52 protein-coding genes (1 of these 52 only partly in view) are annotated in these 56,790 nt (G+C 71.6%); 25 read left to right on the top strand and 27 right to left on the bottom strand.

Going from position 1 to position 56,790, the window contains the following annotated elements; genetic code table 11:
• Window positions 1-102: 102 nt before the first annotated feature.
• From MYF83_RS07665 to MYF83_RS07650, 4 genes are all read left to right on the top strand, one after another.
• Complete coding sequence (locus tag MYF83_RS07665) at window positions 103-1,128, top strand: sugar ABC transporter substrate-binding protein (protein ID WP_248959486.1); 1,026 nt, start codon at window positions 103-105, stop codon at window positions 1,126-1,128.
• An 83-nt stretch (window positions 1,129-1,211) separates the two neighbouring features.
• Window positions 1,212-2,213 (top strand): ABC transporter permease, encoded by a 1,002-nt coding sequence (locus tag MYF83_RS07660; protein WP_248959485.1) that lies wholly within the window; start codon window positions 1,212-1,214, stop codon window positions 2,211-2,213.
• Window positions 2,210-3,034: an ATP-binding cassette domain-containing protein gene (locus MYF83_RS07655; RefSeq protein WP_248959484.1), complete on the top strand. Its 825-nt coding sequence runs from the start codon at window positions 2,210-2,212 to the stop codon at window positions 3,032-3,034. Before MYF83_RS07660 ends, MYF83_RS07655 begins: the two co-directional genes overlap by 4 nt.
• 106 nt (window positions 3,035-3,140) lie before the next feature.
• Window positions 3,141-4,154: a LacI family DNA-binding transcriptional regulator gene (locus tag MYF83_RS07650; RefSeq protein WP_248959483.1), complete on the top strand. Its 1,014-nt coding sequence runs from the start codon at window positions 3,141-3,143 to the stop codon at window positions 4,152-4,154.
• A gap of 177 nt (window positions 4,155-4,331) precedes the next feature.
• Here MYF83_RS07650 and MYF83_RS07645 read toward each other — a convergent pair whose 3' ends face one another.
• The 3 genes from MYF83_RS07645 to MYF83_RS07635 are packed head-to-tail and all read right to left on the bottom strand — an operon-like array spanning window position 4,332 to window position 12,272.
• Complete coding sequence (locus MYF83_RS07645) at window positions 4,332-9,449, bottom strand: DNA repair ATPase (RefSeq protein ID WP_248959482.1); 5,118 nt, start codon at window positions 9,447-9,449, stop codon at window positions 4,332-4,334.
• An 11-nt stretch (window positions 9,450-9,460) separates the two neighbouring features.
• Window positions 9,461-11,536, bottom strand: coding sequence for an SPFH domain-containing protein (locus MYF83_RS07640; protein ID WP_248959481.1), 2,076 nt, complete (start codon window positions 11,534-11,536; stop codon window positions 9,461-9,463).
• Between the two features lie 10 nt (window positions 11,537-11,546).
• Window positions 11,547-12,272, bottom strand: a complete 726-nt coding sequence (locus MYF83_RS07635) for a hypothetical protein (RefSeq protein ID WP_248959480.1) — start codon at window positions 12,270-12,272, stop codon at window positions 11,547-11,549.
• Between the two features lie 131 nt (window positions 12,273-12,403).
• On the opposite strand from MYF83_RS07635, the gene MYF83_RS42490 reads away from it, so the two are divergent.
• The 5 genes from MYF83_RS42490 to MYF83_RS07605 all read left to right on the top strand — a co-directional run bounded on the left by MYF83_RS42490 (window position 12,404) and on the right by MYF83_RS07605 (window position 19,494).
• Window positions 12,404-13,198, top strand: coding sequence for a type 1 glutamine amidotransferase (locus MYF83_RS42490; RefSeq protein WP_279339249.1), 795 nt, complete (start codon window positions 12,404-12,406; stop codon window positions 13,196-13,198).
• Between the two features lie 136 nt (window positions 13,199-13,334).
• A complete protein-coding gene (locus MYF83_RS07625) occupies window positions 13,335-16,304 on the top strand; it encodes a bifunctional [glutamine synthetase] adenylyltransferase/[glutamine synthetase]-adenylyl-L-tyrosine phosphorylase (RefSeq protein ID WP_248959479.1) in 2,970 nt (989 codons plus the stop codon).
• Window positions 16,305-16,626: 322 nt separating this feature from the next.
• On the top strand, window positions 16,627-17,124 hold the full coding sequence (locus MYF83_RS07620; protein WP_248959478.1) for an NUDIX domain-containing protein: 498 nt from the start codon (window positions 16,627-16,629) through the stop codon (window positions 17,122-17,124).
• 130 nt (window positions 17,125-17,254) lie between these two features.
• Window positions 17,255-18,283 carry a hypothetical protein gene (locus tag MYF83_RS07615; protein WP_248959477.1) on the top strand — a complete coding sequence of 343 codons (1,029 nt, stop codon included), beginning with the start codon at window positions 17,255-17,257 and terminating at the stop codon, window positions 18,281-18,283.
• 158 nt (window positions 18,284-18,441) lie between these two features.
• Window positions 18,442-19,494 (top strand): polysaccharide deacetylase family protein, encoded by a 1,053-nt coding sequence (locus MYF83_RS07605; RefSeq protein ID WP_279339248.1) that lies wholly within the window; start codon window positions 18,442-18,444, stop codon window positions 19,492-19,494.
• A gap of 6 nt (window positions 19,495-19,500) precedes the next feature.
• Here the strand turns inward: MYF83_RS07605 and MYF83_RS07600 are convergent, their stop codons facing one another.
• Window positions 19,501-19,683: a hypothetical protein gene (locus MYF83_RS07600; protein ID WP_248959476.1), complete on the bottom strand. Its 183-nt coding sequence runs from the start codon at window positions 19,681-19,683 to the stop codon at window positions 19,501-19,503.
• Window positions 19,684-19,969: 286 nt separating this feature from the next.
• On the opposite strand from MYF83_RS07600, the gene MYF83_RS07595 reads away from it, so the two are divergent.
• Complete coding sequence (locus MYF83_RS07595) at window positions 19,970-20,140, top strand: hypothetical protein (RefSeq protein ID WP_248959475.1); 171 nt, start codon at window positions 19,970-19,972, stop codon at window positions 20,138-20,140.
• Window positions 20,141-20,310: 170 nt separating this feature from the next.
• Here the strand turns inward: MYF83_RS07595 and MYF83_RS07590 are convergent, their stop codons facing one another.
• On the bottom strand, window positions 20,311-20,742 hold the full coding sequence (locus tag MYF83_RS07590; protein WP_248959474.1) for a nuclear transport factor 2 family protein: 432 nt from the start codon (window positions 20,740-20,742) through the stop codon (window positions 20,311-20,313).
• Window positions 20,743-20,805: 63 nt separating this feature from the next.
• Between MYF83_RS07590 and MYF83_RS07585 the strand changes: the two genes are divergently transcribed.
• On the top strand, window positions 20,806-21,399 hold the full coding sequence (locus tag MYF83_RS07585; RefSeq protein ID WP_248959473.1) for a PadR family transcriptional regulator: 594 nt from the start codon (window positions 20,806-20,808) through the stop codon (window positions 21,397-21,399).
• Complete coding sequence (locus MYF83_RS07580; protein WP_248959472.1) at window positions 21,386-22,189, top strand: SGNH/GDSL hydrolase family protein; 804 nt, start codon at window positions 21,386-21,388, stop codon at window positions 22,187-22,189. Before MYF83_RS07585 ends, MYF83_RS07580 begins: the two co-directional genes overlap by 14 nt.
• 47 nt (window positions 22,190-22,236) lie before the next feature.
• Here MYF83_RS07580 and MYF83_RS07575 read toward each other — a convergent pair whose 3' ends face one another.
• The 7 genes from MYF83_RS07575 to MYF83_RS07545 all read right to left on the bottom strand — a co-directional run bounded on the left by MYF83_RS07575 (window position 22,237) and on the right by MYF83_RS07545 (window position 28,077).
• Complete coding sequence (locus MYF83_RS07575; RefSeq protein ID WP_248959471.1) at window positions 22,237-22,809, bottom strand: GNAT family N-acetyltransferase; 573 nt, start codon at window positions 22,807-22,809, stop codon at window positions 22,237-22,239.
• Window positions 22,810-22,901: 92 nt separating this feature from the next.
• A complete protein-coding gene (locus MYF83_RS07570; RefSeq protein ID WP_372500105.1) occupies window positions 22,902-23,036 on the bottom strand; it encodes a hypothetical protein in 135 nt (44 codons plus the stop codon).
• Window positions 23,037-23,236: 200 nt separating this feature from the next.
• Window positions 23,237-24,367 carry a hypothetical protein gene (locus tag MYF83_RS07565; protein ID WP_248959470.1) on the bottom strand — a complete coding sequence of 377 codons (1,131 nt, stop codon included), beginning with the start codon at window positions 24,365-24,367 and terminating at the stop codon, window positions 23,237-23,239.
• A 159-nt stretch (window positions 24,368-24,526) separates the two neighbouring features.
• Entirely contained in the window at window positions 24,527-26,317 is a 1,791-nt protein-coding gene (locus tag MYF83_RS07560) for an ABC transporter permease (protein WP_248959469.1), read from the bottom strand.
• Window positions 26,318-26,322: 5 nt separating this feature from the next.
• Window positions 26,323-27,063, bottom strand: a complete 741-nt coding sequence (locus tag MYF83_RS07555) for an ABC transporter ATP-binding protein (RefSeq protein ID WP_248959468.1) — start codon at window positions 27,061-27,063, stop codon at window positions 26,323-26,325.
• Window positions 27,060-27,593, bottom strand: a complete 534-nt coding sequence (locus MYF83_RS07550; protein WP_248959467.1) for a PadR family transcriptional regulator — start codon at window positions 27,591-27,593, stop codon at window positions 27,060-27,062. Before MYF83_RS07550 ends, MYF83_RS07555 begins: the two co-directional genes overlap by 4 nt.
• Window positions 27,594-27,903: 310 nt before the next feature.
• Window positions 27,904-28,077, bottom strand: coding sequence for a hypothetical protein (locus MYF83_RS07545; RefSeq protein ID WP_248959466.1), 174 nt, complete (start codon window positions 28,075-28,077; stop codon window positions 27,904-27,906).
• Between the two features lie 69 nt (window positions 28,078-28,146).
• Here MYF83_RS07545 and MYF83_RS07540 point away from each other — a divergent pair, with 69 nt between their 5' ends.
• A complete protein-coding gene (locus MYF83_RS07540; protein WP_248959465.1) occupies window positions 28,147-28,566 on the top strand; it encodes a tyrosine-type recombinase/integrase in 420 nt (139 codons plus the stop codon).
• A gap of 4 nt (window positions 28,567-28,570) precedes the next feature.
• On the opposite strand, the gene glnA is transcribed toward MYF83_RS07540, so the two are convergent.
• Entirely contained in the window at window positions 28,571-29,995 is a 1,425-nt protein-coding gene (gene glnA / locus MYF83_RS07535) for a type I glutamate--ammonia ligase (RefSeq protein ID WP_248959464.1), read from the bottom strand.
• 143 nt (window positions 29,996-30,138) lie between these two features.
• Here glnA and MYF83_RS07530 point away from each other — a divergent pair, with 143 nt between their 5' ends.
• Entirely contained in the window at window positions 30,139-30,597 is a 459-nt protein-coding gene (locus MYF83_RS07530) for an RDD family protein (protein ID WP_248959463.1), read from the top strand.
• Window positions 30,598-30,630: 33 nt separating this feature from the next.
• Here MYF83_RS07530 and MYF83_RS07525 read toward each other — a convergent pair whose 3' ends face one another.
• The 10 genes from MYF83_RS07525 to MYF83_RS07480 all read right to left on the bottom strand — a co-directional run bounded on the left by MYF83_RS07525 (window position 30,631) and on the right by MYF83_RS07480 (window position 43,181).
• Complete coding sequence (locus MYF83_RS07525; protein ID WP_248959462.1) at window positions 30,631-31,434, bottom strand: class I SAM-dependent methyltransferase; 804 nt, start codon at window positions 31,432-31,434, stop codon at window positions 30,631-30,633.
• Window positions 31,434-32,114, bottom strand: coding sequence for a DUF4191 domain-containing protein (locus tag MYF83_RS07520; RefSeq protein WP_279339246.1), 681 nt, complete (start codon window positions 32,112-32,114; stop codon window positions 31,434-31,436). The genes MYF83_RS07525 and MYF83_RS07520 overlap by 1 nt, the downstream gene beginning before the upstream one ends.
• A gap of 55 nt (window positions 32,115-32,169) precedes the next feature.
• On the bottom strand, window positions 32,170-34,698 hold the full coding sequence (locus tag MYF83_RS07515; protein ID WP_248959460.1) for a beta-glucosidase: 2,529 nt from the start codon (window positions 34,696-34,698) through the stop codon (window positions 32,170-32,172).
• A gap of 100 nt (window positions 34,699-34,798) precedes the next feature.
• Window positions 34,799-35,728: a lipoyl synthase gene (gene lipA, locus MYF83_RS07510; RefSeq protein WP_248959459.1), complete on the bottom strand. Its 930-nt coding sequence runs from the start codon at window positions 35,726-35,728 to the stop codon at window positions 34,799-34,801.
• 86 nt (window positions 35,729-35,814) lie between these two features.
• Entirely contained in the window at window positions 35,815-36,483 is a 669-nt protein-coding gene (gene lipB, locus MYF83_RS07505) for a lipoyl(octanoyl) transferase LipB (protein ID WP_248959620.1), read from the bottom strand.
• Between the two features lie 151 nt (window positions 36,484-36,634).
• The gene (locus MYF83_RS07500) at window positions 36,635-37,372 is read right to left on the bottom strand and encodes a Type 1 glutamine amidotransferase-like domain-containing protein (protein ID WP_248959458.1); all 738 of its coding nucleotides are present in this window, start codon (window positions 37,370-37,372) and stop codon (window positions 36,635-36,637) included.
• 102 nt (window positions 37,373-37,474) lie between these two features.
• Window positions 37,475-38,425 (bottom strand): epimerase, encoded by a 951-nt coding sequence (locus MYF83_RS07495; protein WP_248959457.1) that lies wholly within the window; start codon window positions 38,423-38,425, stop codon window positions 37,475-37,477.
• A 173-nt stretch (window positions 38,426-38,598) separates the two neighbouring features.
• Complete coding sequence (sucB, locus tag MYF83_RS07490) at window positions 38,599-40,065, bottom strand: 2-oxoglutarate dehydrogenase, E2 component, dihydrolipoamide succinyltransferase (RefSeq protein ID WP_248959456.1); 1,467 nt, start codon at window positions 40,063-40,065, stop codon at window positions 38,599-38,601.
• A gap of 30 nt (window positions 40,066-40,095) precedes the next feature.
• A complete protein-coding gene (lpdA, locus tag MYF83_RS07485) occupies window positions 40,096-41,475 on the bottom strand; it encodes a dihydrolipoyl dehydrogenase (protein ID WP_248959455.1) in 1,380 nt (459 codons plus the stop codon).
• A 167-nt stretch (window positions 41,476-41,642) separates the two neighbouring features.
• Window positions 41,643-43,181, bottom strand: coding sequence for a leucyl aminopeptidase (locus MYF83_RS07480; RefSeq protein WP_279339245.1), 1,539 nt, complete (start codon window positions 43,179-43,181; stop codon window positions 41,643-41,645).
• A gap of 109 nt (window positions 43,182-43,290) precedes the next feature.
• On the opposite strand from MYF83_RS07480, the gene MYF83_RS07475 reads away from it, so the two are divergent.
• The 3 genes from MYF83_RS07475 (at window position 43,291) to MYF83_RS07465 (ending at window position 45,602) form a co-directional block, all read left to right on the top strand.
• Window positions 43,291-43,644 carry a GntR family transcriptional regulator gene (locus MYF83_RS07475; RefSeq protein WP_248959453.1) on the top strand — a complete coding sequence of 118 codons (354 nt, stop codon included), beginning with the start codon at window positions 43,291-43,293 and terminating at the stop codon, window positions 43,642-43,644.
• Entirely contained in the window at window positions 43,641-44,627 is a 987-nt protein-coding gene (locus MYF83_RS07470; RefSeq protein WP_248959452.1) for an SdpI family protein, read from the top strand. Before MYF83_RS07475 ends, MYF83_RS07470 begins: the two co-directional genes overlap by 4 nt.
• A gap of 69 nt (window positions 44,628-44,696) precedes the next feature.
• Entirely contained in the window at window positions 44,697-45,602 is a 906-nt protein-coding gene (locus tag MYF83_RS07465; RefSeq protein WP_248959451.1) for a CPBP family intramembrane glutamic endopeptidase, read from the top strand.
• A gap of 2 nt (window positions 45,603-45,604) precedes the next feature.
• On the opposite strand, the gene MYF83_RS07460 is transcribed toward MYF83_RS07465, so the two are convergent.
• Window positions 45,605-46,375 (bottom strand): adenosylcobinamide-GDP ribazoletransferase, encoded by a 771-nt coding sequence (locus tag MYF83_RS07460; RefSeq protein ID WP_248959450.1) that lies wholly within the window; start codon window positions 46,373-46,375, stop codon window positions 45,605-45,607.
• Between the two features lies 1 nt (window position 46,376).
• Window positions 46,377-47,480, bottom strand: coding sequence for a bifunctional adenosylcobinamide kinase/adenosylcobinamide-phosphate guanylyltransferase (locus tag MYF83_RS07455; protein WP_248959449.1), 1,104 nt, complete (start codon window positions 47,478-47,480; stop codon window positions 46,377-46,379).
• Window positions 47,481-47,728: 248 nt separating this feature from the next.
• On the opposite strand from MYF83_RS07455, the gene MYF83_RS07450 reads away from it, so the two are divergent.
• Entirely contained in the window at window positions 47,729-47,935 is a 207-nt protein-coding gene (locus tag MYF83_RS07450) for a hypothetical protein (protein WP_248959447.1), read from the top strand.
• Window positions 47,936-48,077: 142 nt separating this feature from the next.
• Here MYF83_RS07450 and MYF83_RS07445 read toward each other — a convergent pair whose 3' ends face one another.
• A complete protein-coding gene (locus tag MYF83_RS07445) occupies window positions 48,078-49,082 on the bottom strand; it encodes an aldo/keto reductase family protein (RefSeq protein WP_248959446.1) in 1,005 nt (334 codons plus the stop codon).
• 41 nt (window positions 49,083-49,123) lie between these two features.
• Between MYF83_RS07445 and MYF83_RS07440 the strand changes: the two genes are divergently transcribed.
• Window positions 49,124-50,230 carry an SMI1/KNR4 family protein gene (locus tag MYF83_RS07440; RefSeq protein ID WP_248959445.1) on the top strand — a complete coding sequence of 369 codons (1,107 nt, stop codon included), beginning with the start codon at window positions 49,124-49,126 and terminating at the stop codon, window positions 50,228-50,230.
• 343 nt (window positions 50,231-50,573) lie between these two features.
• Here the strand turns inward: MYF83_RS07440 and MYF83_RS07435 are convergent, their stop codons facing one another.
• The gene (locus MYF83_RS07435; protein ID WP_248959444.1) at window positions 50,574-51,170 is read right to left on the bottom strand and encodes a DUF3043 domain-containing protein; all 597 of its coding nucleotides are present in this window, start codon (window positions 51,168-51,170) and stop codon (window positions 50,574-50,576) included.
• Between the two features lie 260 nt (window positions 51,171-51,430).
• Between MYF83_RS07435 and MYF83_RS07430 the strand changes: the two genes are divergently transcribed.
• The 6 genes from MYF83_RS07430 to MYF83_RS07405 all read left to right on the top strand — a co-directional run.
• Window positions 51,431-52,243, top strand: coding sequence for a PspA/IM30 family protein (locus MYF83_RS07430; protein WP_279339244.1), 813 nt, complete (start codon window positions 51,431-51,433; stop codon window positions 52,241-52,243).
• Window positions 52,240-52,518 (top strand): PspA-associated protein PspAA, encoded by a 279-nt coding sequence (gene pspAA / locus MYF83_RS07425; RefSeq protein WP_248959442.1) that lies wholly within the window; start codon window positions 52,240-52,242, stop codon window positions 52,516-52,518. The genes MYF83_RS07430 and pspAA overlap by 4 nt, the downstream gene beginning before the upstream one ends.
• Window positions 52,519-52,527: 9 nt before the next feature.
• On the top strand, window positions 52,528-53,433 hold the full coding sequence (htpX, locus tag MYF83_RS07420) for a zinc metalloprotease HtpX (RefSeq protein WP_248959441.1): 906 nt from the start codon (window positions 52,528-52,530) through the stop codon (window positions 53,431-53,433).
• Between the two features lie 4 nt (window positions 53,434-53,437).
• On the top strand, window positions 53,438-53,998 hold the full coding sequence (gene pspAB / locus MYF83_RS07415; protein WP_248959440.1) for a PspA-associated protein PspAB: 561 nt from the start codon (window positions 53,438-53,440) through the stop codon (window positions 53,996-53,998).
• Window positions 53,999-54,217: 219 nt separating this feature from the next.
• Window positions 54,218-55,960, top strand: coding sequence for a phosphatidylglycerol lysyltransferase domain-containing protein (locus tag MYF83_RS43630; protein WP_248959439.1), 1,743 nt, complete (start codon window positions 54,218-54,220; stop codon window positions 55,958-55,960).
• 123 nt (window positions 55,961-56,083) lie between these two features.
• Window positions 56,084-56,790 carry the beginning of a serine/threonine-protein kinase gene (locus MYF83_RS07405; protein ID WP_248959438.1) on the top strand. It continues 1,786 nt past the right edge of the window, so 707 of the gene's 2,493 nt are visible here — the first part of the coding sequence; it begins with the start codon at window positions 56,084-56,086; its stop codon lies beyond the right edge, outside the window.

Raw genomic sequence — 56,790 nt, 5'->3', positions numbered from 1 at the left:
ACGTTTCGTCCTGCGGAGTTCATCATCGCATCCCAGCGGATGTCAACGTTGACATATGTCGACGATGACATCGCCGCCCGCTATGGAACCAGGGAGTCGCTCATGTCTCGTAGCATTCGAACCCTCGGTGCGCTCGCCGCCTGCACCGTCGCCGCCACCATCGGCCTGACCGGATGCGGCGGGGACGACGCCGCCACCACCGGCGGCTCGGCCGCCGCGGGAGGCTCCGCGCCGGTCAAGGTGGGGCTCATCACCAAGACCGAGACCAACCCCTTCTTCGTCAAGATGAAGGAGGGCGCCCAGGCCGCCGCGAAGGCCGAGGGCGCCGAGCTCATGACCGCCGCGGGCAAGTTCGACGGCGACAACGCCGGCCAGATCACCGCGATCGAGAACATGGTCGCCGCCGGTGTGAAGGGCATCCTGATCACGCCGAGCGACTCCAAGGCGATCGTGCCCGCCATCCAGAAGGCCCGGTCGGCCGGCGTCATGGTCATCGCGCTGGACAGCCCGACCGAGCCGCAGGACGCCACCGACGCGCTCTTCGCCACCGACAACCTCAAGGCCGGGCAGCTCATCGGCGAGTACGCCAAGGCCGCGATGGCCGGCAAGCCCGCCAAGATCGCGACGCTGGACCTGGCCCCCGGCGTCGCGGTCGGGCAGCTCCGCCACGACGGCTTCCTCAAGGGCTTCGGCGTGGCCGAGGGCGACCCGTCCGTCGTCTGCTCCCAGGACACCGGCGGCGACCAGGCCAAGGGTCAGACCGCGATGGAGAACTGCCTGCAAAAGGCCCCCGACATCAACCTCGTCTACACCATCAACGAGCCCGCCGCGCTCGGCGCGTACACCGCCCTCAAGGCGAAGGGCCGGGAGAAGGACGTCCTCATCGTCTCGGTGGACGGCGGCTGCACCGGCACCAAGGCGGTCCAGTCCGGTCAGATCGCCGCGACCTCGCAGCAGTACCCGCTGAAGATGGCCGACCAGGGGGTCAAGGCGGTCGTCGCGTTCGGCAAGGGCGGCGCCAAGGCCTCCGGATACACCGACACCGGCGTCACCCTGATCACCGACAAGCCCGCGGCCGGCGTCGACGCCAAGGACACCGCGTTCGGCCTGCAGAACTGCTGGGGCTAGATCGACATGGCCACGACACCGTCACTCCCGATGACGCCGAGGACACCGCGCTCGGCGCGCAGAACCGCTGGGACCAGATCGACATGACCACCACGACGACAGCTCCGGGGCCAGGGGTGGCGGCCGGTCCGTCACGGGTGCGCCGGCTGCTCACCACGCCGTCGGTCGGGCCGCTGGCGGCCCTGCTGCTCGCCTGCGCCTTCTTCTCCCTCAACAGCCAGCAGTTCCTCAGCGGCGGCAACTTCTCACTGATCATCCAGCAGGTGATGGTCGTCGGCACGCTGGCCATCGGGCAGACGCTGATCATCCTCACCGCCGGCATCGACCTGTCCAACGGCGCGATCATGGCGTTCGGCGGCATCGTCATGGCCAAGCTCGCCGTGGACGGGTCCGTGCCGCCGCTGGTCGCGATCGCGGCCGGCCTGCTCGTCTGCGCGGCGTTCGGCGCCGTCAACGGGCTGCTGGTGACCACGATCCCGCTGCCGCCGTTCATCGTCACGCTGGGCATGCTGAACGTGGTCTTCGCGCTGACCCACGTCTACTCGGCCGACCAGACCGTGGTGAACCTGCCCGCGCCGCTCACCGCGCTGGGCGGCACCTTCGCGATCGGCGGCACCATGGTGACGTACGGGTCGCTGCTGACCATCCTGCTGTTCCTGCTCTTCGCGTACCTGCTGAGCCAGACCGCCTGGGGCCGGCACGTCTACGCGCTGGGCAACAGCCCCGAGGTCGCCCGGCTCACCGGCATCCGCACCGGCCGCCTGACCGTCGGCGTCTACACCGTGGCCGGCCTGGTGTACGGCATCGCCGCGCTGCTGCTGGTCTCAAGGACCGGTGTCGGCGACCCGCAGGCCGGGCAGACCGACAACCTGGACAGCATCACCGCCGTGGTGCTCGGCGGCACCAGCCTGTTCGGCGGCCGGGGCCTGGTCATCGGCACCCTGCTCGGCGCGCTGATCGTCGGCGTCTTCCGCAACGGGCTGCAGCTCATGGGCGTTCCCTCGATCTACCAGACCCTGATCACCGGTGTGCTGGTCATCCTGGCGGTCACCGTGGACCAGCTCTCCCGCAGGAGGATGCGATGACCGACGTCCCGGTGCTGCAGGCCCGCGGCCTGGTCAAGCGGTACGGCCATGTGACCGCGCTGGACGGGGCCGACTTCGACCTGATGCCCGGCGAGGTGCTCGCCGTCATCGGCGACAACGGCGCGGGCAAGACGAGCCTGATCAAGGCGCTCACCGGCGCGGTCCAGCCGGACGAGGGCCGGATCCTGCTCGACGGGAGACCGGTGCGGTTCCGGGACCCGCTCGACGCGCGCCGGCACGGCATCGAGACCGTCTACCAGGACCTGGCCGTCGCCGCCTCGCTCGACATCGCCAGCAACATGTTCCTCGGCCGGGAGATCCGCCGCCCCGGCCTGCTGGGCACGGTGTTCCGGATGCTCGACCACAAGCGGATGCGGGAGGAGTCGGCCCGGCACATGGCCGATCTCAAGATCGGCCTGCGCTCGCTGACCCAGCCGGTGGAGTCGCTGTCCGGCGGGCAGCGCCAGGGCGTGGCCGTGGCCAGGGCGGTCGCGTGGGCCCGGCACGTCGTGGTGATGGACGAGCCGACCGCGGCGCTCGGCGTCAAGGAGTCGGGACAGGTCCTCGACATGATCCGCCGGGTCCGCGACCGCGGCCTTCCGGTGATCCTGATCAGCCACAACATGCCGCACGTCTTCGAAATCGCCGACCGCATCCACGTGCAGCGGCTCGGCCGCCGGGTCGCCCAGCTCAAGCCGGGCGACCACGACATGGCCGAAGTCGTCGCCATCATGACGGGCGCCTTGCAGGTGACGCCCGCCGAGGCCGCGGGCGACCCGGACCGCCCTGACGATCACGCGTCCATGTCGGAGGCGCTGTAGGTGCGGCCGCGGCGCCGCGGCCCGCTTCGGGCGATCACCAGCGCCTGGGCGTCTGCGCTCTACCCTGTCCTCGACACGACGATTGCTACGACCAGAGCGGTGATCCATGTCCAAAGCGCGCCGGGCGACCATGAGCGACGTGGCCCGGGAGGTGGGCGTGACGGCCAAGACCGTCTCCCGGGTCGTCAACGGCGAAGGGCCGGTGTCGCGGGAGACCCGCGAGCGCGTCCTCGCGGCCATGAGCCGGCTCGGCTTCCAGCCCAACCTGATGGCCCGGAACATGCGGGTCGGCGCCCGCGACTCCACCATCGGACTGGTCATCCCCGACATGGGCAACCCCTTCTTCGGCACCGTCGCGGGCGGGGTCGAGAGCGTCGTACGGCCCCGTGGCCTCACCCTGATCGTCGGATCGTCCGAGGAGAGCCCCGAGCGGGAGCGTTCGCTCATCTCCACCTTCCTGGCCCGGCGGGTGACCGCGCTGCTGGTGGTCCCCTCGGCCGGCGGCGACCACCGCTCGATGCGCACGGAGCGGTCGGCCGGTCTGCCGCTGGCCTTCCTGGACCGCCCCGCGAACGGGCTCACCGCCGACTCCGTGGTCAGCTCCAACCGCGAGGGCGCGCGCTCCGGGGTCGCGCACCTGATCGCGCACGGGCACCGCCGCATCGCCTTCGTCGGCGACGCGCCCGCCCTCTACACCAGGCGGGAGCGGTTCCAGGGGTACCGCGACGCGCTGGCTGAGGCGGGCATTCCCTACGACCGGTCCCTGGTGGAGACCGGGCACAACCAGGAGGCCGCCGCGGAGGCGGTGGCCCGTGTGCTCCACGGCCGGAACCCGGCCACCGCCGTCTTCGCGGCCAACAACTTCGCGGCGACCGGGGCCGTTCTCGGCCTGGCCCGGATGCGCCGCCGCGACGTGGCCCTGGTCGGCTTCGACGATCTGCCGCTCGCCGAGGTACTGGAACCCGCCCTGACCGTGATCGCTCAGAACCCCGCCGCGATCGGCCAGGCCGCGGGCGAACTGCTGCTGTCCCGTCTGGACGGCGACCGATCCAAGGCCCGGTCCGTCGTCGTCCCCACCCGGCTGATCGTCCGGGGCTCCGGCGAGCTGCCGCCCGGCTGAACGGCCGGAGATCTCCCGCCGCCCGGCTGAACGGCCGGAGATCTCCCGCCGCCCGGCTGAACGGCCGGCGGTCGCCGAGTCGAGGCCGGACCAGGCGATCCCCGCCGCCTTCGGCAGGCGGCGCGTTCGCGGGTCGGCCAGGTCCAGGTCGGCAGGCGACGGCCTCTGCGGGCGGGTTCAGGGGGTGCCGTTGGCGGTGCGGGGTTGTGTGGCGCGGGTGATGGCGGACTCGACGGCGCCCACGCGGTCGGCGAGCAGGCCGACCGCGCCGACGGCCCTGCTCATCGGGTCGTCCGGCGTGCCTCCGAGCGCCCGCTCCCGCAGGTAGCCCGCCTTCACCTCGGCCCACCGCTCCGCCTGCCGGGCGGTCATGGTGCCGCGCAGCTCCGCCAGCTTCAGCAGGTTGGCCTCGGCCCCGCTGGTGAGGGTCTGCGCCTCGCCCAGGTAGTGATCGTCGATCATCGCCTCCAGTTCGGCGTCGTTCATCACCGGGAGGACGCGTTCCGCCAGCTTGTTCATGTTGCGGTAGGAACCCTGGAGCTGGAAGGGCGGCTCGGTCCGCGAGGCGTCCGCCTGGGCCGCCGAGGCGATGTAGGCCTGGTTGACCGCGAGCACGACCCGCTGGACCCGCAGGAGCTTGCGCAGCACGGCCGTGAGCTGGTCGAGTTCCGTCGCCGAGTAGGGGTGGGCGAGCCGGTCGGGCCGCACCGCCTGGTCGCCCTTCGCCAGGCGCACCAGCAGCTCCACGTCGCCGCCGTCCCGGGCCGACAGCGGCGCCAGCACGGGGTTGGAGGTGAGCGCGTTCTCGATGTAGCTGAGCGCGAACAGCTCGTCCTTGCCGGACAGGACCTCGCCGAGGTTCCACACGTCGGCGCGGTTGGCGAGCATGTCGGGCACGCGGAACCGCCGGCCGGACTCGGTGTATGGGTTGCCGGCCATGCACACCGCGAACCGCTTGCCGCGCAGGTCATAGGTGCGGGTGGCGCCGTCCCAGACGCCCTCCATCCGGCGCTGCGCGTCGCACAGGGAGATGAACTTCTGCAGCAGCTCGGGCGAGGTGTGCTGGATGTCGTCCAGGTAGAGCAGCGCGTTGCTGCCCATCTCCAGCGCGAAGGAGATCTTCTCGACCTCCTGCCGGGCGGTCGCGTCCGGCGCCTCGGCCGGGTCCAGCGAGGTGACTCCGCTGCCGAGCGCGGGCCCGTTGACCTTCACGAAGACCAGCCCGAGCCTGCTCGCGACGTACTCCATGAGCGTCGTCTTGCCATACCCCGGCGGCGAGATCAGCAGCAGCAGCCCCATCTGGTCGGTGCGCCGGGCGTCGCCGACGGTGCCGAGCTGCTTGGCCAGGTTCGCCCCGATCAGCGGCAGGTACACCTCGTCCAGCAGCCGGTTGCGGACGAACGCGCTCATCACCTTGGGCTCGTACTCCGAGAGCCGCAGCCGCCGCCGCTCGCCAGACACCAGCTCGTCGCGCCGACGCTGGTAGGCGCGGAACGCCGGCACGCGCTCCTCGCGGAAGCGCCGGGTGCGCGCGAGCAGTTCGTCGGCGCGGAACCGCAGGCGCCGCTCCGCGATGCGCGGATGGGTGCCGAGCAGCCCTTCGACGGTCGCGGTCAGGGTGGCCGAGGAGTCGTGGCGGGGGAGCCCGGCGCCGCAGAGCACGATCGCCACCGCCTCCGGCAGCTCGCCGGTGGCCGCCTCGACGGCGTTCGCCTCGTCGGTTCCCGCCTCACCGGTGGTCGTCGTGTCGGTGGTCGTCGCGGCGAGCATCGAGCCGAGCCACGCCGACACCAGCTGGTGGCGGGCGGCCAGGTCGTCGCCGAGAGCGCGCAGATCGTCCTCGAACCGCTCGTACGACGCCGACCCCGGGCCGCCGAGAGCCAGGTGGAACCTCCTGATCACGTCACGGGCGCCGGCGCTCGTCACGAACCCGGCCGGCGTCCCGGCCAGCTCCTCGAAGAGGTACTCGGCGGCCAGGCCGGCGTCCGCGCCGAAGGCGACCGGCCCCGCGCCGTCGAGGAAGCCGGTCATCGCGGCGGACAGCTCGGCGCACAGCTCCGCGATCGCGCCGGAGCGCCCCGCCCGGCCCTCCGCCCCCGCCGGGGTTCCAGCGCCCGCGTTCGTTGCCGTGCCCGCGTTCGTTCCTGTGCCCGCGTCCAGGCCGGTGACCCGGCCGAAGGCCGCGCGTGCGCGGGCGAGCGAGGAGGCCCGGATCGCCCATTTCGCCCTGGCCTGCTCGTCCGCGCCGAACGTCCAGAACAGCTGGGCCGCCGCCCGCGCGGAAGGCGGGTACCGCAGCAGCCCGCCGCCCGCGTGCACGCGCAGCAGGGCCGCGAGGATCGCGGCGGCGTCGTGGTCGTGGACACCGCGCTCGTACCCCTCCTCGAAGCGCGCCCCGGCGATCCGGCGCACCACGCCGAGCAGCGCGCCGTCGGTGACCGCCGCCGCGTGCAGCGCCTCCGTGGTCAGCCCTTCCCGGCCGTCCTCGGCGGCGGCGAGGATCCACGCGGCGAGGTGCTCGGCCCGGTACACCTCGGGCGACTCCGACACCAGCGACTGGTCCCAGAACGGGCGGGTCGCCGCGAACGCCTCGTCCCGTACGGGGGAGCGGTAGTCGGTGCCGGTGATGGTGAACGCCATCCCGTCGTCGTGCGGGACGAGCGTCAGGTCGAACGGCTGGGTGCTGACGGCGAAGCGGTGGGCGCCGAGCCGGATCGTGTCGCCGCCCTCGCCGTAGAGGTCCAGGCGGTCGCGCAGCGTCCGGCCGGCCTCCTGCCGGGTGGCCTTGATCTGCCCGGCGAGCTCCTCGGCGCGGACCTGGTCGCCGAGCGCGCGCAGCTCCTCGGACACGGCCCGCAGCTTGGCCACCATCGGGTCGGAGGCGAAGTAGGCGTTGACGTCGTCGAGGGACGAAAGTCCGGCGACGCGGCGGCGCACGCCGGACAGGATCCGCTCGGCCGACGCGGCCAGGCGGTCGGCCTTGCGGGTCCGCTCGTCCAGCAGCGCCTGCTTGCGCGAGGAGAACGCCTCGTAGACGTCCTCGCGCTTGGCGGTCAGCCGGGCCAGGAAGTCGTCGAACTCGCCGAAGCGCGACTCCAGCGTCTCCAGCTGGAGCAGCAGCCGTCCGAGCTGCTCGTCGCACCGCTCGGGGGTGTCGGCCATCGTCATGGCGCCGGTGATCGTCTGCCCCAGCAGCGAGAACTCGGCCGCGAACCGGGCCCGGCCCTCGACGGCGAGCAGCTCCGCGCGGCGGGCGCCGAGGATGGCCCGCGCGCGGTTCACCCCGCCCAGCACCTCGCCGGCCCGCTCCAGGATCGCCGTGCGGACCGTGGCGTCCGCGATGTCGAGGCTCCCGACGACCTCGGTGACGATCTCCAGGCCCTCGGCCTGCTCGGTGAGCCGGTCGCCGACCGGCCCGGCGGCGGCGACGGTGTCGACGTCCCTCGCCTCCGTGGCCAGCCGGTCCACCTCGGCGTGGTACCCGGTGAATGCGTCCTCGCCGCGCAGGAACTCGACGGCCTCGCCCGCCGCCCGGTCGAGTTCCGCGGCGAGGCCGGCCGCCAGCTCGTCCACCTTGGCCTGCTCGACGTAGCGCAGCTCCCGCACGGTGACGAGGTGGCCCTGCGCCTTGCGTAGTTCCGCGAGCCGGGCGACCCACTCGCCGGCCGTGGCCGGCGCCTCGCCGCGCAGGCGCCGGACCATGGACGCGATCCGCGTGGCGGCCTCGTCGAGCGTGGCGGCCGCCTGGCCGGTGAGCGACTGGACCTTCTCGAACTCGTCCAGGACCTCCTCGGCCGCCGACCGCACCGCCCCGAGGGGAGCGCCGAGCTCGCCGAGCTCGGCGTCGCCGAGCCAGTGGTAGTGGTCGGACATCCGCTCGCAGGCGGCGATGAGGGCCTCGAACACCGCCGTGGACGGGCCCATCTCGTCGACCATCCGCGTGATCGACAGCGCGTCGGAGATGCCGCGCACGAGGTCGGCGTTGCCCACCCGCGCGAGGGCGCCGGTGCCGGCCGGCTGCGCGGCGGCGTAGGTGTCGGACAGGTACGGCGTCTGCCATACCTGCATCGGATGCACCCGGGTCGGCTCCCTGGACGCCTCCCGGAACACCACCAGCGTGCCGTCCTCGAACAGCGAGTAACCGTGGCAGGTGATCGGGTTGGCCACCTCCTTGCGGATCACGTTGTACGGCAGCAGCAGGGTCCGGCCTTCGGTGCGGGCATGGAAGACGTACAGGACGTCCTCGCCGTTGGTGGAGCGCACCACCCGCTCGTACTCCAGCTCCTCGACGTCGGTGTCGAAGGTCTTGGTCACGCCGGTGGCCAGGTGGTAGCCGCCGGGGAAGATGATCCCCTGGTCCTCGGGCAGGCGGCGGCAGGCCTGGCCGATGCCGTCCAGGCGCACCACGGTCCTGGTCCGGGTGTTGAACACCAGGTGCCGCCAGGCGGTCTCCTTGTACGGCCTGATGCGCAGCAGGATGAGCGGGCCGATCCTGGCGTGGTGGACGTCGGCGTCGGCCAGGCTCTGCAGCGGCTCGTCGACCGGTTCGCGGTAGATGCCCTCGCCGGTCTCGGTGTTGTCCTCGACCTTGATGGTGAGGTCGCCGCCGACCGTCTCGACGAACACCTCGCCGCCGACGGAGATGTGCGGGTGGCGGCCGAGCACGTGGTCGTCACGCGTGGTCTCGGTCCATTCGAAGTCGTGCGACGGCGGGAAGACGTGGTCGCGCTCGCCGCGGTCGTCCACGTACGCGACGGCGCCGTCGGCGCCGACGCTCCAGCGCAGCACGCGCACGTCCTGCGTGCGCGGGCCCGTCTGGAACACCGCGAGCAGCCTGCCGTCGACCTGCCGGAGCTGGAGCAGGCGGGTCTCCCGGTAGTACCGGTAGAGCTCGCCGAAGTCGCGCTGGAACACCGGGTCGCGCAGCAGCCCGGGCAGCCCGCCGCCGCCCACGTCCTCGAAGCGGAACGCCTCTCCCTCCCGGACGAACCGGTGGAGGGAGAAGACGTCGTCGACCGCCGTCTCCGGCTTCAGGCCGATGAAGACGTTGTAGCCGAACAGCATGAGCCCGCCCACCGCCACGATGTCGCGGGGCACGCAGTTGTTCTCCGTACGGATCCGCTCGGTGCCGATGAGGCGCAGATCGGTGCCGCCGAAGACCGCGAGCCGCTCCGCGTTGAGCGCCTCGGCCCGCCGGGCGAGCTCGGCCGCCTGCTCCGCCAGCCGGGCCCGCAGCACGTCGTAGGTGCCCGCGTCGACGGTCGCCGTCTCCGGGGCGGTGAGAACGTCGGTCACCGGGGCCGCCGTCACTGCTCGGCGCTGGTGGCGCCCGTGGCGGCTCCGGCCGCGCCCGCCGGGATGGCGGCGGTTCCGAGCCCGTTGCCCAGGTGCGCCGCGGACAGGGGCGCCTCCGCGACGCCGAGCCGGCGTGCCGTCTCCAGCAGCTTGCTCAGCTGCCCGCTCTCGGGCCCGCCCGCCTGGATGAGCCGTATGAGCAGCGCCGAGATCGTCAGGTTCTTCACGTCGGAGGAGCTCAGCGAGCCGAGCAGCCGCGTGACGTCCTCAGGGAAGCTCGACGACCCGTCCAGCCACGGCCCGGCCAGCTTCTTCGCCACCTCGGAGTGCTCGACGAAGCCGTCCACGCTCTTGCCGAGCGCGATGGAGCCCATGAGCCGGTCGAAGAACATCCCGTCGCCGCCGACGATGTCGATGTCGGCCTTCTCCAGCCCGGCGGCCAGCACGATGGCCTGCGACTCGGCGATGGAGCGCTGCACCTCGAAGCCGGCCAGGCGCAGCTCCTTCTCGGCCTCCAGCCGCAGGCGGTACTCCTCGTGGGCGCGGGTGGCGTCGTCCAGCGCGGCCATCGCCGCCGCCTTCTCCTTCAGGCCCTCGGCCTCGGACTTCAGCCTCTCGCCCACCGCGGTGGCCGCCACCAGGGTCTTCTCCCGCTCCACGGCGGCCTCGGCGCGGCCGACCTTCTCGATGGCGACCGCGTCCCGCTCGCGCACCTGCACCTCGGCGAGGCCGGCCGCGGCCGCCTCGGCCTGGATGCCCTCGGCCAAGCGGATCTTCGCCCGCGCGTCGAACTCGGCGGCCTGCTGGCGTGCCTCGGCCAGCACCAGTTCCTCGCGCGCCTTGTGCTTGGCCGCCGCCTCGGCCGCCTCGGCGGCCTTGATGTCCTTGACCAGCCCCTCCTGCGCCTCGGCCTCGGCCTGGATCACCACGGTCTGACGTATCCGCTCGGCCTCCTCGACGGCGCGCAGGCGCTTGATGATCTCCTCCTGCTCGGCCACGGTCTTCTCCACCGCGATGCGCTCGCGGATGATCTCCGCCATAGTGCGCTTCTCGGTCTCCAGCTCCTTGTCCTTGGAGATCGTGGAGAGCTGCGTCTCGCGCTCGCGGGCGATGACCTCGAGCTGGCGGTCCTTCTCGATCCGCTCGGTCTCGATCGCGATGACCCGTTCCCGGTTCTTCTCGGCGACCGCGACCTCCCTGGCCCTGTTCTCCTGCTGGACGCCGAGCTGCTCGTCGGTGCGGATGTCGGCGGTGCGGGCCTTCAGCCGCTCCTCCGCCTGCACTCGGGCGATCTCGGCCTCCTCGCGGGCCCGCATGGTCTCGACCTCGCGCTTCTGCTTGATCTCCGCGTCGGCCTGCCGCCGCTCAAGCTCCAGGATCGCCTCCCGCGCGTCGACGTTCTGGCGGGTGATCTCCTTCTCCTCGTGGCGCTGGAACTCGTTCGTGCGGACGTGCTCGATCGCGGTCAACTCGGTGATCTTGCGGATGCCCTGGGCGTCGAGGATGTTGGCGGGGTCGAGCTGGGCCATGGGCGTCTGCTCGAGGAAGTCGATCGCGGCGTCCTCGAGGCTGTAGCCGTTCAGGTCGGTGCCGATGACCTGGATGATCTGGTCCCGGAAGTCGTCACGCTTGGTGTAGAGGTCGACGAAGTCGAGCTGCTTGCCGACGGTCTTCAGCGCCTCGGAGAACTTCGCGCTGAACAGCTCCTGCAGGGTCCCCTCGTCGCTGGCCCGCGCGGTGCCGATGGCCTGGGCCACCTTCACCACGTCCTCGGCGGTCTTGTTGACGCGGACGAAGAACGTGATGCGGATGTCGGCACGGATGTTGTCCCGGCAGATCAGGCCTTCCTGGCCGGTGCGCTGGATCTCGATGGTCTTCACCGAGATGTCCATCACCTCGGCCTTGTGCAGGACGGGCAGCACGATGGCTCCGGTGAAGGTGACCTCGACGGCCTTGACCTTCGAGATGATCAGCGCCTTGCCCTGCTCGACCTTGCGGAACAGGCGAGTGATCACGATCAGCATGGTGATCACGATGACGAGGATGACGGCGAGCAGCACGCCGAAGCCGGTGGAGATGACGTCCAATGCAAATCCCTTACCTGGTAGGGGCGTCGGGGTCGAGTTCCGCGTCGTAGGGGGTGACCCAGAAGAACTCGCCGTCCGCGTCGTGGTCGAAGATCAGGGCGGTGTCGCCCGCGCGGAGCGCTCGCTCGTGCCTGCGCTCCTGCTCGTCTCCGGTGGAGGGCTCGGGCCCGGATCCGCCACGGGAGGGGTGCTCGGCGTCGAGCACATCCCGCAGCGCGTGGCTCGGCCACTGCATCTGCCTGACCTGGATGACGGCGGACGAGCCGTCGGACGCCCTGACCTCGGCCTGGCCGAAGTCGGATCCCACGCGGCCCGTGCGGATGACGCACGTCCTGCCCACGAAGTCCTTGCGGGACGGCGCTCGGTGGATGGCGAAGACGCGCCGCAGCGGCAGCACCAGGAGGCGCGTGACGAGCCAGGCGCAGACCGGCGCCGCGACGAGAACGGCGACCCGGGCGAGGGCCGGCGGGTCACCGAGCAGGGCCGTGCCGGAGAGGCTGCCGAACCACGAGAGGGCGATCAGCAGCGAGACCGCCACGGTCGCCGGCACCCCGCCGAGGCCGAGGGCCGAAAGGGCCCCGGCCTCGTGGCCGGCGTCGCTCGCGCCGTCCCCGTCCAGCGCGTCGAGTCCGGCGCCCCCCAGCAGCACCAGGACCCAGTACGCGACGACCACGACCAGCAAGAAACTGAACAGCACGGCGGGAAAACTCAACGCCGTACGGACGAACTCCCCCATCGTCTCGTGCTTTCCCCTAGTTAACGGTTCCCCCGAACCGATAAACGACTGTATAGCGGATAAGTTCCACTTTTTAGTGCCTTCCTGGGACTTTGCGCGGGTCACCGGTTTCGGGCACCCATAATTGACGCATGGGAGATCGGGTTCTGATCGTCGAGCACGAGGCCGAGGCCGGCCTGGGGTTCCTCGCCGGATGGCTGGCCGGTGGGGGAGTGACCTGCGAGGTCGTCCGCCCCTATCTCGGGGAGGAGGTCCCCGTCCTCGATGACGGGCCGCCCGCGAGCGGGTTTCCGGCCGGCCTTATCGTGCTCGGCGGCGCGGCCTCGGCCTGGGACGACGAGGGATACCCGTGGCTGCCCGCCACCCGCGAGCTCATCAGGCGCGCCGTCGACGCCTCGCTGCCCACCCTCGGCATCTGCCTCGGCGCCCAGCTCATGACCCTGGCCTGCGGGGGAGAGGTGAAGCCGGGGACCGCCGGGCTGGAGGTCGGCCTCGGCGCCGTGTCGCTCCTGCCCGCCGCGGCGGACGATCCGCTGTTCGCGCGGCTCCCGCCCGCCGTACGGGCCGTGCAGTACCACCAGGACGCCATGACCGCGCTCCCGCCCGGCGCCGTCCCGCTTGCCACCGCCACCGCCTACCCCGCCCAGGCCTACCGGCTCGGCGGCCGCGCCTGGGCCGTGCAGTTCCACCCGGAGGCCACCCCCGAGATCTTCCGCTCCTGGACCGCCCCCAACGCGGGCGAGCTCGCCGCGGCCGGGTTCGACGTGGAGCGGCTGGACGCCGCGGTGACCGCCGCGGACGACGAGCTCGCCGGAACCTGGCGGCCCTTCGCCGAGGCCTTCGCCGCCGTCGTCACCGGCGGGCCCACCCCGGCCACGGACGACCGGACCCCCGCCGAGGCCGCCTCTCCGGCGACCGGCGCGTGAACCGTCCCAGGCAGGCGCCGAGCCCGGCCCCGGCACCCATGTCCATTCACGGTGACCGGCCGATTACGTTGCGGAACCACTAACGACGGAACCGTGAGGCAGCGGCTACTTTGTGCTTGTGACCGCCGAGTCCCGTATGCAGACGACAGCAGGGCGTCTCGCCCGGCTGGGCTTCGCCGACGGAGCCCAGGCCGAGCGGCTCCTCGACGACCTCGGGCCCGAGGCCGTGGGTGATCTCGACCTGCTCGCGGCCCTGGTCGGCGCGGCCGACCCCGACCTCGCCCTCACCTCGCTCGGCCGTCTCGCCGAGCGTGATCCGAGCGTCCTCGGCGCGATGCGCGCCGACCCCGGCCTCCGATCGCGGCTGCTCGGCGTCTTCGGCCTGTCGGCCGCGCTCGGAGAGCACGTCGTCCGCCACCCCGAGCACTGGCGGCTCCTCGAAGGCGACCGGGCCCTGCAGCGCACGCCCCAGCGCGACATGCGCGCCGAACTGCTGGAGGCCGTCGGCGCCGGCCCCGCCGAGCCCGAGCCGTGCGCCCCGCACGCCGGCACCGACACGATGTCGGCCCTGCGTGTCGCCTACCGCGGCAGGCTGCTGCAGCTCGCCGCGCGCGACATCGCCGGCGCGGGCTCGCTGTCGGAGATCACCTCGGAACTGTCCGACCTCGCGGCCGCCGCCCTGGAGGCTGGGCTCGCCATCGCCAGGGCCGACCACCCCGAGAGCTCCGACGTGCGGCTCGCGGTGATCGGCATGGGCAAGTGCGGCGCCCGCGAGCTCAACTACATCAGCGACGTCGATGTGATCTTCGTGGCGGAGCCCAAGGAGGGCGTCGACGAGACCAAGGCGCTCCAGGCCGCCACCAAGCTGGCGCAGGGCATGATGCGCGCCTGCTCCACCAGCACGCCCGAGGGGGCGCTGTGGGAGGTCGACGCCGCGCTGCGGCCCGAGGGCAAGGCCGGGCCGCTCGTGCGCACCCTCGCCAGCCACCTGACGTACTACCGCCGGTGGGCCAAGACCTGGGAGTTCCAGGCCCTGCTCAAGGCGCGTCCCGTCGCCGGAGACCTGGAGCTCGGCGGGGAGTACGTCGCCGCGACCAACGAGCTGGTCTGGCAGTCCGCCGCCCGCGACAACTTCGTCGAGGACGTCCAGGCCATGCGCCGCAAGGTCGAGGCCAACGTCCGCGCCAGCGAGGCCGACCGGCAGATCAAACTCGGCCCCGGGGGTCTGCGCGACATCGAGTTCGCCGTCCAGCTGCTCCAGCTCGTGCACGGCCGCACCGACGGGCTGCTGCGCCGCCGCGCCACCCTGCCCGCCCTGGCCGCGCTCTCGCGGGGCGGCTACGTCGGCAGGGACGACGCCAAGGCGCTCGCCGAGGCCTACACCTTCCTGCGCCAGATCGAGCACCTGCTGCAACTGCACCGCCTGCGCCGCACGCACGTCGTGCCCGAGAACGTCACCGACCTGCGCCGCATCGGCCGGGGCCTCGGCATGCTCGTCGACCCGGTGGGGGAGTTCACCACCCGATGGAAGCGCCACGCGATGGAGGCCCGCCGGTTGCACGAGAAGCTGTTCTACCGGCCGCTGCTCCAGGCCGTCGCGCGGCTCCCCGGAGACGAGGCCCGCCTGTCCGCCGCCGCGGCCTCCGCGCGCCTGGCCGCCCTCGGCTACGCCGACCCCGACGGGGCGCTCCGGCACATCGCCGCGCTCACCAGCGGCGTCTCGCGGCGGGCCGCGATCCAGCGCACCCTGCTTCCGGTCATGCTCGGCTGGTTCGCCGACGCCCCCGACCCGGACGCCGGGCTGCTCGGGTTCCGCCAGATCAGCGACAAGCTCGGCACCACGCCGTGGTACCTGCGCCTGCTCCGCGACGAGACCGCCGTCGCCGAGCGGCTGGCCCGCCTCCTCGGCACCAGCCGCTACGCCACCGGGCTGCTGCTCCACGCGCCGGACGCCGTCGCCATGCTCGGCTCCGACGGTGAGCTGGCCCCGCGCGCCAAAGAGTCCATCGCCACCGAGGCCGCCGCGTCCGTACGGCGTCACGCCCACGACGCCGAGACCGCCGTCGCCGCGGTCCGCGCGCTCCGCCGCCGCGAGCTGCTGCGCACGGCCGTCGCCGGGCTGGTCGGCCGGGTCGACATCGAAGAGGTCGGCCAGGCGCTCTCGGAGCTCAACGACGTCACCATCCAGGCGGCGCTGGACTCCGCCATCCACAAGATCTCGCTGGAGCGGCGCGGCGAGTTCCCCACCCGCTTCGCGGTCATCGCGATGGGGCGGCTCGGCGGCTACGAGTGCTCCTACGGCAGCGACGCCGACGTGATGTTCGTCCACTCGCCGCATGAGGGAGTGGCGGAGAAGGTCGCGGCCGACGCGGCGCAGGCGGTCGCCAACGAGGTGCGCCGCCTGCTCGCCCGGCCCGCCCCCGACCCGCCCCTGCTGATCGACCCCGACCTGCGCCCGGAGGGCCGCCAGGGCCCCCTGGTGCGCACGCTGGCGTCCTACGCCGCCTACTACCGGCGCTGGTCGTCGCCGTGGGAGTCCCAGGCCCTGCTGCGGGCCCGGTTCTCGGCCGGAGACCCGGGGCTCGGGGCCCAGTTCCTGGAGCTCATCGAGCCGCTTCGCTATCCGGCCGAGGGCATCGGCGACGCGGCCGTGCGGGAGATCCGGCGGCTGAAGGCCCGCATGGAGGCCGAGCGGCTCCCCCGGGGCGCCGACCCGCTGCTGCACACCAAGCTGGGCAGAGGCGGGCTGTCGGACGTCGAGTGGCTGGCACAGCTGATCCAGCTCAGGAACGCCTACGACCTGCCCGAACTGCGGACCACCCGCACGCTGGAGGCCCTGCGCGCCGCCGTCGGGGCCGGGCTGCTGGCCTCCACCGACGAGGAGGTGCTCGCCGAGGCCTGGCGCTTCGCCTCCCAGATCCGCGACGCGATCATGCTGGTCCGCGGCCGGGCGGGTGACAGCATCCCCGGCGACGTGCGCGAGCGCATGCTGATCTCGCGTGCCCTCGGCTACCCGCCGGACGGGTCGGAGGACTTCGTCGAGGACTACCTCAGGACCACCCGCCGGGCCCGGGTGGTGGTCGAGCGGGTCTTCTACGGCGGCTGACCGCCGGCGGCCCACCGGCGGCCCACCGGAACCGGCGGGCGACCGGAACCGGCGGGCGACCGGAACCGGCGGGCGACCGGCCGACCGCCGGGATCGCCGGGACCGCCGGGATGCGACGCCGCCGGGACGCCCCGCTTGCCGCGCCCCGGGCTACCAGGCCAGGCCGGAGACCTCGCGCGTTCCGTGCCGGCGCGCGTTCCGTGCCGGCGCGCGGTCCGGCCGGGGTGCGGTCCGGCCGGGGTGCGGGGACGGCCCCCGTGGCATGCCCTGACTCGGTACCTTTGTTGACGTCAGCTTGGCGGACAGCGGTGGGGGAGTGGTCGTGCCGATATCGGAGTTCCTTGCCGGGGTGCGCAGCCGGATCGGTAACGCGTTGCTCATCCTGCCCTCGGTCACCGCCTTCGTCTTCGACGACCACGGCCGCATGCTGGTGGCCAGGCACAAGGAGCTCGGCGGCCTCTGGTCGCCCCCGGGCGGCATCGTGGAGCCCGACGAGCCGCCGGCCGAGGCCGTCGTCCGCGAGGTGCGCGAGGAGCTCGGCCTCGGCATCCGCATCCGTGGCCTGATCGGCGCCTACGGTGGCCCGCTCTTCCGGTCGACCTATCCCAACGGCGACCAGGTCTGCTTCGTCATGACGGGCTACGGCTGCGACACCGACGGCGGGACGCCGGCCCCCGACGGCGTCGAGATCGACGAGGCCCGGTGGGTCACCGAGGCCGAGACCGCGCAGCTGCGCATGCCGACGTGGGCGCCCGCCGTCCTTCCCGAGAGCTTCGCCTGGTGGCGCGCGTCCCAGCAGACCCGGAGCCCGGCGGCCTGACCCGGCCGCGGCGTGTTCCCATCGGGGCGTACGGCGGGCGGGGCGCGGCGGTGACAACCGATCCTGACCCGGCGACGTCTGATCATTGCGGCCACCGTCGCGCATTGCCTACCGTCGCGGGTGATCTCCTTTGAACTCTGTCTACATCGACCTCGCCATCGGGCTGGTGCTGGCATTCCTGCTGTTCTCGCTGCTGCTCAGCGGGATCAACGAGGGCCTGGTGCGGCTGCTCGGCATCCGCAGCAAGTTCCTGTGGGCCTACCTGAAGGACATGCTGGACGGGCACAACGGCAAGAAGTCGATCCCCAGCACGATCGGCGACGTCTTCGCCCGCCTGCCCTTCCGCAAGGACGTGCGGCCGGCCTTCAGCCCGCTTCCCCCGCCGGTGGACAGCGCCGCCCCCAGCCTGTCCGGCATGCTGTACGAGCGGCTCCGCGAGATCGACCACGGCAAGGACGGCAAGGACGGCAAGACGAACATCGCCTCCATCCCGCCCACGCGGTTCGCCACGGCGATGATGGAGATCGCCACCGGTGAGGGCGGCGTGCCCGCCATGCTGGCGAGGCTCGAGGCGGCCGGCAGCCCTCTGTACCGGCCCCTGAAGAGCGCCTGGGACACCGCGAACGGCGAGCTCGAGGCATTCCGCGCGGCCGTGGAGCAGTGGTTCGACGGCGAGATGCGTCGTCTCACCGTGCTGTACCGCCGTTACGTTCGCTGGGTCATCGCCGTGCTCGGCCTGCTGCTGACGCTGCTGTTCAGCATGGACGCGCTGGAGTACGGCAGGGCGATCCTGACCGACAACGCCATCCGCGCCCAGGTGGCGGCCACGGCCGACGGGGGAGCGCAGTCGCTGGCGGGTCTGCGGGAGAAGTGTCCCGACCATCCCACCGACCCGTACGCCTGCGTCACCGAGGTGCTGTCGGCTCCGGCGTTCGTGCAGATCGTGGGCAATGCCCCGGTGTCGGTGAAGATCCCGGCGAACGGCAGCCCCCAGTGGACCTGGAACGGCGGGGAGTGGCTGCACCGCCTGATGAGCCCGGGCCACTGGCCGGGCTTCCTGATCACCTTCTTCGCCCTGCTGTTCGGCGCCCCGTTCTGGTGGGACATCTTCCGGCGGCTGACCGGGATCCGCGTACGTGCCGGGGAGACCGAGAAGTAGGCCCTGCGCGTCGCACCCGGTGGTGACATACAGCGATACGTCGTCTCTCGCGAGAGAAGAAGTAACGCTGGGCATTCGTTCCGCTCCACTGCGTGTGGGAACCCCAGGTCCGGGGGTAGGAGAGACGTATCTCATTCCTCGGGTCGGTTGGGGGGACCATGGGGCGGTTCCGGGCAGGTCATATCGGGGTGCTGTCACTCGGCGTCATGGCGCTGGCCGCGTGCGGCCAGGGGGAGCCCAAGGTCGTGGCGCAGCAGGCCGCGTCTCACAAGCCGGCCGGGGCCGGCTCCGCGGAGGAGGCGCGCAAGGCCGCGATGGCGAAGGCGGCCAAGGCGAAGGCCAACGAGCTGGGCCAGATACCGGTGATCATGTATCACCGCGTCGTGCTCAAGCCGGCCGGCACCGATGACCGCACTCCGGAGCAGTTCCGCACCGAGCTGGAGCGCCTGGCCAAGGACGGCTACGTGCCGATCACCGCCAAGGAGTACACCACCGGCAAGATCGCCATTCCCGCCGGGACCCACCCGGTCGTGCTCACGTTCGACGACTCCTCGCCCTCGCAGCTCACCCTGGACGGCACCGGCCACCCCAAGCCGGACACCGCCGTCGGCATCCTGCAGGAGGTCTCCCGCAAGCACCCCGGGTTCCGGCCGGTCGCCACCTTCTACGTCATCAAGGACATGTTCGGCACGTTCGGGCCCGAGGCGCAGGCGCAGACGCTCGGCTGGCTGCGGGACAACGGCTTCGACATCGGCAACCACACGCGCGACCATCTCAACCTGCGCGGGAAGTCCAAGGAGCAGGTCACCGACCAGATCGTGGCGGGCCACAAGCTGATCACCTCGCTGATCAAGGACGCGCCGTCCACGCTCGCGCTGCCGTACGGCAACCAGCCGAGCACCAAGGACTGGGCGATCCGCGGCGGCGCCGGAGACGTGAAGTACAACTACACCGGGGTCTTCCTGGCCGGCTATACCCCCGGAGCCTCGCCCTTCAGCAAGGACTTCGACCCGCTCGGCATCCCGCGCATCCGCGCCATGGACAAGGTCGGCGACTGCGCCCGCTTCTGCTCGGCGGCCTGGCTCGACTGGCTCAGCGCCCACCCCGACGACCGCTACACCTCAGACGGCGACATCAAGACCGTCGCCTTCCCCAAATTCAAGGCCCCGTACGTCGCCCAGCGCTTCACCAAGTACACACTCCCGTACTGACGGGACCTAGTGCAGGTCGAGGGCCATGAGGACGACGAGGCCGACCAGGTGGGCCAGGATGACGAAGACGATCAGAAAGATGAAGACGAACTTCGCCGGCCCGTGCTCGAAGTGCTCCCCCTCCTTGAGCGGGGGGAGCTGGGCCCGGCGCTCGGCCAGGCGCTCTTCGATGGGCTTGCGACCAAACACTTGCTCTGCCTTTCGCTCGATCGGGCAGCCGTGCGTTCGTGTGCCCGTTGTCCAGTTCAACGCCAGAACCCGGTCAAGGCTTCCTGCGCACAGGGTTCGCCAGGCAGGACGGGCGCATTAGGAGCGTATAGCCCGCCACCTCCGGTCCCTTGCGGGGGAGCCGGTGCGTCCGCCGCCGGAGCGGGGACTGGAGTGGACGACGCGGTCGGACACGACATATCGTGATATTGACCACATTGCGCGATATGACGCCGACGGATCTTCCGCCGGCAAGGAGGAACCTGCCATGTCGAGCACCCCCAAGGGCGCCGGGTCCCTGTTGCACGAGCTCCTGCGAGCGGTGACCAAGCTGTCCTCGGCCGTCTCCTCCGGCGTCGTCGGCAAGCCCATCAACCCCGGCCCCGTCGTCGACCCCCGCCAGGGCCCCGGCCCCGACCCGCTCCGCCGCCGCCGCTAGCTCGGATGTCCGTCGCCTGCGCCGACCGCGACGGAATCGGAGCGGACGACCCCGGGCCGGGCCGGCGCGCACGGCCGGCCCGGCGATGAGGTCCTACGCGGCGCGCCGGGGGCGGTGGCCTTGGCCGTGATCCGCCGCGTGAGCGGACGGTGCGTGCCAGGCTGCCCTCGTCACCGGTCGGCCGGCGTCGGGACCAGGCCGTCGGCGATCAGCCCGGCGAGGACCGCCTCGCCCAGGGTGTGGACGGCGGATCGCGGGCGGACCATGACCGTGAACTCCTTGATCCGGCCGTCGTCGTCGAAGTGCAGCAGGTCGATGCCGTGGATCTGCTTGCCGTTGACGGTGGCCCGGAAGAGCAGGACCGCCGACGGGGACTCGGTGCCGTCGGCGCTCGTCTGAGACGTGCCGGTGTGGTGGCCGATGTAGTGGAGCTCCTCGAAGGTGCGCAGCAGGACCCCGAAGAGGCCCAGCACCAGTGGCTTGCCCGTGAAGGGCTGGAATTTCACCGGGCTGTAGAAGCGGATGTCCTCGGTGAACAGGTCGTCCAGCGCGGCGAGGTCCCGGTTGCCGACGGCGGCGCGGAAGCGGTCTGCTGCGGTCACGACTCCTCCTCGATACTCATCAATGTGGCTAGTCAGATTCATGACTATCATGGGAGGGTGTTCGTGGACAGGGACGGAGGCGAACCGATGGCGTTGCGGCACGCCGTGCTGGCGGCCCTGCTCGACGAGGAGCTGAGCGGATACCAGCTGGCCAAGGTGTTCGACCTGGGTGTGGCGAACTTCTGGCACGCCCAGCCCCAGCAGCTGTACGCCGAGCTGACCCGGCTGGAGCAGGACGGGCTGGTCACCGGCCGGGAAGTGGTCCAGGACACCCGGCCGAACAAGCGCCTGTTCCGGGTCACCGACGCCGGCCTGGCCGAGCTGGAGCGCTTCACGGCCACTGCGGCCAAGCCCTCCTTCATCCGCGACGACCTGGTCGTCAAGGTCCAGGCCGCAGACCACGTCGACACCGAGACGCTGATCGCGCAGCTGGCCGAGCGCTCCGCCTTCGCGCAGGCCAAGATCGACCTGTTCGGCGGGCTGCTGCACACCATGCGAGGCGACCACACCGAAGAGGAGTTCCTGCGCCACGGCGAGCGCATCGGCCCCTACCTGACATGCCTGCGGGGCCTCGCCTTCGAGCAAGGCAACCGCGACTGGTGCGAACGCACGGCCACCGTCCTGCGGGAGAGGCAAGGCGCCCATGTCCGGCATTGACCCGCGCTACCTGCGCTATGTCGCCCTGGGCGACAGCCAGACCGAGGGCCTCGGTGACGGCGACGACACCGTCGGCCTGCGAGGCTGGGCCGACCGGTTCGCCGAACACCTCGCACGGCACAGCCCTGATCTGCGATACGCCAACCTGGCCGTACGAGGCCGCCTGGCAGCGCAGGTCCACGCCGAGCAGCTCGGCCCCGCCCTCGCCCTGCGCCCCGACCTGGCCACCGTGGTCGCCGGGGTCAACGACCTGCTGCGGCCGCGGTTCGACGCCGACGAGGTCGCCGGCCACCTGGAGGCGATGTTCGCCGCGCTCACCGCCCAGGGCGCCCGCGTCGCCACGCTCACCTTCCCCGACCTGACGCGGATCATCCCCATCGCCCGCCCGCTCGGCTCCCGCATCACCGCCGTCAACGACCGCATCCGCCACGCGGCCCGGCGCCACGGGGTCACCGTCGCCGAGACGAGCCACCATCCGGTGGTCACCGATCCCCGCCTGTGGAGCCCGGACCGGCTCCATGCCAGCCCGCTCGGTCACCAGCGGATCGCCGCCGCGGTCGCCGACGCCCTCGCCCTGCCCGGCAGCGACGACTCCTGGACACACCCCCTGCCTCTGGAAACCTCCTCGCCCGCCGGATGGCACGCCGTCCCCGGTGAGCTGCGCTGGGTCGCCGACTTCATCGGCCCATGGCTGGGCAGACGCCTGCGCGGCCGCTCATCCGGAGACGGCCGCACGGCCAAACGCCCGCGCCTCCTCCCCGTACGGACACCGGCCGACACCGGACAATGAGGATCCGCGCCTAAGAGTTCCTAACACAATGAGGTGGTTCGGAGCTCTTAGCAGGCTGGAATCGGCACGGCCGACGGCGGCCACTCTCGCCTAATCAACCCGAACACCCACGAGTCGGACACCTCGCCGTTTACGATGCAGTCTTCCCGCAACGTCCCTTCACGTATGAATCCGATCTTCTCCAGAACCCGGGCAGATGCCACGTTGCGCGTATCGGTCTCGGCCTGAACACGATTCAGGTCCAGTGTGTCGAATGCCCACCGCAGCAACGCGTGCGCGGCCTCCGTCGCGAAGCCGTGGCCCCACATCGCCTCATCGAGGCAGTAGCCCAGTGACGCGCTGCGGTAGTCCGGGTTCCATCCGGTCAGACTGCACCAGCCGACGAAGGCCCCGTCAAAAACACGGTCGATGGCCACCCGTGCCCCGGTGCCTTCGTCCGCCATCTTCCGGCACATCATGATGAAGCGCTCGGCGCGGGCCCGTTCGGTCCACGGCGGGGAGTCCCAGTAGCGCATCACGTAGGTGCTGCTGTGCAGCGCGAAGAGGGCGCCCGCGTCGGCGTCGGTAAAGGGGCGCAGTCGCAGGCGAGCGGCGTGCAGTATGGGGGTGACCAGAGTCATGCGCCTCATCTTGCGTCCTCAGGGGGCGGGCAGACCACCGAATATCGATCCCGGTCCGGTCCTCACGACTAAGAAGTCCTAAGAGAAAGGGATCAGTGGTTGAGGCGGCGCCAGCAGATGATGGCTGAGGCCAGGGTCATGAAGGCCTCGTGGATGTCGTCGCGGATCTCCCAGCGGATGCGTAATCGGCGGAACCAGTGCAGCAGGGCGATGGTCTGTTCGACCACCCATCGATGTACGCCCAGGCTTCTGGTCTACTTCCGGCGTTTTGTAGCCTCGGACGGAACCAGAACGGAACTGATGAGCTCTACTGTGTGCGGCGCACATGGCCGCGCCCACGACCATGTCGATCACGGTGTCAAGGTCGGCGTCGGCGGCCCGCTGGCCGCCGCGGCGGGCGCGCTCCAGCGCGGCGACAGGACTCGGATCATGCCCGCCCGGCGCCGGGCGCGACCGGCTCGGCAGCGGCTGCGTTGGGCAGGAACAGCGCCCCGAGCGCCAGGCCGATCAGTGCGGCGACGACCGGTGCGCCGGTCCACAGCTCGGGCACTGCGGGCAGGCCGCCGCCGGTGGCCGAGGCGATCCCGATGTACAGCGACCAGGTGACGAAGGCAGACAGCCCGGCGAAGGCCCAGTAGGCGGCGCGCCGCTCACCCGACGGCCGGAGCCGGCGGATCAGCAGGTCGCTCACGACCCCGGCGGCCACGAACGACAGCAGGATCGGCAGGTTGCGGAACGCCGTCTGGGCGCCCGGCATGAGCGCCATGATCGTGTACATGACGGTCACCGAGCCGAACGGCAGCAGCCAGCGGCGCATCAGGAGCAGCACCGGGCTGAGCATGACGACGTTGGTGACGACCATCGCGACGGCCACCCGATCGGCGCCCAGGGCGACAGGTCTGGGGCCGGCGCCCCGTGGCGCGGCGCCCGAGTCCTGCGCCATGGACAACGCCTGGACGATTGCCTGCGGCCGGTACTGCAAGGCGTCGCCGTACGACAGGAACAGCGACACCAGCGTGGTGGCGAACGCGAGCCCGAGCAGCGCGGGCAGCAGGCGGCAGAGCGAGGGCCGGGCGCCGACATCGGGGGAGCTCCAGGCTGAGCGCAGCGGGGTGGTGATGATGAGCATCATCGTCACGACGAGACCGAGGTGTGACGGGCTGAAGAAGATGTCGATGGTCGTCTCGATGCCGAGGACGGTGTGCCACATCATGTCGGCGAGTCCGAAGGCGGCGAACGCGGGAATCGCCACCAGCCCGGCGAGGTAACCGGTGGGGACGGCCGCCGGCCCCTGCCGGCCGGCGCGCACGTTGCGCCACACCTGCCAGATGATCCAGCCGGAGACCACGGCGAACCCGGAGTAGAACACCGCGTGCCACGGGGTGAAGAACGTCTCCAGCTCCGTCAGGTTGCTGTGCGCCCAGGCGTCGATCATCAGTCCGACCCCGAACCAGATTCCGAGCAGCGCCGTCACCAGGTCTGTCCTGGGGGACACCCATCCGCGGGGCTCCCCGGTGTCCGCCATGAAGCGCCGAGTGCTGGCGGCGTCAGATGCCACTTCGTGATTCCTTTCCGTCGATCAAATCGATTCATCTAGACACCGGTGGGCCGGGCGCCCGTCGGCGAACGCTGGTGAGGCGGATGAGGTCTCTGCGGGGTTGTGCGGGCCTCGGTCCGCTGAGCGCCGCTGCTGCCGGCGCCTGCTGAGCGGGGCCGGTCACGCTGTTTCGGCGCTGAGGGTCTGCGCCACGGGCCGGCGGGCCGCCAGGCGTGCGGGCAGGGCGGTGAGTGCCGCCGTCGCCAGGAGAGTCGCGAGTGCGGCGCCGAGCATCCAGGACGAGGGGGGTTCCGTCGCATTCCTGGCGGCGAAGAGCGAGAGCAGGCCGATGCCCAGAGGGACGCCGATGATGGCGCCGGGCAGGCTGGGCAGTAGCTGGGCGGTGGACAGCCCCGCGGCGATCTGTCCGGGGGTGGCGCCGAGCGTACGTGCGATGGCCGTGTTCGCCCGGGCCTCCATGGCAGTGGTCCAGGTGAGCGTGATGGTGTTCACGACGGCGAGTGAGATCAGCAGGATGGTGACGGCGAGCATCAGCCGGCGGTCGTGCTCGCCGCGCAGGTTGGGCAGGGCGGAGGAGCCATCCAGGCCGTAGCCCCTCTCCGGCTGGGCGTAGAGGGTCAGCAGGGCGACGATCGCGATCACCGTGGTGGCGGTGGAGCACGCCTGCAGCACGGCGCGGCCCGGCCGGCGGGCGGTCAGCCGCAGCCCGAGCAGCAGCGGCGTGGGCAGCAGCGCGGACAGCGCGGTGAGCCAGGGTCGGTGACGGGGCTGGTGCGCGGTGGCGGTCAGCGCCGTGACGGTCGCCGTACGCATGGCCCGCAGCGTGGGACGCAGCGTGGACAGCACCGCCACCGCCACGGCGAGGACGGTCGCCGCGGCAACGGTGGCGCCGGTCAGCCCGACCGCGTCGCCGATCCGGCTGGCTGTGGGGCTGGCGATGGCGGGCACGGTCAGGCGGGCGATCACCAGCCCCAGCGCGTCGCCGACCAGCGCCAGCGCCAGGTACTCGGTGAGCAGGACGGTGGCGATCAGACCCGGGGTGGCGCCGACGGCCTTGAGCAGCCCGGCCCGGCGCGTCTGCTCGACGGCGCGTCCCGCGGCCAGCGCCGCCACTCCGGTGATGGCCAGGAAGCTGAGCAGCCAGCTACCGACGACCAGGATCGGCTGGGTGTCCCTGAGGATGACCATGTCCTGCTCGGCCGTGAACTGCCAGGTATGGAAGTTCACCCTGAGGGTGGAGACGCGGTGGGCGTCCAGGAAGGCCTGCGCCGTGGCGGGGTCACGCAGCTTGACGTCCAGGGCCAAGGCCACCGGGAGATCTTGGGACGACGCCAGGGCCCGGGCATCTGATCGGGTCATCCAGGCCAGGCCGCTGTAGTCGCCGGGACCACCGCCCGGCCCGATCTGCGCCGCCCAGGGGTAGATGGAGGTGGCCGCGGTCACGGCGATCCCGACGACGGGGTACGACCGGCCGGCGATGGTGACGCGGTCGCCGACGCCGACGCCCAGCGCTGTGGCGAAGCCGCGTTCGAGGACCGTGCCGCCGGAGCGTACCCACTGGCCCGAGGTCAGCAGCGGCCGGTTGACCGCGCCGGGCGTCTCGCCGAAACCTTGCACCACCACCGGGGACGAGGTGGAATCGCGCGTGGTGAGGTCGGCGTAGACGATGCGATAGGGGCCATGGTGGGCGATGACTTCGGGCTCGTTCGCCAGCGAGGCCAGGGCCGAGGTCACGGCGGGGCCCGTGTCGCCGGACAGTGCCACCACGTCCGGCCCGGCGGTGGCCGCGCGGGTCTGCTCGTACAGCGCGTCGCTCACGCCGCGCAGGGACAGGCCCAGTGCCATCGTGGCGGTGGCCACGGTCACCGCGAGCAGGAGCATCGCGGCCTGAACCTTGTGCCGGCGCACGTCGGCCAGCACCAGGCGCACGACGAGCACGATGGAGCCCATGACGTTCAGCCCTCCAGCCCGATCAGCCCGCCGAGCCCGCGCGTGTGGGAGCCGGCCAGCCGGGTGTCGTCGACGAACATCCCGTCGCGCATCGAGACCAGCCGATCCGCCGTGGCCGCCACCCGCTCGTCATGCGTGACGATCACGAAGGTCTGCCCCGCGGAACGCAGCTCCTCGAAAATCCTCAGCACATCGAAGGTCGCCGCGGTGTCGAGGTTGCCGGTCGGCTCGTCGGCCAGGACGACCAGCGGGTCGTTGACCAGCGCGCGAGCGAGGGCAACCCGCTGACGCTGCCCGCCCGACAGTTGCGACGGCAGATGCCGGGCGCGGTCGGCGAGCCCGACCCGTTCCAGCAGCAGGCTCGCGCGCCGCCTGGCCTCGCGCCGCGAGCGCCCGGCCAGCAGCGCGGGAAGCTCCACGTTCTCGGCCGCCGACAACTCCTCCACCAGATGGAAGGCCTGGAAGATGAACCCCACCGACCGGCGCCGCAGCCGCGCCAGAGCTCGCTCGCTCAGCGTGTCGATGCGCCGCCCGGCCACCCACACCTCCCCACCGGTAGGCCGCTCCAGGCCACCCAGCAGGTGCAGCAGAGTGGATTTCCCGCAGCCGCTGGGCCCCATCACCGCCAGCATCTGTCCCTGAGGCACCTCCAGGTCGACCTCGTCCACCGCGCGGACCCCACTCTGCCCCTGACCATGCGTCTTCACCAGGCCGCAGGCCCGGACCGCGGCACTTGACACGTTCATCCACCCTCAACTTCGTCATCGACCTTGGACCAGGCCCGCTCACAGGCCTCCAGCCAGCGCAGGTCCGCCTGCAACCGCAGTGCGACCCCTTCCAGCAGCAGGCCGGCGCCCGACCCCGCCGGCTCGGCCAGCGCCGCCTGCTGCGCCTCACGCAAGCGGCGCAGCAACTCACGGCGCTGCGCCGCCACCAGCTCCACCGGGTCGGCCAGCCGGGCCGCGGCGGCAGCGGCGAGCTTGAGATAGAACTCCGCCAGGTCCGGTTTCGGCCAGCCCACCTCGGCCAGCCAGGCCGCCACCCGTTCCTGCCCGGCCGGCGTCAGCGCATAGACCTTGCGCTCCGGCCGCTCGGGCAGGCCGTCGGCCCGCTCACAGACGACGAGCCCCGCTCGCTCCAACCGGGCCAGCGTCACATAGATCTGGCCACGGTTCATCGACTCGCCCAGCGGCCCAAGACTGTGCCGCAGCCGAGCGTGCAAGTGGTATCCGTGCGACGGCTCCTTGGCGAGCATCGCCAGCACTGCGTCCTGCATGTCACCCCCTAACGGTTGGCCAATAGATAGCGGTTACCCGTGCGAGGTGTCAAAACGCGACACCTGGCGATCTCCTGGACCGGCCCGCCATCAGCTGAGGGATGGAGGGAAAGGCCGAGGTAATGGGGCGGGCCGGTAACCTGTCCCGGCGAGGACGGTGAACCCGCGTGGAAGGCTCCATGGTTCTCATCAACGGTCCGTTGTCGGAGAAAGATCAATGACGGACGTGCGAGCCGTGAGCGATCTCCGATTGTTCTCTACGGCCTCGGACGTGTCCCCTACGCCCAAGGACTCGGCGTCCAGGTAGCGGTCAGGTCGTGGTGACGCCGCCGGCGGCTCGCGATCCAGTCGCGAAGAGCAGCCAGGGCCCATCCGGCTGATAGACCTTGTACGAGGCGACGGTCATGCAGCCCTTCAGCCCGGTCGGAGGGCACAGCACCCGTTCGGCGTGCACGCTCATGCTGGTCCAGTGGAAGGTGGCCATCGGCTGCTTGCCGACGAGTTGCGGGTCGCCGCAACCGTCCGGCCATGGGGGTCCAGGACCTGGATCGCCATGTCCTTGCCGCCCATCCCGGCGTCACTGGCGCTCGAACTCTCGGCGCACGCTCAGGCCGGCCACAGCGGTGAAACGCTGCTTACGGACGACGATGGTGCCCAGGTCGGTCCCTGGAAACTCGAACGCGCAATACGAAAAGCCCGCGGCAAGGTGCAGGACCTTCCCACGGGCTTCCGATTCCACGACTTGCGGTACTGCCTGGCGTCGCTCTTGATCGCTTCTGGAGCTGACGTCAAGGTCGTCCAGGCCCGCCTACGGCACGCGAGCGCCAAGACGCTCGACACCTATGGCCATTTGTGGCCGGATTTCCGACGAGTCGACACGGGCCGCCGTCGATGCGGTGCTCGCTGCTCGGACGGAACCGAGGCAGAACCAGACTGGCACCGCGCGATGAACATGCAGGTCACCGCGCGGTAGCCGATCACACGTCGTAGTAGAGCTCGAACTCGTGCGGGTGCGGGCGGAGCCGGATCGGGTCGATCTCGTTCTCGCGCTTGTAGGAGATCCAGGTCTCGATGAGGTCGGGCGTGAACACGCCGCCCTCGAGCAGGAACTCGTGGTCGGCCTCCAGCGCGGCGAGGACCTCGGGCAGCGACCCGGGGACCTGCGGGACCTGGCCGGCCTCCTCCGGGGGAAGCTCGTAGAGATCCTTGTCGACCGGCTGCGGCGGCTCGATCTTGTTGCGGATGCCGTCGAGGCCCGCCATGAGCTGCGCGGCGAACGCGAAGTACGGGTTGCAGGACGGGTCCGGCACGCGGAACTCGATGCGCTTGGCCTTCGGGTTCGACCCCGTGATCGGGATGCGGATGCAGGCGGAGCGGTTGCGCTGGGAGTAGACCAGGTTGACCGGGGCCTCGTAGCCGGGCACCAGGCGGTGGTAGGAGTTCACCGTCGGGTTGGTGAAGGCCAGCAGCGCCGGCGCGTGCTTGAGCAGGCCGCCGATGTAGTAGCGCGCGGTGTCGGACAGACCGGCGTAGCCCACCTCGTCGTAGAAGAGCGGCTCGCCGTCCTTCCAGAGCGACTGGTGGCAGTGCATGCCGGAGCCGTTGTCCCCGAAGATCGGCTTGGGCATGAAGGTGACCGTGTGGCCGTACTCCACCGCGGTGCTCTTGATGATGTACTTGTACAGCATCAGGTTGTCGGCGGTCTTGAGCAGCGTGCCGAACCTGAAGTCGATCTCGGCCTGGCCGGCGGTGCCCACCTCGTGGTGCTGCATCTCGGTCTCGATGCCGCAGTCGATCAGGCGGCGGACCATCTCCGAACGCAGGTCGGTGAAGTGGTCCATCGGCGGGACCGGGAAGTAGCCGCCCTTGTAGCGCGGCTTGTACCCGAGGTTGCCGCCCTCCTGGGCCTTGCCGGTGTTCCAGGCGCCCTCGATCGAGTCGATGTGGTAGAAGCTCTCGCTCGCACTGCTCGAGAAGCGCACATCGTCGAAGATGTAGAACTCGGCCTCCGGCCCGAAGTACACGGTGTCGGCGATGCCGGTGCCCTTGAGGTACTCCTCGGCCTTGCGGGCGACGTTGCGCGGGTCGCGGCTGTAGGCCTCGCCCGTCAGCGGGTCGTGCACGAAGAAATTGATGTTGAGGGTCTTGTGCTGGCGGAACGGGTCGACCACGGCCGTCGACGGGTCGGGCAGCAGCAGCATGTCCGACTCGTGAATGGCCTGGAACCCGCGGATCGACGAGCCATCGAACATGAGACCGTCGGTGAAGACGCTGGCACCGAAGTTCTCCACAGGGAAGGTGAAGTGGTGCGTCGTGCCCGGCAGGTCGGTAAACCTGACGTCGACGAACTGCACCCCCTCGTCCCTGATGAACTTCAGGACGTCGTCGGCGGAGCTGAACATCCAACCTCCCAGGGGCACGGGCTTGCAGACTTGAAGGTAGGCCTGTGCCGTTTCCACCCCATGTCTCGTTTGTTTCACGGATGTTAAGTGGAGGGGGGTGTACCGCTTCAAGCACCAGTGCGGCTTGTAGGTATCTTACCTGCATGAGCAAGGAACCACGATGGACCCAGACGTGGATCAGCGGGACCCGCGCCGCCGGCGTCGATCTTGGTTACCCCGGTGAGCGGCTGGGCCTTCCCAAGGAAGGCGGCGGGTCGGTCGCCGGGTTCGGGCGGCGCATCGGCGCGATCACGGTCGACTGGCTCATCTGCACTTGGGCGATCGGCAGGGGCCTGCTGCAGGCCGACCCGCGCAGCGCCGGCTGGGTGGGTCTCGGCGTCTTCGCCCTGGAGTACATCCTGCTCGTCGGCACCCTCGGCATGACCCTCGGCATGCGGCTCTTCGGCATCAGAGTCGCCGCGCTCGACGGCGGCCGCCCCGCGTTCGGTGCGGTCCTGCTGCGGACCCTGCTGCTCTGCCTCGCCGTGCCGGCCCTGATCTGGGACCGCGACCAGCGAGGCCTCCATGACCGCGCCGCCCGCACCGTCGTCGTCCGCGACTGACCCGGCTCATCGGCCCTTCACGCGGGAGAAGGCTCAGCGGCCTCTCACGCAGGAGAAGATGGCCGTGCCCGGGAGCAGGCGGCCGCGCAGCGGGCTCCAGCCGCCCCAGGTGCGGTCGTGCCCGTCGGGCCACTCGGGTTCGATCAGCGAGGTGAGCGTCAGCCCCGACGCGACGATGTCGCCCACCCAGTCGCCCAGCGTGCGGTGGTGCTCGACGTAGGTCGGCTCGCCCTCCTCGTCCTGCTCGACGTACGGCGAGCGGTCGAAGTAGGAGCGGTCGGCGGTCAGGCCGCGCGGGCCCGGGTCGTCGGGGAACGCCCAGCGGATCGGGTGGCTGACGGAGAACACGAACCGTCCCCCCGGCCGCAGCACCCGGCGGGTCTCGGCCAGCACGGCACGCGCGTCGGCGACGAACGGCAGCGCGCCGAACGCCGAGCAGGCGAGGTCGAACGACCCGGCGGCGAACGGGATGCGTCCGGCGTCCGCCTGGACCACCGGCAGCCGGACCCCCAGCTCCTCGTCGATGCGGCGGGAGTGCAGGAGCTGGCGGTGCGACAGATCGAACGCGGCCACGTCGGCTCCTCGGCCGGCGAGCCACCGGCCGCACTGCCCGGCCCCGCACCCGATCTCCAGCACCCGCTTGCCGCGCACCTCGCCCAGCAGGCGGGCGTCGGCCTCGTCGAGCCCCTCCGGGCACCAGACGAAGCCGTCGTCACGCAGGAAACCGCCGTGCTCGGCCTGGTAGTCGTCGGCCGCGGAATCCCACCAGTGGCGGTTGGCCCGGACGCTCGGGGCGTCGCCAACCGTGCGCCGCGCCACTCCGGAGGAGCCCGGCATCACCGCATCTTGCCGCGGGGCATGCGAGCGCCCTTCGGCATCGGCCCCTTCGGCACGGGAAGCGTCTGCGGCAGCGCCTTGAGGCGGTAGTTGATCTCCGAGACCGCTTCCTTCTTGATGTTGCGGGGCAGCTTCATCAGGTGGCGCTGGAGCTTCTTGATGGGCACCTGGCCCTCGCCGTCGCCGCACTGGATGTCGTACACCGGGACGTCGATGGCGACTCGCTGCACGCGCTTCTTCTCGGCCACGAGCATCCTCTGCACCCGTGCGCCGGGGCCTTCGGACACGAGGACGATGCCGGGGTAGCCGACGGCCCTGTGCACCACGTCCTGGTCACGGGTGACCGCGACGGCGGGGGTGACCTGCCAGTTGCCTCGCATGCTCTGGAGGATGGCCGCGGCGGCGCCCGGTTGCCCGTCGAGCATGGAGTACTGCGCTCTTTGGGCAAGTTGCCCGAAGACCACCATGCCCACCGTGATCGCGACCATGACCCCGAGGATGATCAGCTGCCACACCAGGCCCGTCACGAGCCCGAGGACGACGAATACGACCAGCGTGGCGAGTGCCGACGCGTAGACGATCGGCATCCCCTTGGGGTTGGCCTTCTTGATGATCTGAGCGATCATCCGGAGCTGCTTGATGCGCCCCGGGCGCTCTGGGTCTGCGGGCTTGTTCGCCATGGTTGAAGGATACAAATGCGGAGCTGAAGAAAGGAAAACGTGACCTGAAGACCGGTCAGACCGTGACCCTCAGCGTCGCGGCGAGTCGCCGGTCGGCCACGCTGCGTCCGATCTCGACCGTGTAGTCGCCGGGGACCGTGCGCCAGCACCCCTGATCCCAGACCTGGAACGCACGCTCGGGCAGGGAGATCGTGGTCAGCACGGTCGTGCCCGGCTCGGCGGTGACGACGTCGAAGCCGGCCAGCCACCGCGCGGGCCGCCCGCCCGCGGACCGGTCCGACGGCCCGTCCGTGCTCACCAAGGGCCCGTCCGTGACGTCCGACGGAACGTCCGTGCTCTCCGAGGGCCCGTCCGTGCCCTCCCGGGCCGCCGTTCCCCCGGAGGCCGGCGCGTCGCCCGGTACCAGCGGGGACAGGTAGACCTGCACGACCTCGCGCCCGGCCCGGTCGCCGGTGTTGGTCACCGCGACCGTCACCGTCGCCCCATCCGTTACCCCGCCCGCCGTCCGGGTCGCGGCGACGCTGTCGTAGGACCAGGTCGTGTAGCCCAGCCCGTGCCCGAACCAGAACGCCGGCACGCTACCCGCGTGCTCCCACGCGCGGTACCCGACCAGCACGCCCTCGTCGTAGCGGATCTTCCCCTCTACCGGCGTGACGTCCAGCACCGGCACGTCCTGCGCGCGCATCGGCCAGGTCGTCGGCAGCCGCCCGCCCGGCTCGGCGTCGCCGAACAGCACGTCGGCCAGGGCGTCCCCGGCCTCCTGCCCGGGGAACCAGGCGAGCAGGACGGCGGCGACCTGGTCCAGCCAGGGCATCTCGACCGGGGATCCGGCGTTGAGCACCACGATCGTGCGGGGGTTGGCGGCGGCGACCCTGGCGATCAGCTCGTCCTGCCGGCCGGGAAGGGCCAGGCTCGCGCGGTCGAAGCCCTCGCTCTCGGTCTCCTTCGTGGTGCCCGCGACCACGATCGCCACGTCCGCCCCCGCAGCGATGCCCGCCGCCTCGGCGAGGAGCGTCTCGTCGTCGGGGGAGGGGGCGGCGTGGCCGAGGGCGAAGGCGATGAACACCATGCCGGAAAGGGCCGAGGTCGCGTGGCGCACGGTGAGCTCGACGGGGGCGCCCGCCGCGAGCTCGACGACGATGCGGCGCTCGGGAGGGGCGAGGAAGGCCGCCGCCGGATCGCCCTCCGGTGGGACGATCACCTCGTCCAGCACGGTGTGCCCGTCCACGGACATGGTGAACGCGCCCGCTCCCGAGATGGAGAACTGGTGCGGGCCTTCGGCCTCGGGGGTGAAGGTCGTGCGGATCTCCACGGCGGCCACCCCCGCGAGGTCGACCCCCGAAGGCGGCTCGCCGAGCCAGCGGGCCTCGGCGGTGCGCAGCGGAAGGCCGGCCAGCACCACGCCCGCCTTGTCCAGGAACACCGCCCGGCTCGGCGTGGCGAGCGGTTCCAGGCGCACGCGCGGGTCGGTGCCGACGGCGTACCGCACGTCGAACTCGCCCCGGCGGCGCAGGCCGTCCAGCGGCGACACGACCTTGTCGGGGAAGACCTCGGCGCTGCCGCCGCCCATGGCGCGCACCTGCGCCGCCCCGGCGCCGATCAGCGCGACGCTGCGCAGGCCGCGGAGCGGCAGCAGGCCGCCCTCGTTGCGCAGCAGCGTGAACGAGCGGGCGGCCACCTCGCGGGCGAGGGCCGTGCCGTCGATCGGATCGGGCAGGGGGCGCGGCGCCGGCCCGCCGAGGGCGCCGGTCCGGCAGGCCAGCCGCAGCACCCGGCGAACCTTGTCGTCGACGACGTGCTCGGGCACCCGTCCCGACCGGACGGCCTCCACGAGCCGGTCGCCCCACGGGCCGTACGGGCCGGGCATCGCGACGTCCAGCCCGGCGAGCGCCGTCGCCTCGGTGGAGCGGGTGGCGGTCCAGTCGGAGACGACGAACCCGTCGAAGCCCCACTCGCCCTTGAGCACTCCGAGCAGGAGCTCGGCGTGCTCGGTCATGGTGGTGCCGTTGGTCGCGTTGTAGGCCGCCATGACGCCCCAGGCGCCGGCGCGCACCATCCGCTCGAACGGCGCGAGGTAGACCTCGCGCAGAGCCTTGTCGCAGACCACGACGTCGGCGGTGAGCCGCTCGGTCTCGAAGTCGTTGGCGACGAAGTGCTTGGGCGTGGCGGCCACCCCGCCGTCCTGGACCCCCTCGACGTACGCCGCGCCGATCTCCCCGGTGAGGAGGGGATCTTCGGAGAAGCACTCGAAGTGGCGGCCGGCGAGCGGGCTGCGCTGGATGTTGAGCGTCGGGGCGAGCAGGACGTGCACGCCCTTGCGGCGGGCCTCCTGGGCGAGCAGCCGCCCGGCCCGCCGGACCAGCCCGGTGTCCCAGGTGGCCGCCAGCGCGGTCGGGCTCGGCAGCGCGATCGACGGGTCGGCGGTCGACCACTGCTCGCCGCGCACCCCGATCGGCCCGTCGCTCATCACCAGGCGCCGCAGGCCGATCTCGGGCATCGCCGGGAGCGACCACATGTCGGCGCCGGCGAGCAGCCGGACCTTCGAGGGGAGGTCCAGCGCGCCGATGAGTTCCTCGATGTCCACGACACTCCCGGGAAGGGGGATCAGGCTGGTCTGGCCGGTCGGATCGCAGGGATGGGGGCGGACGCGGAGCCGGGACGCGCGGGGCGGCCCGGCCGCGGGATCAGGCGGTCTGGCGTGCCTCGACGGCCTGCCGGTAGAGGCGGCCGGCGCGGTAGGAGGACCGGACGAGCGGGCCGGACATGACACCCTTGAAACCGATCTGCTCGGCCTCGGCCTGCAGCTCGATGAACTCCTCCGGCTTGACCCAGCGGTCCACCGGGTGGTGGCGGGGGGTCGGGCGGAGGTACTGGGTGATGGTGAGCAGGTCGCAGCCGGCGTCGTGCAGGTCGCGCATCGCCTGGACGATCTCCTCGCGCTCCTCGCCCATGCCGAGGATGAGGTTGGACTTGGTGACGAGCCCCGCCTCGTGGGCCATCGTGATGACCTGCAGGGAGCGCTCGTAACGGAAGGCCGGGCGGATGCGCTTGAAGATGCGCGGCACGGTCTCGATGTTGTGCGCGAACACCTCCGGGCGGCTGCCGAAGACCTCTTCGAGCTGGTCGCGGTGGCCGTTGAAGTCGGGCACCAGCAGCTCGACGCCGCAACCGGGGATCATGGTGTGGATCTGGCGCGCGGTCTCGGCGTACAGCCAGGCGCCGCCGTCGGGCAGGTCGTCACGGGCGACGCCGGTGACGGTGGCGTAGCGCAGGCCCATCTGCACGACCGACTCGGCGACGCGCCGGGGCTCGTCCTTGTCGTACTCGGCGGGCTTGCCGGTGTCGATCTGGCAGAAGTCGCAGCGCCGAGTGCACTGGTCGCCGCCGATGAGGAAGGTGGCCTCGCGGTCCTCCCAGCACTCGGAGATGTTGGGGCAGCCGGCCTCCTGGCAGACCGTGTGCAGACCTTGGTCCTTCACTAGCGATTTGATCTCGTTGAACGTCGGCCCGTTCCTGAGCCGGGTCTTGATCCACGGGGGCTTGCGCTCAATGGGGGTCTGGCTGTTGCGCACCTCCAGGCGGAGGAGCTTTCGGCCTTCAGGAGCAACGGTCACGCGCTCAAGCTTACGTCTCCGCGCCAGGAGGACCGGACGCCAGGGACCGGATGGGAGGCCGGGGCCCGCACAGGACGGGCGGGCGGTCAGAACCGGCCCGAGAGCAGGTCTTCCTCCTGGACGTCGAGCCCCTCGGCGCCCAGGGCCTCGGCCAGCCGCTTCTCGGCGAAGGGGAGGACCTCGTCGACGGTGATGCGCCGCCCGGTCTCGGCCGACAGCGAGGTGACGCCGGCGCCGCTGATGCCGCACGGGATGATGCGGTTGAACCAGCTCGGGTCGTTGGCGCAGTTGAGCGCGTACCCGTGCATGGTGACGCCCTTGGCCACCCGGATGCCGATGGCGCCCAGCTGGCGGTCGGGCAGGCCGCTGGCGGCGTCGCCCGCGACCCAGACCCCGCTGCGACCCGCGACGCGGCCGGCGGCCACGCCGAAGTCGGTGCACACCTGGATCAGCGCCTCCTCCAGCAGGCGGACGTAGACGATGACGTCCAGCGCCTCGGTCAGCCGGACGATGGGATAGCCGACGAGCTGCCCGGGACCGTGCCAGGTGATCTTGCCGCCGCGGTCGACGTCGACGACGGGGGTGCCGTCGCTGGGCCGCTCCTCAGGCCGGGTGCGCTTGCCGGCGGTGTACACCGGGGCGTGCTCCAGCATGAGGCAGGTGTCGGGGATCAGGTCGGCGGCCCGGCGGGCGTGGATCTCCCGCTGGAGCTCCCACGCCTGCTCGTAGGGGACGTCGACTCCTAGGCGGACCAGCGCGAGCCTGCCAGCCCCGCCGCCCGTAGTGCTTTCTTGCCTGGTCTGGTCGGCGCGCTCAGTCACGGGGTCAGCCTAACGCGAGGTCACGTCGTCGGAGGTGCCAGCCTCGCACGACGTCGCGGGCGGATGCCGTGATCATGAGCGCAGGTCAGGTGGTCAGCAGGCGCGGCTCGATGCGGAACTCCTTCACCCCGCCGTCGCCGTCACGCTCGACCCGGTAGGCGTACCCCTTCGGGTCCACGGTGACGGCCTGGATGAACTCGCGGCCCACGTAGTGCAGGGCCACCCCCTCGTCTGCGGCGTAGCCGTCCGGCAGCTCGCCCGACGCGATCGACTCGTGGAGCAGGGTGCGGCGCTGGGGGTCGGAGTTGTAGTGGACGCCGCAGGAGTAGGGCAGGAGGCCGAGGCCCTCGGCCCACGGGCGCAGGACGGGCCCGAAGGAGTCGGTGTTGCCACCGACGTGCCAGCACAACGCCCCGGCGCTCTGCCCCGAGAGCACGACCCCCGACCGCCAGGCCTCCTCCATCGCCTCGTCGAGCCCGTGCAGCCGCCACAGGGCCGCGAGGTTGGCGACGCTGCCGCCGCTCACATAGATGACGTCCTGCTCCAGGATCCACTCCCTGGGGCTCTCGACGTTGGGCATCGGGAACAGGGGCAGGTGGCTGACCTCGACGTCCCAGGTGCGGAACGCGCCGTACATCTTCAGCAGCCAGTCGGCGTCGTCGCCGGTGGCGGTGGCCAGCAGCCCGAGCTTCGGCCGGTCCTGGCCGGTCAGGTCGAGCGCGTACCGGAGCAGACCGGAGGGCTCCAGGACTCCTTGACGCGGCGTCGGCCGGAACGAGCCGCCGCCGATGGCGAGAATGTGGGACTGGCCGAGCCTGCTCATGATGTCTCCTGCTGTGCCTTTGCGGAGGGGCGCGTGAGCCGCCCCCGAAAGGCCTCAGGGGCCGGGACGCGGCTTGCCCTCCCATTTCACCGGATCGGCACCCTAGAGTATGGCGGCCAGTGCCTCGTCGAGACGCGGATGCCTGAACCGGTATCCCATCTCCAGCAGGCGGCGGGGCAGCACGCGCTGGCCGATGAGCACGCCCTCGTCGGCCAGGTCGCCGAGCGCGGCCCGCAGCGCGAAGCCCGGCACCGCCAGCGGCGAGGTTGGGCGACGCAGAGCGCGGCCGAGGGCCTTGGTGAACTCGGCGTTGGTGACCGGCGTCGGCGCCGTGAGGTTCACCGGCCCCGACACCTCCGGCTCGCCGAGGATGTGCGCCACCGCGCCGAGCCAGTCGGGCATGGAGATCCACGAGATGTACTGCCGGCCGGACCCGAGAGGCGCGCCGAGGCCCAGCTTGAACACCGGCAGCATCTTGCCGAGGAATCCGCCGCGCGCGGTCAGCACGTGGCCGGTGCGCAGCCGCACGACCCGGACGCCGGCCTCCTCGGCGGGAAGGGTCTCGGCCTCCCAGGCGGCGACCAACTCGGCCAGCCACTGCCCGTGGGCCCGCGTGCCGCCGTCCGACTCTAGCCCCGTAGACGGGTCCCCCAGGGGCGCGGCCGGCTCCCAGGACTCCTCGACGGGATGCTCCCCGGTGTCGCCGTAGAGGCCGATCGCGGATCCCGACAGCCAGACGGCGGGCTTGCGCTCCAGGACGGCCATCGTGGTGGCCAGGGTGCGGGTGCCCTCGACGCGGCTGGCGAGCAGCTCGCGCCGGCGCTCGGGGGTCCAGCGCCGGTCGGCGATGCCGGCCCCGGCGAGGTGGACGACGGCCTCGGCCCCTTCGAGCACCGAGGGATCGAGAGCGCCTTCACGTGGGTCCCAGAAGGCCTCGTCCGGCGCGGCGGGGGAGCGGCGGACGAGCCTGACGACGGTCCTGCCCTCGTCGCGCAGGGAGCGGACGAGGGCCGAACCGATGAGCCCTGAAGAGCCGGTGACCACGACTGCCATGCGGTCACCCTACGTCGGCGCCGTCCCGACGTCCGGCAGCCCCGCGCCGCTTGTCCAGTGTTCCGCCCCGGCCGCACCCTGCGGCACCGCGCCTTGACGGGCGGCGGGGCCCTGGCGCCTCACAGGTGTGGCCAGGGCCCGGGTGTCGCAGGTCAGGCCGGGTCGAGTGTGGCTCAGCCCAGGCCGAGCTGGTTCTCGAAGCGGCCCTCCTCCAGGCGACGCTTGATCGTCGTCAGGAAGCGGGCGGCGTCGGCGCCGTCGACCAGGCGGTGGTCGTAGGTCAGCGCCAGGTACACCATGGAGCGGATCGCGATGACCTCGCCATCGGGCGTGTCGAGGACGACCGGGCGCTTGACGACCGCGCCGGTGCCGAGGATCGCGACCTGCGGCTGGTTGATGATCGGCGTGTCGAACAGCGCGCCGCGGCTGCCGGTGTTGGTCAGCGTGAACGTGCCGCCGGACAGCTCGTCCGGGCTCACCTTGTTGGTGCGGGTGCGCTCGGCCAGGTCGGCGATCTTGCGGGCGAGACCGGCGATGTTCAGGTCGCCTGCGTCCTTGATCACGGCGGAGGCCAGGCCGCGCTCGGCGTCGACGGCGAAGGCCAGGTGCTCGTGGTCGAAGTAGGTGACCTCGTTGGTCTCGCTGTTGATCACCGCGTTGAGCTTGGGGTGCTGCTTGAGCGCCTCGACCGTCGCCAGCGCGAAGAACGGCATGAAGCTGAGCTTCACGCCCTCGCGGCGCTGGAAGTCGGCCTTGGCCCGGTCGCGCAGGCCGGCGATCTTGGTGACGTCGACCTCGACGACCGAGGTGAGCTGCGCGGAGCTCTGCAGCGACTCCATGGTGCGCTTGGCGATGGTCTGCCGCATGCGCGACATCTTCTCGGTGCGGCCGCGCAGCGTGGTGTCGGCCTGCACCGGCTCGGGCGCCGGGGCGGCGGCCTGGGCCGGGGCGGCCTGGGCCGGGGCCTGCGCGGGGGCGGCCTGAGCGGCCTGAGCGGCCTGGGCCGCCTGCTCGCGCTGGGTGCGCGCGGCCTCCAGCACGTCCTGCTTGCGGATGCGGCCGCCGACGCCGGTGCCGCTGAGCGCGTCGAGGTCGACGCCGTGCTCGGCGGCGAGCTTGCGGACCAGCGGGGTGACGTAGGGGCTCTCACCGGTGGCGGTCGCGGCGGGCGCGATCGGCGACGGCGCCGCGGTGGCGGGCGGGGCCGGCGGGCGCGGCTGCTGCGGCGCGGGCTGCGGGGCCGGCGGCTGCGGGATGGAGGAGACCGGGGCGGGTGCCGGAGCAGGGGCCGGGGCGGGAGCCGGGGCCGGCTCGGGAGCCTTGACCTGCTCGGGCTGGGGCTCGGGCTCCGGCTCGGCCTGCGGCTCCGCCTGGGCCGGAGCGGCGGTGGCGCCCGCGGACCCGTTCTGGTCGATGACGGCGAGCTCGGCGCCCACCTCGACGGTCTCGTCCTCGGCCACCACGATCTTGGTGAGGACGCCCGCTGAGGGGGAGGGGATCTCGGTGTCGACCTTGTCGGTGGAGACCTCGAGCAACGGCTCGTCGGTCTCTACGCGGTCCCCCTCCTTCTTCAACCAGCGGGTGACGGTGCCCTCGGTCACGCTCTCGCCGAGCTGGGGCATGGTTACGGAAACCGGCATGGTGTCTTCTCTCGCGTTTCCTGTGAGGGCTTAGTTGTGTACGTGCAGGGGCTTGCCGGCCAGAGCGAGCATCGCCTCGCCGACAGCCTCGGACTGGGTGGGGTGGGCGTGGATGAGCTGGGCCACCTCGGAAGGCAGGGCCTCCCAGTTGTAGATCAGCTGACCTTCGGTGACGAGCTCGCCTATGCGCTTGCCCACCATGTGGACGCCGAGCACGGGTCCGTCCTTCTGAGAAATGATCTTGACGGCGCCCTGCGTGCCCAGGATCTGGCTCTTGGGGTTGCCGCCGAGGTCGTAGACCAGCTCGGTGATCTCGTAGCCGCGCTCCTTGGCGACGGCCGACGTGATGCCCACCGAGGCGACCTCGGGGTCGGAGTAGGTGATGCGCGGCACGCCGGCGTAGTCGATCGGGACCGGGGCGAGCCCCGCGATGTGCTCGGCGACCAGGATGCCCTCGGCGAAGCCGGCGTGCGCCAGCTGGAGGGTCGGGATCAGGTCGCCGACGGCGTACACCCCGGGCACGCTGGTCCGGCAGAACTCGTCGACCACGACGGTGCCGCGCTCGATCGCGACGCCGGTCTCCTCGAAGCCCATGCCGGAGGAGACCGCGCCACGGCCCACGGCGACGAGGAGCAGCTCGGCCTCGAAGGTCTTGCCGCCCTCCAGCGTCACGACGACGCCGGTGTCTGTGGTCTTGACGCTCTCGAAGCGGGTGCCCAGCTCGTACTTGATGCCCCGGCGGCGGAAGGCGCGCTCCAGGAGCTTGGAGCTGGACTCCTCCTCGAGCGGCAGCAGGTGGGGGAGGGCCTCGACGATCGTGACCTCGGCGCCGAAGGACTTCCAGACGGAGGCGAACTCGACGCCGATCACGCCGCCGCCGAGCACGATCACCGAGGACGGGACGCGGTCGAGCTTCAGCGCGTGGTCGCTGGTGATGACCCGCTCGCCGTCGATGTCCAGGCCGGGCAGCGACCTTGGGACCGATCCGGTCGCGAGCACGATGTTGTGGCCATCGACGGCCTGGTCGCCGACGATGACGCGGTTGGGTCCGGCCAGCCGGCCCTCGCCCTCGATGATCGTGACGCCCCTGCTCTTGAGGAGGCCCTGGACGCCCTTCCAGGCGCGGTTCACGATCTTGTCCTTGAAGGCGTGGACGCCGGGCATCTCGATGCCCTCGAAGCGGGCCTTGACGCCGACGCTCGTGGCCTCGCGGGTCTCGTCGGCGACCTCCGCGGCGTGCAGGAGCGCCTTGGTGGGGATGCATCCCCGGTGCAGGCACGTGCCGCCGATCTTGTCCTTCTCGATCAGCGCGACGGACTTGCCTAGCTCGGCCGCCCGCAGGGCACAGGCGTAGCCGCCGCTACCGCCGCCCAGGACAACGATGTCGAAGGGGCCGCTGCCATCAGCCACTGGAAAGCTCCTTGTCGGATCGGTGGGCCCTCACGGCCGGGTCATGCCCGCTCTCGGGGTGTGACCGGCCTGCCCAACAGCATCTTTTCACTTGTCTCGCGTGTATGTGACGCGCTTGGCCGCCGGTGCGGACCGGCGGGGGCCAGGCCGCTCGCGCCCTGCGCTCATCATGCCTCGCGGCCCGCCTCGTAGCGCTCGGCGAGCGCGACCAGGGTGCGGGTGGCCATGCCGGTGCCGCCCTTCGGGATGTACCCGTAGGGCGCCTCCTTGTTGTAAGCGGGCCCGGCGATGTCGAGGTGGGCCCAGCGAACGCCTTCGGGGACGAACTCGCGCAGGAAGATGCCGGCGGCGAGCATGCTGCCGGAGCGCTCGGGGTTGAGGTTGGCGATGTCGGCGATCGGCGAGTCCAGGCCCTTGCGGAGGTCCTCGGGCAGCGGCATGCCCCACGCGGCCTCGCCCTGCGCCACGGCCAGGTCGACGACCTCCTCGCGCAGCTCGTCGTCGGAGGCCATGACACCGCAGGTGCGCCATCCGAGGGCGACGATCTGCCCGCCGGTGAGCGTGGCCACGTCCACGATGATGTCGGGGTCGTCCTCGCCGGCGCGCGCGATGCCGTCGACGAGCACCAGGCGGCCCTCGGCGTCGGTGTCGAGCACCTCGACGGTCTTGCCGGCGTAGGTGGTGAGCACGTCGGAGGGGCGCTGCGCGGTGCCGCTCGGCATGTTCTCCGCCAGGCAGAGGTAGCCGATGGCGTTGACCTTCAGGCCGAGCCTGGCGATCGCGAGCAGCGCGCCGAACACCGCGCCGGCGCCGCCCATGTCGGACTTCATCCACGCCATGGACGCGGAAGGCTTGAGCGACAGGCCGCCGGAGTCGAAGGTGATGCCCTTGCCGACGAACGCCACGGTCGTCTGGGCGTCGGGGTGGGCGTAGCCGAGGCGCACGAGCCTCGGCGGGTTCACCGAGCCCTGGCCGACGCCGACGATGCCGCCGTAGCCGCCCTCCTTCAGGGCCGCCTCGTCGAGGATCTCGACCGACAGGCCGGCCTTGGTCGCCGTCTCCTCGGCGATCTCCGCGAAGCGGGCGGGAGGCAGGTCGGACGGCGGGGTGTTGACAAGGTCGCGTACGAGCGTGACCGACTCGGCCAGCGTCGTGGCGCGGGCCACGGAGCCGTCGGCGGCGGAGGCGTCGCTCAGCACGACGATCTCGCCCAGCGGCGCCTTCTGGTCGCCGGTCGTGCGGTATCTGCTGAAGTCGTAGGCGCCGAGCAGGGCGCCCAGGGCCACGGCCTCGGCCTGCTCGGGCGTGGCGGCGGGCAGCGCGAAGGCGGCCGTCGCCGTGCCGGCCAGGGAGCGCGCGGCGTTGCCCGCCGCCCGGCGCAGCACCTCCAGGTCGTACGCGCCGTCCTCGGCGGGCGCGTCTCCGAGCCCGACGGCGACGACCACGGACGCCGGAACCGCCCCGAAGGTCGGGATCTTGGTGATCTCACCGGCCTTGCCGGAGAACCCGAGGGCGCTCAGCGTGGGGGCGAGCCCGCCGGTGAGCGCGCCGTCGAGGGCTTGCGCGCCGGGCGCGGGGCGAGGGCCGTCGGGTGAGGTATTGATGCCGACTACGAGGGCATCGGTCTCGACCGATCCCGAGTCAGAGGCGTTGAGTCGCACTGTCGTCACGTAGGCCGATGCTAGCCGTGCTTGTCGCGTACGCATAAACGAGGGTTCGTCCTACGAATGGGTTACCTGACTGGATCGGGATGGTGCCAGTGGTGATAGCACCATCGTGCGAATTGGCGTGAATGGTGATAGCGTCAGTAGCACCATGTTGCTCACACTAGATCTGAACGATCCACGGCCGCTCCACGAGCAGGTGGCCGCGGCCGTCAGGCACGCCGTCGCCTCCGGCGTGGTCCTTCCCGGCCAGCGGCTGCCCTCGGCCCGTGAGCTCGCCGCCGCCCTCGGCGTCAACCCCAACACGGTCCTGCGCGCCCTGCGGGAACTGCGCGACGAAGGCGTCCTCGAGTTCCGCCGGGGGCGGGGCGTCTCGGTGCTCCGCCCTCCCGACGGGCGCGAGGTCCTCCTGCGCATGTCGCGGGAGCTGCTCGATGAGGCGGAGCGGTACGGATACCGCCCCGCCGACGTGATAGAGGTCATAAAGGAGTTGGAGTCGTCATGAGTCACCGGTCGCGTTTCCTTCTGGCGGCCGGCGCGTGGGTCGCGGCGGTCACCGGTGCCCTGGTCGCCGTTCCCCTCGCGCTGCGCGACCGGCTGCCCGAGCCGCTCGCCTCGCACTGGGGCCCTTCGGGGCTTCCCGACGACGCGATGTCCTTCTGGCCGTCCCTCGCGGTCAACCTGCTCGTGTGGGCGCTGTTCGCGGGCTTCGCCGTGTACGTGACCCTGCGCCGGGACGCCGCCCGGTACAGGGCGCGCAGGAGGGGCGTCGGCGCCATGCTGGGCGGCGGGGCCGCGTTCGTGCTCGGCCTGCAGTGGACGACGCTCGCCGCCAACCTCGACCGCGCCGGCTGGCAGGCCGCCGGCGAACTCGGCGGGAAGGTCTTCATCGTCCTCACCGGTGCCGTCCTCGCGGGGCTGCTCGGCTGGCTGGTCGCCTCCGTGGGGCCCGGCGACCCCCCGGTGGCGGAGGCGATGGGCGGTGCCCGGCTGCGGCTGCGACCGGGCCAGCGGGCGGTATGGATCTCCTCGGCGTCGAACACCTGGGCCGCCGGCCTCGGCGTCGCCGGCGTGGCGGGCGCGCTGATCCTCGCCGTCTGGAGCCTCACCGTCGAGACCGGCGGCATCAGGGGCACGGCCGTCTCGTTCGCGGTCGTCGGCGTGGCCGGGCTCGCCGTGTCGAAGGTCGGCGTGCGAGTGAGCGACCAAGGTCTCGTCATCTCCTTCGGCCCGCTGCGCCGGCCGAGCCGGAAGATCCCGCTGAGCAGGATCACTAGCGCGAGGGCCGAGGACCGCCGCCCGATCGACGTCGGCGGCTGGGGGATCCGGGGGCTACCCGGAATGTCCACGATCATGGTCCGCGGCGGCGAGTGCCTCGTCGTGCGCTACCCCTCCGGCGGCGAACTCGCCGTCACCGTGGACGACGCCACCCGTGGCGCCGCCCTCCTGAACGCCCTCATCTCCGAACACCACCCCACCTCCCCCTGACAGCCCCATCTCCCCCTGACAACCCCGACTCGCTGACCGGCCCGCTCTTCAGCACGAATGAGGTGTCTCGTGTTCCGTCGTCCCGGTGATCTCGCCGTGTTCCTGCTCGTCGCCTTCGGGCTTTCCTGGCTGTTCGCGGTTCCGCTGTGGGTCTCGGGTGGCTCCGGCCTGGTCACGGTGACCGGTCTGGCCATCATGTTCACGCCCGCGATCGCGGTGCTGGCCGTGTGGCGGCCGCACCACCGGGAGGTGCCCTTCCGGGCATGGGCCGGGCGGACCGGCCTCACCTTCGGCGGGCGCGCGGGGCGGGTGTGGAAGTACATCGCCGTCGCCTGGGCCGGAACCGTGCTGCTCACCGTCCTCGCCACCGCGATCAGCGCGGCCACCGGACTGCTCAGCGTGGACCTGTCCGGCCTCAGCCTGTTCCGTGCGCAGCTCGCGTCGGCGAGTCAGGGCAGCCCGCTTCCCATCGACCCGCACACGCTCGTCGTCATCCAGGTCGTCCAGGGGCTCATCATGGGGCCGGTGATCAACGCGATCCCCGCGCTCGGCGAGGAGTACGGCTGGCGCGGATGGCTGCTGCCGAGGCTCATGCCCCTCGGCACCGCCAAGGCGCTGGTGGCGTCCGGCGTGATCTGGGGGCTCTGGCACGCGCCGCTGACCCTGCGCGGCTACAACTATCCCCAGCTCGGGGCCTGGGCGGCCGTCATGTTCGTCGGGTTCTGCGTGCTGGCCGGCATCCTCCTTGGATGGCTCCGCCTCGCCTCGGACAGCGTGTGGCCCGCCGTCGCCGGGCACGGCGCACTGAACGCGCTGGGCGGCCTGCCGATCCTGCTGGGAGACGCGGCACATCCGCCGAACCTCGCCGTGGCCGGCATCACCGGCCTGGTCGGCTGGGCCCTGCTCGCCGTCGTCGCCGCCGTCATCCTCAAGAAGAGGCGGCCGGCCGCGCGGCCGGCGCCCGTCCAGGCCTGAGGTCAGTGCGCCGCCGCGCACACGATCAGGGTGGTCGCGGCGGCGATCTCGACGAGGGCGCCGAGCACGTCGCCGGTGATCCCTCCGAGCCGCCGCGCGGCGTGCAGGCGCATCGCCCAGGCCGCGCCGAGTCCGGCCGCGAGCGCCAGAGGGTAGATGACCGGCCCGCCCGACAGCAGGCCGAGGACGAGGGCCCCGGCGGCGACCAGCGCGGTCGCGATGATCGCCGTGCTCTGCCGTACCGTCCCGGCCACCATGGCGCCGAGCCCCCCGGGCCGCGCCGAGGGCACGCCCGCGACGCACGCCCAGGTCACCGCGAGCCTTCCCGTGGCGCACGCGAGGACCAGCGCCGCCGGACCGGCCTCGGAGGCCGCCGTGGCCTGCACCAGCAGCGTGAAGACGAGCGTCACCACGCCGAACGGACCGATGTCCGAGCGCTTCATGATGTCCAGCGCCTGCTCGGCCGGCTTGCCGCTGCCGAGGCCGTCGGCCAGGTCGGCGAGGCCGTCCAGGTGCAGGCCTCGGGTCAGTACGGCGAGTGAGCCGAGGCCGAGCGCGGCGGCGAGCAGCGGGGAGACCAGGTAGCCGGCGACGGTGGCCACGGCGGCGGCCACCAGGCCGAGGACCAGGCCGACCAGCGGAGCGAAGGCCATGGCCCAGCCGGCGGTGACGCGGTCGGTGCGCGGCAGCCCGGCGGGCAGGATCGTGAACGTGCCGACGGCCAGGCGCAGGCCTGCGGCGATCGGCTCCTCGGGGGCGGCGGGTGCGGGCATGTCAGACCGGTAGGGGGACGACGCGGCCGGCGACGACGAGGACGGTCTCCTCCGACTCCCCGGCCAGGCGCTGGTTCAGCCTGCCGAGCGCGTCGCGGAACACCCGGCCGCTGGCCGTCGCGGGGACGACGCTGAGGCCGACCTCGTCGCTGACCGCGACGACCTGGGCCCGGGTCTGCCGCCAGGCGGCGACCAGGTCGTCGCAGCGCGCGGCGACCAGGTCCAGAGCGGTGCCGAACCGGCCGGGCTTGCGGCCCCTCGGCCGGTCGTGGGCGGGATCCCCCCACGCGCCGCACCCGTCGAAGACCGCCGCGAGCCAGGTCCCTATCCCGTCGACGAGCAGCGGGCCGGTCTCCGCCCTGAGCAGCGCCTCCAGCTCGGTGGTCTCGATGGTGGTCCAGTACGGCGGGCGCCGCCGCTGGTGGGCGCGGATCCGCGCCAGCCAGTCGGCGTCCCGCCCGCCGGTCGGCCCGCTGGCCACGTAGGTGACGTCCGGCTCGGTGATCAGCCGCATCTCCGCCTCTTCGGACTTGCCCGAGCGGGCGCCGCCGAGGACCAGGACCCTCGTGGGAGCGCCCGGGCGCGCGGGGGCGGGTATGCGCGTGTCGAGGATCGTGCCGTCGTCCACGACCTGGGCTCCCCAGAGCGCCAGCCGCCTGGACAGCTCGGCCTCCGACGGCATGCGGTGGTCCAGGTGGACCGCCACCACCTGGGTCCGGGCGGTGACCAGGCCGCGGCGGCGCAGGTCGCCCAGGCGCTGCGGCCGGTCCAGGAGGTCGATGAGCACGAGGTCGTAGGCGTCCTCCGCCCAGCACGGCGAGGGGGAGCCGCCCTGCTCGTCCGGGCCGACGGCGTACAGCACCCGGCCGCGGTCGGGGCCGCTGACCGCGTAGCCGTCGGGGGTGACGGTGACCCGGTAGCCCTTGGGCAGCGCCGCCGGTGGTGCGAGGGGAAGGCCGGCGGGCGGCGCCAGCCGTACCACGTCGTCGAGGAGCACCGCGGTCGGCAGGCGATGGCCGGAGGGCAGGCGGCGGCAGGAGGCGCAGCCGCAGCCGGGCTCGGGCCAGCCGTACGGACCGGCGGTGCCGGAGAGCAGGACCTTCACTATGCCGTGACCGCGGGGATCGGCTCGGCCGCCGTCGCGAGTCCGGGTCCGGTGCCGGGCGCCGGAGGACGGAACGAGAGCGGCATGGGTCGGCCTCCATCCTCTATGGTCACGCGGTCGTGCGGTTCTCCCGGCCTGTGGCCTGTCCCGCCGCGCGCACGGCAAGATCTGCGGCAGACTCCAGGAGATAGGGTCTGCACAGCCCCGGCGAGGGCATTGGGCAAACCCCACGAAAAGGAGCGTATGGCATGACTTGGCGCTGGCGTTATGAAAACGCTAATGGTGGTGAGGTTATGGACGGCCCGCTTCCACGCGAGATCTTCCCGAGTCAGGCCGACGCCGAGTCATGGCTCGGAGAAAACTGGCGAACCCTCCTGAATTCGGGAGTCGAGCAGGTCACGCTGCTGGAAGACGACAAAGTGGAGTACGCCGGGATGTCGCTGCGCGCCGAGTGACGGACGGGCCCCTTGGCTTTTCTGATGTCCATGTGACAAACGATGTCAGGGTGACCGAAAACACAAGGGGCCCGCGACGCCTTTACGGCCGTGCCTTCATACCGGTGCCGGCGACACCGGCAGGGAAGCGATGCCTTGGCCGTTACGACCCCGGTCGCCTCGGCGGGCTCTGGGTCTTGGCCGGATCACGCTCGACGATCGGGCCGAGCGCCGCGTCGATCTTCGCCAGGATGTCGGCGTCGAGCTTCACACCGGACGCCTTGACGTTGTCGCGCACCTGCTCGGGACGGGTGGCCCCGACGATGGCCGACGAGACGTTCGGGTTCTGCAGCACCCAGGCCACCGCGAGCTGCGCCATGCTGAGACCGAGGTCGGCCGCGATGGGCTTGAGCTCCTGCACCCGGGTGAGCACGTCGTCGTCGAGGAAGCGGGAGATGAAGCCCGCTCCGGCCGGGTCGGTGGCCCGGGACCCGGCCGGCGGAGCCTGGCCCGGCAGGTACTTCCCGGTGAGGATGCCCTGCGCGATGGGCGACCACACGATCTGCCCGACGCCCTCCTTCTCGGACAGGGGCACGACCTCGGCCTCGATGACGCGCCACAGCATGGAGTACTGCGGCTGGTTGGACACCAGCCGGTCGAACCCCATCTCATCGGCGATCTTGAGGGCGTCGGCGATCTGCGAAGCGCTCCACTCGCTGACGCCGATGTACAGGACCTTCCCCTGCCGCACCAGGTCGTCGAAGGTCTTCAGCGTCTCTTCCAGCGGCGTCTCGTAGTCGTAGCGGTGCGCCTGGTAGAGGTCCACGTAGTCCGTCTGCAGGCGGCGCAGCGAGCCGTGGATGCCCTCGGTGATGTGCTTGCGCGACAGTCCGTTGTCGTTCGGGCCCGTGCCGATGGGCCAGTAGACCTTCGTGAAGATCTCCAGGGATTCGCGGCGCACGCCCTTCAGAGCCCGGCCGAGAACCTCCTCCGCCTTGGTGCCGGCATAGACGTCGGCGGTGTCGAAGGTGGTGATCCCCTCATCGAGAGCCGCCCGCACGCACTCCTTGGCGGCGTCCTCCTCGACCTGGGAACCATGGGTGATCCAGTTGCCGTAGCTGATCTCACTTACTTTGAGACCACTCCGGCCAAGATGGCGAAATTGCATGCCAATGACCCTAGCCGCCGCCCGCTGACGATCCGCTTCGGGTGGCTTCCCATGCCCCGGCCAAGGCGCGCGACTCCGTCCATCCGCCGGTACGGGATAGTCTGCCCGGCGTGCGGCGGCTGATCACTCCGAGGGTTGTACGGCGCGCGCTCGCGGTGACCGCCGTGGGCGCGCTGGTCGTCATGGCGGTGTGGGCCGCCCAGACTCTCTCCCGCCGCCGCGGCGTGCGTCCCGCACGGCCGGTGCGGCGCTATCTCCCACCCGCCGGGCGTCCGGAGCTTTCGCGGCCCGGCCGGCCCGAACCGGTAGGGCTTGAGCAAGTACGGCCAGAGGGGGCGCGGCCCGGGCTTCAGGCTGAAGGCGCACCGCCCGCGCGCGTCCGGGGTGGCCGGCGCCGGTGGACCGGCCGCCGGAGCGTCCTGACCGCCACGCTCTGCGTCGCCGCGTGCCTGGTGGCTTTCGGCGGCTATGTCGCGAACGAGGCGATCTCCGGCGGTACGACGTGGCGGCGGGCCGTCATCTACGTCACCGACCCGCCGCAGGCGACGCCCACGGGCGCGCGGACCGCTCCGGCCGTCTCGCCGGGGGAGGGTTCACTCGAACGGTCGGCGCAGGCGGCGCGGTCGGGACCGGACGACGCCTGCCGTCCCGCCGGGCGGCCGGTGGTCGTACGGCCGGTGGACCCCCGCGTGGCCGAGGCGGTGGACGTCCAGTGGCGGCGGATCGAGAGGTGGCTGAAGGCCAACGCGCCCGTCACCTACGCCCGGTTGCGCGCGCCGGCCAGGGCGCGGACCATCGCGATCGCCGAGTCGCAGACGGGCGTGCCGTTCCCGGACAGCCTCAGAGCGTCGCTGCTCCGCCACAACGGCGCGCATCCCGCCGAGAAGGTGCTTCCCGGGCTGCGGGCGTACGGCGTGCGGGAGATCCGCGACACCTGGCGCGCCCTGTGCGCCGCGCACGGTCCCTCGGTGGACGGCCGGACGATCCCCTTCGCGGCCTCCGCGCGCTGGACGTCGTACTACGCGCTGCTCAGGGCGACGGCCGGCTCGCTGGAGACCGGACGCCCGGTCCGAGGGCTGCGCCCGGAGGTCATTTCGGGCCGGCTGCACTGGACCGAGCCCGACCCGCCCTCCGGCACCAGGACTTAGCGGTACCGCCCCGCCCGCCCGCCGGGCCGGTCGCCGTACGGCGGCGCCGGTCTCGCCGTCCTGCTTCTCGCCGCCGCGGCGCCGGATCTACAAGCACCACCCGGAGCGGAGCGGAGGGGTCGCGGTCGGGTGGAGCGGGTGCGGTGGTTCCGGATGGAGCCTGGGGTCGGGTGGAGCGGGAGCGGTGGTTCCGGATGGAGCCTGGGGTCGGGCGGAGCGGGTGCGGTGGTTCCGGACGGAGCCTGGGGTCGGGTGGAGCGGGGGTCGGTCGTTCCGGACGGAGCTTGCGGTCAGGTGCGGGGATGGTTGAGCGCCCTGGGGTGAGTGGGGCCCCGGGGTGGGGTTACTTCTTGGGGGGGACGGGTTTGCCGCCGGGGAGGAGGGTGGGCGGGGGGAAGCGGAGGCGGCGGATCTGCATCGCGCGCATGGCGGCGTAGAAGCCGACGCCCTTGAGGCTCTCGTCCGGGAACCGCTCCGCCACCTCCTTCTTCACGCGCTGGGCGACCCAGAACGAGCTGCCGGCCACCACGACGATCATGAGCGGCCACAGGATGGTGATCGCGTAGGAGTAGAGGAGCATCCCCGTCTGGCCGCCGAACATCGGGATCGTCCAGAGGATGAGGAGCAGGATCAGCGAGACGGGAAGGAAATACTGACTGATCGTGCGGCGGGAGTCGACCCATTCGCGGGCGTGCTTGCGCGCCGGACCTCGGTCTCTGACGGGCAGGTAGCGGTCGTCGCCCCTCAGCATGCCCTCGCGGGCGCGCACCCGCTCGGCGGCCTGGCGCTCGCGGGCCTGCTTATAGGCCTGTTTGCGGTTGGTGGGGGCGGTGACCGGCTGGCGGCGGCGCCCTTGGGCCTCACGGCGCTTGGGGGTCGGCCGGCCCTTTCCAGCGTTTTTCGCCTGCGTCTGCGATGACGAGGAAGGGTTGTCATCCACGGGGGTTTGCTCACGACGTCGGAACACGACGTCAGCCTACCGGGGGTGCAACTTAATGACGCCCTCGTGCGTTATGCGTAGGGTGGACCTACGCGACTTTGCCGCGATAATCGGGGGCTGACGATGAGCGGGCAGCCTATGGAGTTGCGAGTCGGCGCGAGGGAGCATGGATGCCAGCGCAGCGAGCATACGGCGAGCGAGCGTCGCAGCGAGCGGGAGCATAGGCACAGCACTACCTAAGAAGGGGACGGCCAACGCGCATGAGCGTGATGAAGAGACTTTCCATGATCTTCAAGTCCAAGGCGAACAAGGCCTTGGACAAGATGGAGGATCCGCGCGAGACCCTCGACTATTCCTATCAGCGGCAGCTTGAGCTACTGCAGAAGGTTCGCCGGGGCGTGGCCGATGTCGCCACCTCGCGCAAGCGGGTGGAGCTGCAGATCAACCAGATCCAGCAGCAGGCGAAGAAGCTTGAGGACCAGGGCCGCAAGGCGTTGAGCGTGGGCCGCGAGGACCTCGCCCGTGAGGCGCTGAACAGGCGGTCCGCTCTGCAGACCCAGATCGCCGACCTGCAGGTGCAGCACAACAACCTGCAGGGCGAGGAGGAGAAGCTCACCCTCGCGAGCCAGCGTCTGCAGACCAAGGTCGACTCCTTCCGTCACAAGAAGGAGACCATCAAGGCCACCTACACCGCGGCCGAGGCGCAGACCCGCATCAACGAGGCCTTCTCCGGCATCTCCGAGGAGATGGGCGACGTGGGTCTGGCGATCCAGCGCGCCGAGGACAAGACCGCCCAGATGCAGGCGCGCGCGGGCGCGATCGACGAGCTGCTCGCGAGCGGCGCCCTCGACGACTTCAGCGGCCAGCGCGGCGACGACATCCAGGCCGAGCTCGACCGCATGGGCGGCGGCAACGACGTGGAGCTGGAGCTCGCCCGCATGAAGGCGGAGCTGGGCCAGGGTCCGGCGCCCCGGGACGCGATCGAGGCCGGCCAGCCGGGGCAGCCGCAGCAGGCGCCCCAGCAGCAGTCGCAGCCGACGCAGCAGTACCGTCAGCCAGGGGAGGGCTTGTGATCATCAGAATCATGGGCGAGGGCCAGATCGAGGTCGCCGAGGGCGACATCGACGTGCTCAACTCCCTCGACAGCGAGCTCGAGGCGGCGATCGAGACCGACGATGAGGTCCAGTTCCGTTCGAAGCTCCACGCGCTCCTGGACAAGGTCCGCCAGATCGGCAAGCCGCTGCCGGACGACACCCTGGAGCCCTCGGAGCTGATTTTGCCGCCGTCGGATGCTTCGATCGACGAAGTCAGGGGCATGCTTGGCGATTCCGGACTTATCCCAGGATAACTTGTAGATATGACACAAACCCGGTATGCCCCCGACCGGGGTCTGACGGTGCGCATGGTCGTGACCATGTTCCTGCTGGGCCTGCTCTATGTCGTCTTCGTGGGCGTCCTGATCGCCATGGGGGTCCAGGCGATCGTGGTGCTCGTCCTCGCCGGGGGCCTCCTGCTGGTCCAGTACTTCTTCTCCGACCGGATCGCGCTGTTCGCGATGCACGGACGGGAGGTCTCCCGGCAGGAGGCGCCGGAGCTGCACGGCCTGGTCGATCGGCTGAGCGCCTTGGCGAACTCTCCGAAGCCGCGGGTGGCGATCGCCGACACCGACGTGCCGAACGCCTTCGCCACCGGGCGCAACCAGAAGAACTCCGTGGTCTGCGTGACCACCGGGCTCCTGCGGCGCCTCGACCCGCTGGAGCTGGAGGGCGTCGTCGCCCATGAGATGTCCCACGTGGCCCACCGGGACGTCGCCGTGATGACGATCGCCTCCTTCCTCGGCATCGTCGCCGGCCTGATGACCCGCTTCGCGCTCTACTCCGGGCTCGGGCGCGACCGGGGCAACAACAACGGCCCGCCGATCGGGCTCATCATCATGCTCGTCTCGATCGTGGTGTACGCGGTCAGCTTCCTGCTCACCCGCGCGCTGTCGCGCTACCGCGAGCTGTCGGCCGACCGCGCCGGCGCCCTGCTCACCCAGCGGCCCTCCGCCCTGGCGAGCGCGCTGGTCAAGGTGACGGGCGAGATGTCGCGCATCCCGACCCGCGATCTGCGCGAGGCGCAGCCGTTCAACGCCTTCTTCTTCACCCCCGCGCTCTCCGGACGGGGCGCGGGCCTGGCGACGCTCTTCGCCACCCACCCACCGCTGGAGCGCCGCCTCGAGCAGCTCAGCCAGATCGCCGGCCAGCTCGGCCGGGGGGCCTGAACCGATGGGCTGGCTGGACGTGCTGCTCGGCCGCAGCAAACCCGCCAAGCCGAACCTCGACGCCCTGTTCGCGCTCCCGTCGGCGGCGGTGACGCTCCAGGCGGCCACCGGGTTCGAGCCGACCGGGCTCGGGTCGGTCTGTTTCCGCTCCGCCGAGGGCGGCGCCTTCGCCACGCTGCAGAAGGACATCAAGGAACTGCTCGGCGACGTCCAGGTGGAGCAGTCGCAGGACTCCTACGGCTACACCTGGCTGCTCGTCCGCCGCCCCGCGGAGGACCTCAGCGCGCTGGTCACCGACCTGCACGGCGTGAACTCCTCGCTGGAGGCGGCGGGTTTCGGCCCGTCGCTGCTGTGCTCGCTGGTCACCTTCACCGACGCCTCGTCGCGGCGGCTCGCGATCGTCTACCTGTACAAGCAGGGCACCTTCTACCCCTTCGCGCCGCTGCCGGGGGAGCGCCGGGACAACGCGCTGGAGCTTCAGATGCGGGGCGCGATCAGCGGAGAGCTCCCGATCGAGCCCGATCTGTCGCGATGGTTTCCCGTCTGGGGCGCCCCCGGCCTCTGAGCCGGCCGCCGCCGCCCGCGGGCCTTCGCAGGTAGTACGAAGACGATCACTCAGGTCGTTCTCGCCCTTAGGTATGCGAACCGAGGGGTATACCACCCGGGCAGATCAGCCATCGCCGGGGGGAATCAGGTGGCAGTGACCGATCACGGCCGTGTTGAAGCGGCCACAGAAGTGCACGCCGGGCGGCGTTTCCGGGCTGTCGTGCCACGGGTGATGTCCGTGGGCGTGGCGATGGCCGCCGTGTACTCGGCGATGATCGCCATGGTCGCGCCCATCCGTCACCTGCTCCGGCCGGTCACCAAGCTGATCGAGGTGGCGGTCTTCCCGGTCGAGCCGAACCTCGGCTATGCGGTGTTCCTCGGGATCCTCGCCGGAGCCCTGGCGCGGCACAAGCGCGCGGCGTACTGGGTGCTCGTGACCTTCTTCGCCCTGCTGGTGCTGGGCAACCTCGCCCTCGTGCTGTCGGCGTCGCTGATGCCCGACCTGGTGGAGGAGTTCTCCCTGACGCCGCAGGTGGTGGCCTCGGAGGTCAACCTCGTGGTGTCGGCCGCCGTCCTCGGCGTCCTCGCGGCGGCGCACGACGAGTTCTTCGCCCCGACACGCCGGGGGTCGTTCAGGAAGGCCCTGCTCACGCTCGGGTCGCTGCTGGCCGTCTCCTTCGCCGCCGGGTACGCCCTGGTGACGCTCTTCCCGGGAACGCTGAACGCCAAGTACCACCTGCGGTGGGCGCTGGAGAAGGCTCTCGGCGGGGTGGTGACGCTGGACTTCTCCCGAACGGGGTGGCCCCCGTCCTGGGTGAACTTCGTCATCGGACTGCTGAGCGCGGTCGCGGTGCTGGTCGCCTTCGCCGTGCTCTTCCGCTCCCAGCGGGCGAGGGCGGAGCTGCCGGCGGACAGCGAGGCGCGCGTCAGGGAACTGCTCGCGGCGTACGGCTCGCGCGACTCGCTCGGCTACTTCGCCACCCGCCGCGACCGGGCCGTGATCTTCTCGCCGAGCGGCAAGGCGGCGGTGTCCTACCGCGTGGTCGCGGGCGTCTGCCTGGCCGGAGGCGATCCCATCGGCGACGTCGAGGCGTGGGCGCCGGCCATCCGGGCGTGGATGGACGAGGCGCGCCGCTACGGCTGGGCGCCCGCCGTCATCGGCCCGAGCGACGCCGCCGCGCACGCCTACGCCCGCGCCGGGCTGCGCGTCCTTGAGCTCGGGGACGAGGCCGTCATCGAGGTGGCCGAGTTCAGTCTGGGCGGCCGGGAGATGCGCGGGGTGCGGCAGGCCGTCAACAGGGTCAGGCGGGCGGGGTACACGCTGCGCGTGCGGCGCCACGCCGAGCTGTCCCCCGAGGAGGTGCGCCACATCATCGAGCGCGCCGACGCCTGGCGCGACACCGAGACCGAGCGGGGGTTCTCGATGGCCCTCGGCCGGCTCGGCGACCCGGCCGACGGGTCCTGTGTCGTGGTGGAGGCCAGGCACGCCGACGGCGAGCCGGCGGCCCTGCTGTCGTTCGTGCCGTGGGGCGACGACGGCCTGTCCCTGGACCTGATGCGGCGCGACCGGAACGCCGACAACGGGCTGATGGAGTTCATGGTCGCCGGGCTGGTGGCCGAGGCGGGTGAGCTGGGCGTGAAGCGCGTCTCGCTCAACTTCGCCATGTTCCGTTCGGTGTTCGAGGGCGGCGCGCGGCTCGGTGCTGGGCCGGTGCTGCGCCTGTGGCGCTGGACGCTGGTGTTCTGCTCCCGGTGGTGGCAGCTGGAGTCGCTGTACCGGGCGAACGCCAAGTACCACCCACGGTGGGTGCCGCGCTTCGTCGCCTACGACGACACGCGCGACCTGCCTAAGGTGGGGCTGGCCTCCATGATCGCCGAGGGGTTCCTGACCGTGCCGGGCGTGCTCACCTTGCTCCGGCGCGGGCGGCACGCCGGTCAGGGACGCCGATCCCTCCTAGGCCGCAGGCGCCGGGACCGCTGATCGCCGGCGTGTGTGCCGCGGGTCACGCTACGGGTACGGGTTGGCGGCGAAGGTAAAGACTTCCTCAAGTCCACGCCACAATGGGTTGGAATAAGCCCATAAGTGGGGGATGGAGGGGGCGCCATGTCGAACCCGGTGCCGTTGCGTCCGGGGGATCCGGCACGGGTCGGGGGCTACGAGCTGACCGCCCGGCTGGGGGAGGGCGGTCAGGGGGTCGTCTACCTCGGCCGCTCGCCGGAGGGCGCCACGGTCGCGGTGAAGGTGCTCCGTTCCGACCTCGCCCAGAACGAGGAGGCGCTCGCGAGGTTCGTCCGGGAGGTGTCCACCGCCGAACGCGTGGCGACCTTCTGCACCGCCCAGGTGATCGAGACCGGAGTGGCCGACCAGCGGCCCTTCATCGTCAGCGAGTACATCGACGGCCCGACCCTGGACGCGGTGGTCGGCCAGGAGGGCCCCCGCAGGGGCGCCGCGCTGTACCGGCTGGCGATCGGCACGGTCACGGCGCTGGTCGCGATCCACCAGGCCGGCATCGTCCACCGCGACTTCAAGCCGTCGAACGTCCTGCTGGGCGCCGACGGGCCCAGGGTCATCGACTTCGGCATCGCCAAGGCGCTGGACAAGACCTCGACGCTCACCTCCATGGTCGTGGGCACGCCCGCCTACATGACCCCCGAGCAGCTCGCGGGCCAGCAGGCGGGCCCGGCCGCCGACATGTTCGCCTGGGCGGGCACGATGGTCTTCGCCGCCACCGGGGACGCGCCCTTCGGCACCGACAGCCTTCCGGCCGTGTTCCACCGGATCATGAACCTCGAACCGCACCCCGCCGCGCG

Source organism: Sphaerisporangium perillae, assembly GCF_023276435.1.
In the GTDB taxonomy this organism is placed as follows: domain Bacteria; phylum Actinomycetota; class Actinomycetes; order Streptosporangiales; family Streptosporangiaceae; genus Sphaerisporangium; species Sphaerisporangium perillae.
This window is presented reverse-complemented; position numbering and strand designations above follow the sequence as displayed.

Excerpts from the sequence above, each read along its gene's own strand:
- MYF83_RS07575 (WP_248959471.1), bottom strand. The coding sequence starts at position 22,809 with ATGACTCTGGTCACCCCCATACTGCACGCCGCTCGCCTGCGACTGCGC.
- htpX (WP_248959441.1), top strand. The coding sequence starts at position 52,528 with ATGACACAAACCCGGTATGCCCCCGACCGGGGTCTGACGGTGCGCATG.
- MYF83_RS07525 (WP_248959462.1), bottom strand. The coding sequence starts at position 31,434 with ATGCCGGGCTCCTCCGGAGTGGCGCGGCGCACGGTTGGCGACGCCCCG.
- MYF83_RS07500 (WP_248959458.1), bottom strand. The coding sequence starts at position 37,372 with ATGAGCAGGCTCGGCCAGTCCCACATTCTCGCCATCGGCGGCGGCTCG.
- MYF83_RS07480 (WP_279339245.1), bottom strand. The coding sequence starts at position 43,181 with ATGCGTACGCGACAAGCACGGCTAGCATCGGCCTACGTGACGACAGTG.
- MYF83_RS07430 (WP_279339244.1), top strand. The coding sequence starts at position 51,431 with ATGAGCGTGATGAAGAGACTTTCCATGATCTTCAAGTCCAAGGCGAAC.
- MYF83_RS07650 (WP_248959483.1), top strand. The coding sequence starts at position 3,141 with ATGTCCAAAGCGCGCCGGGCGACCATGAGCGACGTGGCCCGGGAGGTG.
- MYF83_RS07445 (WP_248959446.1), bottom strand. The coding sequence starts at position 49,082 with ATGCAATTTCGCCATCTTGGCCGGAGTGGTCTCAAAGTAAGTGAGATC.
- MYF83_RS07660 (WP_248959485.1), top strand. The coding sequence starts at position 1,212 with ATGACCACCACGACGACAGCTCCGGGGCCAGGGGTGGCGGCCGGTCCG.
- MYF83_RS07555 (WP_248959468.1), bottom strand. The coding sequence starts at position 27,063 with ATGAACGTGTCAAGTGCCGCGGTCCGGGCCTGCGGCCTGGTGAAGACG.
- pspAB (WP_248959440.1), top strand. The coding sequence starts at position 53,438 with ATGGGCTGGCTGGACGTGCTGCTCGGCCGCAGCAAACCCGCCAAGCCG.
- glnA (WP_248959464.1), bottom strand. The coding sequence starts at position 29,995 with ATGTTCAGCTCCGCCGACGACGTCCTGAAGTTCATCAGGGACGAGGGG.
- MYF83_RS07530 (WP_248959463.1), top strand. The coding sequence starts at position 30,139 with ATGAGCAAGGAACCACGATGGACCCAGACGTGGATCAGCGGGACCCGC.
- MYF83_RS42490 (WP_279339249.1), top strand. The coding sequence starts at position 12,404 with ATGGGAGATCGGGTTCTGATCGTCGAGCACGAGGCCGAGGCCGGCCTG.
- MYF83_RS07595 (WP_248959475.1), top strand. The coding sequence starts at position 19,970 with ATGTCGAGCACCCCCAAGGGCGCCGGGTCCCTGTTGCACGAGCTCCTG.
- MYF83_RS07560 (WP_248959469.1), bottom strand. The coding sequence starts at position 26,317 with ATGGGCTCCATCGTGCTCGTCGTGCGCCTGGTGCTGGCCGACGTGCGC.
- MYF83_RS07495 (WP_248959457.1), bottom strand. The coding sequence starts at position 38,425 with ATGGCAGTCGTGGTCACCGGCTCTTCAGGGCTCATCGGTTCGGCCCTC.
- MYF83_RS07605 (WP_279339248.1), top strand. The coding sequence starts at position 18,442 with ATGGGGCGGTTCCGGGCAGGTCATATCGGGGTGCTGTCACTCGGCGTC.
- MYF83_RS07470 (WP_248959452.1), top strand. The coding sequence starts at position 43,641 with ATGAGTCACCGGTCGCGTTTCCTTCTGGCGGCCGGCGCGTGGGTCGCG.
- MYF83_RS07550 (WP_248959467.1), bottom strand. The coding sequence starts at position 27,593 with ATGCAGGACGCAGTGCTGGCGATGCTCGCCAAGGAGCCGTCGCACGGA.
- sucB (WP_248959456.1), bottom strand. The coding sequence starts at position 40,065 with ATGCCGGTTTCCGTAACCATGCCCCAGCTCGGCGAGAGCGTGACCGAG.
- MYF83_RS07580 (WP_248959472.1), top strand. The coding sequence starts at position 21,386 with ATGTCCGGCATTGACCCGCGCTACCTGCGCTATGTCGCCCTGGGCGAC.
- MYF83_RS07460 (WP_248959450.1), bottom strand. The coding sequence starts at position 46,375 with ATGCCCGCACCCGCCGCCCCCGAGGAGCCGATCGCCGCAGGCCTGCGC.
- MYF83_RS07545 (WP_248959466.1), bottom strand. The coding sequence starts at position 28,077 with ATGGCCACCTTCCACTGGACCAGCATGAGCGTGCACGCCGAACGGGTG.
- MYF83_RS07520 (WP_279339246.1), bottom strand. The coding sequence starts at position 32,114 with ATGGCGAACAAGCCCGCAGACCCAGAGCGCCCGGGGCGCATCAAGCAG.
- MYF83_RS07540 (WP_248959465.1), top strand. The coding sequence starts at position 28,147 with ATGTCCTTGCCGCCCATCCCGGCGTCACTGGCGCTCGAACTCTCGGCG.
- MYF83_RS07475 (WP_248959453.1), top strand. The coding sequence starts at position 43,291 with ATGTTGCTCACACTAGATCTGAACGATCCACGGCCGCTCCACGAGCAG.
- MYF83_RS07450 (WP_248959447.1), top strand. The coding sequence starts at position 47,729 with ATGACTTGGCGCTGGCGTTATGAAAACGCTAATGGTGGTGAGGTTATG.
- MYF83_RS07625 (WP_248959479.1), top strand. The coding sequence starts at position 13,335 with ATGCAGACGACAGCAGGGCGTCTCGCCCGGCTGGGCTTCGCCGACGGA.
- MYF83_RS07655 (WP_248959484.1), top strand. The coding sequence starts at position 2,210 with ATGACCGACGTCCCGGTGCTGCAGGCCCGCGGCCTGGTCAAGCGGTAC.
- MYF83_RS07665 (WP_248959486.1), top strand. The coding sequence starts at position 103 with ATGTCTCGTAGCATTCGAACCCTCGGTGCGCTCGCCGCCTGCACCGTC.
- MYF83_RS07635 (WP_248959480.1), bottom strand. The coding sequence starts at position 12,272 with ATGGGGGAGTTCGTCCGTACGGCGTTGAGTTTTCCCGCCGTGCTGTTC.